The organism is Enterobacter cloacae complex sp. ECC445 (assembly GCF_021892025.1).
Classification (GTDB): domain Bacteria; phylum Pseudomonadota; class Gammaproteobacteria; order Enterobacterales; family Enterobacteriaceae; genus Enterobacter; species Enterobacter chengduensis.
Genome location: NZ_JAKLRZ010000003.1, coordinates 57672 through 115342, shown reverse-complemented (window position 1 = coordinate 115342; position 57671 = coordinate 57672). Strand labels below are relative to the sequence as shown.

The 57671-nt window shown below is 58.3% G+C and carries 49 protein-coding genes (1 of these 49 only partly in view); 33 read left to right on the top strand and 16 right to left on the bottom strand.

Translation table 11 applies throughout. The annotated features are described in order from the left end of the window. Positions 1 to 46: 46 nt before the first annotated feature. Positions 47 to 1027: a nitrilase family protein gene (locus L6R44_RS04030; RefSeq protein WP_237423359.1), complete on the bottom strand. Its 981-nt coding sequence runs from the start codon at positions 1025 to 1027 to the stop codon at positions 47 to 49. A gap of 101 nt (positions 1028 to 1128) precedes the next feature. Here L6R44_RS04030 and L6R44_RS04025 point away from each other — a divergent pair, with 101 nt between their 5' ends. Further along, positions 1129 to 2043 (top strand): LysR family transcriptional regulator, encoded by a 915-nt coding sequence (locus L6R44_RS04025; RefSeq protein WP_237423358.1) that lies wholly within the window; start codon positions 1129 to 1131, stop codon positions 2041 to 2043. Here L6R44_RS04025 and L6R44_RS04020 read toward each other — a convergent pair. Continuing rightward, positions 1967 to 2317: a helix-turn-helix domain-containing protein gene (locus L6R44_RS04020; protein ID WP_237423357.1), complete on the bottom strand. Its 351-nt coding sequence runs from the start codon at positions 2315 to 2317 to the stop codon at positions 1967 to 1969. The genes L6R44_RS04025 and L6R44_RS04020 overlap by 77 nt on opposite strands. Positions 2318 to 2653: 336 nt before the next feature. Here L6R44_RS04020 and L6R44_RS04015 point away from each other — a divergent pair, with 336 nt between their 5' ends. Beyond that, positions 2654 to 3829: an efflux RND transporter periplasmic adaptor subunit gene (locus tag L6R44_RS04015; protein ID WP_032640460.1), complete on the top strand. Its 1176-nt coding sequence runs from the start codon at positions 2654 to 2656 to the stop codon at positions 3827 to 3829. A 24-nt stretch (positions 3830 to 3853) separates the two neighbouring features. Continuing rightward, positions 3854 to 7009: a multidrug efflux RND transporter permease subunit OqxB gene (gene oqxB / locus L6R44_RS04010; RefSeq protein WP_237423356.1), complete on the top strand. Its 3156-nt coding sequence runs from the start codon at positions 3854 to 3856 to the stop codon at positions 7007 to 7009. Between the two features lie 97 nt (positions 7010 to 7106). Here the strand turns inward: oqxB and L6R44_RS04005 are convergent, their stop codons facing one another. Beyond that, on the bottom strand, positions 7107 to 7586 hold the full coding sequence (locus L6R44_RS04005) for an RrF2 family transcriptional regulator (protein WP_032640456.1): 480 nt from the start codon (positions 7584 to 7586) through the stop codon (positions 7107 to 7109). 293 nt (positions 7587 to 7879) lie between these two features. On the opposite strand from L6R44_RS04005, the gene L6R44_RS04000 reads away from it, so the two are divergent. Continuing rightward, positions 7880 to 9595 (top strand): SulP family inorganic anion transporter, encoded by a 1716-nt coding sequence (locus L6R44_RS04000; protein ID WP_237423355.1) that lies wholly within the window; start codon positions 7880 to 7882, stop codon positions 9593 to 9595. Positions 9596 to 9639: 44 nt separating this feature from the next. Here L6R44_RS04000 and dmsD read toward each other — a convergent pair whose 3' ends face one another. The 3 genes from dmsD to L6R44_RS03985 all read right to left on the bottom strand — a co-directional run bounded on the left by dmsD (position 9640) and on the right by L6R44_RS03985 (position 13184). After that, a complete protein-coding gene (gene dmsD / locus L6R44_RS03995) occupies positions 9640 to 10254 on the bottom strand; it encodes a Tat proofreading chaperone DmsD (protein ID WP_237423354.1) in 615 nt (204 codons plus the stop codon). A gap of 93 nt (positions 10255 to 10347) precedes the next feature. Next, on the bottom strand, positions 10348 to 12786 hold the full coding sequence (ynfE, locus tag L6R44_RS03990) for a selenate/tellurate reductase subunit YnfE (protein ID WP_237423353.1): 2439 nt from the start codon (positions 12784 to 12786) through the stop codon (positions 10348 to 10350). A 131-nt stretch (positions 12787 to 12917) separates the two neighbouring features. Continuing rightward, a complete protein-coding gene (locus L6R44_RS03985) occupies positions 12918 to 13184 on the bottom strand; it encodes a DUF1161 domain-containing protein (protein ID WP_237423352.1) in 267 nt (88 codons plus the stop codon). 104 nt (positions 13185 to 13288) lie between these two features. On the opposite strand from L6R44_RS03985, the gene L6R44_RS03980 reads away from it, so the two are divergent. Further along, a complete protein-coding gene (locus tag L6R44_RS03980) occupies positions 13289 to 13999 on the top strand; it encodes a YnfC family lipoprotein (RefSeq protein WP_032640451.1) in 711 nt (236 codons plus the stop codon). A 100-nt stretch (positions 14000 to 14099) separates the two neighbouring features. On the opposite strand, the gene speG is transcribed toward L6R44_RS03980, so the two are convergent. Together speG and L6R44_RS03970 are read right to left on the bottom strand one after the other, a co-directional pair. Then, positions 14100 to 14660: a spermidine N1-acetyltransferase gene (gene speG, locus L6R44_RS03975; RefSeq protein WP_014883673.1), complete on the bottom strand. Its 561-nt coding sequence runs from the start codon at positions 14658 to 14660 to the stop codon at positions 14100 to 14102. Next, the gene (locus L6R44_RS03970; protein ID WP_045890288.1) at positions 14660 to 14998 is read right to left on the bottom strand and encodes a DUF1283 family protein; all 339 of its coding nucleotides are present in this window, start codon (positions 14996 to 14998) and stop codon (positions 14660 to 14662) included. The genes speG and L6R44_RS03970 overlap by 1 nt, the downstream gene beginning before the upstream one ends. 152 nt (positions 14999 to 15150) lie before the next feature. On the opposite strand from L6R44_RS03970, the gene L6R44_RS03965 reads away from it, so the two are divergent. From L6R44_RS03965 to L6R44_RS03945, 5 genes are all read left to right on the top strand, one after another. Further along, positions 15151 to 15477 (top strand): YnfA family protein, encoded by a 327-nt coding sequence (locus L6R44_RS03965; protein WP_023330304.1) that lies wholly within the window; start codon positions 15151 to 15153, stop codon positions 15475 to 15477. A 112-nt stretch (positions 15478 to 15589) separates the two neighbouring features. Next, positions 15590 to 16804 carry a D-mannonate dehydratase ManD gene (manD, locus tag L6R44_RS03960; protein ID WP_237423351.1) on the top strand — a complete coding sequence of 405 codons (1215 nt, stop codon included), beginning with the start codon at positions 15590 to 15592 and terminating at the stop codon, positions 16802 to 16804. 14 nt (positions 16805 to 16818) lie between these two features. Then, entirely contained in the window at positions 16819 to 17838 is a 1020-nt protein-coding gene (locus L6R44_RS03955) for a Zn-dependent oxidoreductase (RefSeq protein ID WP_237423350.1), read from the top strand. Positions 17839 to 17910: 72 nt separating this feature from the next. Further along, positions 17911 to 19278 (top strand): MFS transporter, encoded by a 1368-nt coding sequence (locus tag L6R44_RS03950; protein ID WP_237423349.1) that lies wholly within the window; start codon positions 17911 to 17913, stop codon positions 19276 to 19278. A gap of 219 nt (positions 19279 to 19497) precedes the next feature. Continuing rightward, positions 19498 to 20961, top strand: coding sequence for a mannitol dehydrogenase family protein (locus tag L6R44_RS03945; protein ID WP_237423348.1), 1464 nt, complete (start codon positions 19498 to 19500; stop codon positions 20959 to 20961). Between the two features lie 43 nt (positions 20962 to 21004). On the opposite strand, the gene ydfZ is transcribed toward L6R44_RS03945, so the two are convergent. Next, positions 21005 to 21208 (bottom strand): putative selenium delivery protein YdfZ, encoded by a 204-nt coding sequence (gene ydfZ, locus L6R44_RS03940; RefSeq protein ID WP_014883679.1) that lies wholly within the window; start codon positions 21206 to 21208, stop codon positions 21005 to 21007. Positions 21209 to 21496: 288 nt separating this feature from the next. Here ydfZ and L6R44_RS03935 point away from each other — a divergent pair, with 288 nt between their 5' ends. Then, positions 21497 to 21928 carry a universal stress protein gene (locus L6R44_RS03935; protein WP_237423347.1) on the top strand — a complete coding sequence of 144 codons (432 nt, stop codon included), beginning with the start codon at positions 21497 to 21499 and terminating at the stop codon, positions 21926 to 21928. A 35-nt stretch (positions 21929 to 21963) separates the two neighbouring features. Here the strand turns inward: L6R44_RS03935 and L6R44_RS03930 are convergent, their stop codons facing one another. Together L6R44_RS03930 and ydfG are read right to left on the bottom strand one after the other, a co-directional pair. Then, positions 21964 to 22650, bottom strand: a complete 687-nt coding sequence (locus tag L6R44_RS03930; protein ID WP_237423346.1) for a GntR family transcriptional regulator — start codon at positions 22648 to 22650, stop codon at positions 21964 to 21966. A gap of 91 nt (positions 22651 to 22741) precedes the next feature. Further along, complete coding sequence (gene ydfG / locus L6R44_RS03925) at positions 22742 to 23488, bottom strand: bifunctional NADP-dependent 3-hydroxy acid dehydrogenase/3-hydroxypropionate dehydrogenase YdfG (RefSeq protein ID WP_023311558.1); 747 nt, start codon at positions 23486 to 23488, stop codon at positions 22742 to 22744. A gap of 142 nt (positions 23489 to 23630) precedes the next feature. On the opposite strand from ydfG, the gene dcp reads away from it, so the two are divergent. The 3 genes from dcp to L6R44_RS03910 all read left to right on the top strand — a co-directional run bounded on the left by dcp (position 23631) and on the right by L6R44_RS03910 (position 29246). Next, the gene (dcp, locus tag L6R44_RS03920) at positions 23631 to 25664 is read left to right on the top strand and encodes a peptidyl-dipeptidase Dcp (protein WP_237423345.1); all 2034 of its coding nucleotides are present in this window, start codon (positions 23631 to 23633) and stop codon (positions 25662 to 25664) included. A gap of 405 nt (positions 25665 to 26069) precedes the next feature. Next, entirely contained in the window at positions 26070 to 27617 is a 1548-nt protein-coding gene (locus L6R44_RS03915; RefSeq protein WP_032640425.1) for a methyl-accepting chemotaxis protein, read from the top strand. Positions 27618 to 28040: 423 nt separating this feature from the next. After that, the gene (locus tag L6R44_RS03910; protein WP_237423344.1) at positions 28041 to 29246 is read left to right on the top strand and encodes an MFS transporter; all 1206 of its coding nucleotides are present in this window, start codon (positions 28041 to 28043) and stop codon (positions 29244 to 29246) included. 19 nt (positions 29247 to 29265) lie between these two features. Here the strand turns inward: L6R44_RS03910 and L6R44_RS03905 are convergent, their stop codons facing one another. Then, the gene (locus tag L6R44_RS03905; protein WP_045329037.1) at positions 29266 to 30255 is read right to left on the bottom strand and encodes a 2-hydroxyacid dehydrogenase; all 990 of its coding nucleotides are present in this window, start codon (positions 30253 to 30255) and stop codon (positions 29266 to 29268) included. Positions 30256 to 30465: 210 nt separating this feature from the next. Between L6R44_RS03905 and L6R44_RS03900 the strand changes: the two genes are divergently transcribed. The 3 genes from L6R44_RS03900 to L6R44_RS03890 are packed head-to-tail and all read left to right on the top strand — an operon-like array spanning position 30466 to position 33618. Continuing rightward, positions 30466 to 33105 carry a YdbH family protein gene (locus tag L6R44_RS03900; protein WP_237423343.1) on the top strand — a complete coding sequence of 880 codons (2640 nt, stop codon included), beginning with the start codon at positions 30466 to 30468 and terminating at the stop codon, positions 33103 to 33105. Beyond that, entirely contained in the window at positions 33102 to 33293 is a 192-nt protein-coding gene (locus L6R44_RS03895) for a YnbE family lipoprotein (RefSeq protein ID WP_045354815.1), read from the top strand. Before L6R44_RS03900 ends, L6R44_RS03895 begins: the two co-directional genes overlap by 4 nt. A gap of 7 nt (positions 33294 to 33300) precedes the next feature. Continuing rightward, entirely contained in the window at positions 33301 to 33618 is a 318-nt protein-coding gene (locus tag L6R44_RS03890; protein WP_032640419.1) for a YdbL family protein, read from the top strand. Here the strand turns inward: L6R44_RS03890 and feaR are convergent, their stop codons facing one another. Continuing rightward, positions 33619 to 34527, bottom strand: a complete 909-nt coding sequence (gene feaR / locus L6R44_RS03885; RefSeq protein WP_237423550.1) for a transcriptional regulator FeaR — start codon at positions 34525 to 34527, stop codon at positions 33619 to 33621. 241 nt (positions 34528 to 34768) lie between these two features. On the opposite strand from feaR, the gene L6R44_RS03880 reads away from it, so the two are divergent. After that, a complete protein-coding gene (locus tag L6R44_RS03880; protein ID WP_032640415.1) occupies positions 34769 to 36268 on the top strand; it encodes an aldehyde dehydrogenase family protein in 1500 nt (499 codons plus the stop codon). 87 nt (positions 36269 to 36355) lie between these two features. On the opposite strand, the gene L6R44_RS03875 is transcribed toward L6R44_RS03880, so the two are convergent. From L6R44_RS03875 to paaZ, 3 genes are all read right to left on the bottom strand, one after another. Next, positions 36356 to 37462: a GGDEF domain-containing protein gene (locus L6R44_RS03875; RefSeq protein WP_237423342.1), complete on the bottom strand. Its 1107-nt coding sequence runs from the start codon at positions 37460 to 37462 to the stop codon at positions 36356 to 36358. Positions 37463 to 37580: 118 nt separating this feature from the next. Continuing rightward, complete coding sequence (tynA, locus tag L6R44_RS03870) at positions 37581 to 39854, bottom strand: primary-amine oxidase (protein ID WP_032640410.1); 2274 nt, start codon at positions 39852 to 39854, stop codon at positions 37581 to 37583. Between the two features lie 621 nt (positions 39855 to 40475). Next, complete coding sequence (gene paaZ / locus L6R44_RS03865) at positions 40476 to 42518, bottom strand: phenylacetic acid degradation bifunctional protein PaaZ (RefSeq protein ID WP_237423341.1); 2043 nt, start codon at positions 42516 to 42518, stop codon at positions 40476 to 40478. Between the two features lie 284 nt (positions 42519 to 42802). Here paaZ and paaA point away from each other — a divergent pair, with 284 nt between their 5' ends. The 15 genes from paaA to L6R44_RS03790 form a co-directional block, all read left to right on the top strand. Next, on the top strand, positions 42803 to 43732 hold the full coding sequence (paaA, locus tag L6R44_RS03860; protein WP_032640406.1) for a 1,2-phenylacetyl-CoA epoxidase subunit PaaA: 930 nt from the start codon (positions 42803 to 42805) through the stop codon (positions 43730 to 43732). A 12-nt stretch (positions 43733 to 43744) separates the two neighbouring features. Then, positions 43745 to 44032, top strand: coding sequence for a 1,2-phenylacetyl-CoA epoxidase subunit PaaB (paaB, locus tag L6R44_RS03855; RefSeq protein ID WP_003857353.1), 288 nt, complete (start codon positions 43745 to 43747; stop codon positions 44030 to 44032). A gap of 8 nt (positions 44033 to 44040) precedes the next feature. Next, positions 44041 to 44787, top strand: coding sequence for a 1,2-phenylacetyl-CoA epoxidase subunit PaaC (paaC, locus tag L6R44_RS03850; RefSeq protein ID WP_237423340.1), 747 nt, complete (start codon positions 44041 to 44043; stop codon positions 44785 to 44787). An 11-nt stretch (positions 44788 to 44798) separates the two neighbouring features. Next, the gene (paaD, locus tag L6R44_RS03845; protein WP_237423339.1) at positions 44799 to 45296 is read left to right on the top strand and encodes a 1,2-phenylacetyl-CoA epoxidase subunit PaaD; all 498 of its coding nucleotides are present in this window, start codon (positions 44799 to 44801) and stop codon (positions 45294 to 45296) included. A 7-nt stretch (positions 45297 to 45303) separates the two neighbouring features. Then, a complete protein-coding gene (paaE, locus tag L6R44_RS03840) occupies positions 45304 to 46374 on the top strand; it encodes a 1,2-phenylacetyl-CoA epoxidase subunit PaaE (protein WP_237423338.1) in 1071 nt (356 codons plus the stop codon). Continuing rightward, complete coding sequence (gene paaF / locus L6R44_RS03835; RefSeq protein WP_237423337.1) at positions 46371 to 47138, top strand: 2,3-dehydroadipyl-CoA hydratase PaaF; 768 nt, start codon at positions 46371 to 46373, stop codon at positions 47136 to 47138. Before paaE ends, paaF begins: the two co-directional genes overlap by 4 nt. Continuing rightward, entirely contained in the window at positions 47138 to 47926 is a 789-nt protein-coding gene (gene paaG, locus L6R44_RS03830) for a 2-(1,2-epoxy-1,2-dihydrophenyl)acetyl-CoA isomerase PaaG (RefSeq protein ID WP_237423549.1), read from the top strand. The genes paaF and paaG overlap by 1 nt, the downstream gene beginning before the upstream one ends. 1 nt (position 47927) lies before the next feature. After that, a complete protein-coding gene (gene paaH / locus L6R44_RS03825) occupies positions 47928 to 49352 on the top strand; it encodes a 3-hydroxyacyl-CoA dehydrogenase PaaH (protein ID WP_237423336.1) in 1425 nt (474 codons plus the stop codon). Further along, positions 49342 to 49764, top strand: coding sequence for a hydroxyphenylacetyl-CoA thioesterase PaaI (gene paaI / locus L6R44_RS03820; RefSeq protein ID WP_237423335.1), 423 nt, complete (start codon positions 49342 to 49344; stop codon positions 49762 to 49764). The genes paaH and paaI overlap by 11 nt, the downstream gene beginning before the upstream one ends. Further along, positions 49764 to 50969: a 3-oxoadipyl-CoA thiolase gene (gene pcaF / locus L6R44_RS03815; protein WP_237423334.1), complete on the top strand. Its 1206-nt coding sequence runs from the start codon at positions 49764 to 49766 to the stop codon at positions 50967 to 50969. Before paaI ends, pcaF begins: the two co-directional genes overlap by 1 nt. 27 nt (positions 50970 to 50996) lie before the next feature. Then, positions 50997 to 52313, top strand: coding sequence for a phenylacetate--CoA ligase PaaK (paaK, locus tag L6R44_RS03810; RefSeq protein WP_237423333.1), 1317 nt, complete (start codon positions 50997 to 50999; stop codon positions 52311 to 52313). A gap of 537 nt (positions 52314 to 52850) precedes the next feature. Continuing rightward, on the top strand, positions 52851 to 53786 hold the full coding sequence (gene paaX / locus L6R44_RS03805; protein ID WP_237423332.1) for a phenylacetic acid degradation operon negative regulatory protein PaaX: 936 nt from the start codon (positions 52851 to 52853) through the stop codon (positions 53784 to 53786). Between the two features lie 9 nt (positions 53787 to 53795). Then, complete coding sequence (paaY, locus tag L6R44_RS03800; protein WP_032640383.1) at positions 53796 to 54392, top strand: phenylacetic acid degradation protein PaaY; 597 nt, start codon at positions 53796 to 53798, stop codon at positions 54390 to 54392. A 333-nt stretch (positions 54393 to 54725) separates the two neighbouring features. After that, positions 54726 to 56378 (top strand): hypothetical protein, encoded by a 1653-nt coding sequence (locus L6R44_RS03795; protein WP_237423331.1) that lies wholly within the window; start codon positions 54726 to 54728, stop codon positions 56376 to 56378. Then, on the top strand, positions 56378 to 57671 hold the 5' portion of the coding sequence (locus L6R44_RS03790) for a hypothetical protein (RefSeq protein WP_237423330.1). Its footprint extends 197 nt past the window's final position; only the first 1294 of its 1491 coding nucleotides appear in the window; the start codon lies at positions 56378 to 56380; its stop codon lies off the right edge, out of view. The genes L6R44_RS03795 and L6R44_RS03790 overlap by 1 nt, the downstream gene beginning before the upstream one ends.

Genomic DNA, 57671 nt, shown 5'->3' with positions numbered 1-57671 from the left:
TGTAGCAGCTCCGGGTTTATGTTGCAGCTAAAAAATGCGCACAGTTCTAGCGAGCAGGGGGCTCATTCGAAAAGCGTGCGCTGATCGCATCACGTTCATAGCCCTGCGGCTGGGTCAGTATCCGGTATAAATCGGGGCGGCGACCGTGGATCCAGCGCCGTCCGGTGCTCATCGCGAGCAGGCTTAAATCCAGTTCAGCGCTCACCATCGCATCCTCTGCCGCCCAGGTTTCATTCACGATCCTTCCGTAAGGATCGAGGATCATGGCATTGCCCGTGCGCACTTCGTCGTCGTCAGCACCGACACCGTTGCTGAAGAGAAGAAACAGTCCGTTGTCGTGCGCGCGGGCAGGCAGCCAGCGCATAAGCCACTCCCGACCGCTTGGACCTTTAAATGCGGCGGTAATGTCCTCCTTGCGCGTTTCCCGCGCCTCCCATAGCGCCAGCGGAATGGGCTTCATTCCGTGGGGGCTGCGGGAATCTGTGCCGCCCGTCTGGTGCGGCGCGAGAAGAATATCGGCGCCCAGCAGCGCCGTTGCGCGCACGTTTTCGACCAGATTATTGTCCCAGCAAATCAGGATACCGACCTTCACGCCCCACGGCGTATCAAAAACGGTAAAGCTGTCCCCGCTGCTGATGGCCGGATGTTCAAAAGCATGGAGCTTACGATGCGTATGCATTGTGCCGTCCGGCATACAGGCAACATAGGCATTGTAGAGGCGGCCATCGTCGGCGCGTTCAATGAGACCGACGCCAATCAGCATCTGATGTTTTATCGCCAGGGAGCGAATGAGCGCCAGGGAAGGGCTTTCTGCTACTGGCTCGGCCAGCGCAGACACCTCCGCTGCACTGAGCTTAGGGACGTGCCAGTAGCCGGTAATACACATTTCAGGGAAGGTGAGAATGTTCACCTGCTCAAGCGCCGCCTGTTCAATAAACTTCTCTATGATCAGCAGATTGTACTTTTTGTTATTGGCCTGATGCTGAAACTGGACGGTTGCCGCCTTTAGGGATTGAGGTTCGTTCATGATGTGTCTCCGGTTGTCATCGAGACTCGATTACATAACGATTACCAATAACTGTATAATCAAATGATTTCTTATTTTGATAACCATCTGGAATCTAAAAAATGAACACCCGGTTGCTCAACGCCTTTTTGCTGCTGGCTGAAAAGGGGAACTATGCCGATGCGGCGCGGGCGCTGTTTATCTCGCAACCGGCATTGACCAAACAGATTAATCTCCTCGAATCCCAGGTGAATATGTCTCTTTTTTCACGGGGGCGTCACGGCGCAATGCTGACGGCCGGCGGCAGGCGTTTGCTGCCAGAGGCTGAAAAAGTGGTGAGGCAAAGCCAGCTCTTTATGCAGCATGCCGAGCGGGTCTCAAAAGGGGTGGAGGGACATATTGCCGTCGGGTTCGGGCTCTCAAGCTTTTATCTTGCGCCGCGCTGTATCGCTGACTTTCGTCGGGACTACCCGGGAGTAGAAATGTCATTGACGGATCTGCCTTCCTTCCAGCAGTACGAGCGATTGCAAAATGATGAGCTACAGGTCGGTTTTGTCAGGGTGCCTCCCCCCGCGGCGCTTGACTCCCTGCCGCTATTTACCGACCGTCTGGTGCTGGTTGCGCCCGCCGCGTCGCCGACGCTGCCTGCCGGAGAGTGGCTCATGAAACGCCCTCTGCTGCGGCTTTATGATGAGCGGGGACGGGGGTTGAACGCGCAGATTGACCGCTTCCTGCATGACAACGGTCTTTTCGTTTCATCGACTCAGCTGACTGACGACATTCAAACCATCGTCGCGATGGTGGTGGCGGGCATCGGTGTGGCGATTCTGCCCACCAGCGTAACGCATATCGCGCCGCCGGGGCTGGCGATTATTCCGCTAACGGGGGAGTCAATCAGCTGGAAGGTGGGCATTGCCTGGGACGCAGGCAGGGAAGACGTCATCCGTGACAATTTCATTGCTAGCGTAGCGGCTGCGTTTCCGGGCCAGCCATGCTGCGCCGCCATGCCCCAGGCGCCTGACCGTACTGACGCTTAAAGCTGCGGTTGAAGGACTGCTGGGAGTCAAAGCCCAGCGCGATCGCCACGTTCAGAATGGGCTCGTCGCTGCGGGTTAAGCGCTCCATCGATTTTTGCAGCTTTTGCGCGCGGATATACCCGGCAAGGGGATAGCCCGTATGTTCCTTAAACAAACGCTGAAGATGCCATTTCGAATAGCCGGAGCGTCTGGCGACGGACTCAATGTCCAGACGGCTGTCCAGGTTGTTGTCGATCCAGTCGAGTAAATCATGCATAAATGCGCCAGTGTTCATCGGGTTACTCCCACGCAGCATAGTAAAAGTATCTTTATCTGTTGCATTTAAAGGTGGCGCGTTTTTGCAGTAATTGCAAGTTTTATTGTTGCATTTAAATCCCTGGCCGAAACGGGTCTTTTCACATCCGCTCAAATAGCACATAAAGTGCAACAATTATTCTTGCACTTAGTTAAGCGCCTTCCTACAATCGCCGCGAATAGTGTATTCGCAACTGTTACAGTTTTGTGGCGATGAACGACACAAATGGCCTTAAGACAGCCCCCGGACAAAGGAAGTGGCGCGGTGCCTCCTGCTGCGTCTTGCCCGGCGGCGACAATTATCGGAATAAAAATAATGAGCCTGCAAAAAACCTGGGGTAACTCTCCACTGAGCGCGCTGGGGGCACTGTTGCTCTCCGCGCTGCTCGTCGGATGCGATAACAGCGTCGCGCAAAACGCCGCGCCGCCTGCGCCAGCCGTGAGCGCCGCTGACGTGGTGGTGAAATCGATCAGCCAGTGGGATAGCTTTAACGGCCGGATTGAAGCGGTGGAGAGCGTTCAGCTTCGTCCGCGCGTGTCCGGCTACATTGATAAGGTGAATTACACCGACGGCCAGGAAGTGAAGAAGGGCGAGGTGCTGTTCACCATTGATGACCGTACCTATCGCGCGGCGCTGGAACAGGCGCAGGCGAACCTGGCGAGAGCCAAAACCCAGGCCAGCCTGGCGCAAAGTGAGGCTAACCGTACCGATAAGCTGGTCAATACCAACGTCGTCTCCCGCGAAGAGTGGGAGCAGCGTCGTTCGGCCGCCACTCAGGCGCAGGCCGATATTCGCGCCGCGCAGGCGGCGGTTGATGCCGCCCAGCTCAACCTGGACTTCACCAAAGTCACCGCACCTATCGACGGTCGCGCCAGCCGGGCGCTGATCACCAGCGGAAACCTGGTGACGGCGGGGGACACCGCCAGCGTCCTCACCACGCTGGTTTCGCAGAAGACGGTCTACGTCTACTTTGACGTGGACGAGTCGACCTATCTTCACTACCAAAACCTGGCCCGCAGCGGGCAGGGGGCGTCCAGCAACCACGCGGCGCTGCCGGTTGAGATTGGCCTGACGGGCGAGGAGGGCTATCCCCATCAGGGCAAAGTGGACTTCCTGGATAACCAGCTCACGCCAAGCACCGGCACCATCCGCATGCGCGCGCTGCTGGATAACGCGCAGCGTCAGTTCACGCCGGGACTGTTTGCCCGCGTACGCCTGCCGGGCAGCGCGGAGTTCAAAGCCACGCTTATCGACGACAAGGCGGTGCTGACCGATCAGGATCGTAAATACGTCTATATCGTGGATAAAGAGGGGAAAGCGCAGCGTCGCGACATTACGCCGGGGCGTCTGGCAGACGGCTTACGCATCGTACGGCAGGGGCTGAACCCTGGCGACAAAGTCATCGTCGAGGGTTTACAGAAAGTGTTTATGCCGGGTATGCCGGTTAACGCGAAAACCGTTGCCATGACCGCCAGCGCCGCCCTTAACTGATCCCTTGACCTGAGAATCCAACCCATGGACTTTTCCCGCTTTTTCATCGACAGGCCGATTTTTGCCGCCGTCCTGTCGATTCTGATTTTTATCACAGGGTTGATCGCCATCCCGCTGCTGCCGGTGAGCGAATACCCTGACGTCGTGCCGCCAAGCGTGCAGGTGCGCGCGGAGTACCCGGGCGCCAACCCGAAAGTGATTGCCGAGACCGTGGCGACGCCGCTGGAAGAGGCAATCAACGGCGTTGAGAACATGATGTACATGAAGTCCGTCGCGGGCTCCGACGGCGTGCTGGTGACCACCGTCACTTTCCGTCCGGGAACCGACCCGGATCAGGCGCAGGTTCAGGTGCAAAACCGCGTCGCGCAGGCCGAGGCGCGTCTGCCGGAAGACGTAAGGCGTCTGGGCATTACCACCCAGAAGCAGTCCCCGACGCTGACGCTGGTGGTGCATCTGTTCTCGCCCGGCGGTAAGTACGACTCCCTGTATATGCGCAACTACGCCACGCTGAAGGTGAAGGACGAGCTGGCGCGCCTGCCCGGCGTCGGCCAGATCCAGATTTTCGGCTCCGGCGAGTACGCGATGCGCGTCTGGCTGGATCCCAACAAGGTGGCGGCCCGCGGGCTGACCGCGTCGGACGTGGTGACGGCGATGCAGGAGCAGAACGTGCAGGTGTCCGCCGGGCAGCTTGGTGCCGAGCCGCTGCCGAAGGAGAGCGATTTCCTGATCTCCATTAACGCCCAGGGCCGACTGCATACCGAAGAAGAGTTCGGCAATATTGTCCTGAAAACGACGCAGGACGGTACGGTTGTTCGCCTGCGCGACGTAGCGCGTATCGAAATGGGGTCCGGGAGCTATGCGCTGCGTTCCCAGCTGAACAATAAAGACGCGGTCGGGATTGGTATCTTCCAGTCTCCGGGGGCGAACGCCATCGATCTTTCTAACGCGGTGCGCGCGAAAATGGACGAACTGTCCGCGCGCTTCCCTGCGGACATGAAGTGGGCGGCACCTTACGATCCAACCGTTTTCGTGCGCGATTCCATCCGCGCGGTGGTGCAAACCCTGCTGGAAGCGGTGGTACTGGTGGTGCTGGTGGTGATCCTGTTCCTGCAAACCTGGCGCGCGTCGATCATTCCGCTGATCGCGGTGCCGGTGTCGGTGGTGGGCACGTTCAGTATTCTTTATCTGCTGGGCTTCTCGCTGAATACCCTGAGCCTGTTCGGGCTGGTGCTGGCCATCGGTATCGTGGTGGACGACGCCATCGTGGTGGTGGAAAACGTCGAGCGAAATATCGAAGAGGGGCTTGCGCCGCTTGCGGCGGCGCACCAGGCGATGCGCGAAGTATCCGGGCCGATTATCGCGATTGCGCTGGTGCTGTGCGCGGTGTTCGTGCCGATGGCGTTTCTCTCCGGCGTTACCGGGCAGTTCTACAAGCAGTTTGCGGTGACGATCGCCATTTCCACGGTCATCTCCGCCATTAACTCGCTGACGCTCTCTCCGGCGCTGGCGGCACTGCTGTTAAAACCGCACGGCGCGCCGAAAGATTTCCCTACCCGGCTTATCGATCGTCTGTTCGGCTGGATCTTCCGTCCGTTTAACCGCTTTTTCCACCGCAGCTCGAACGGCTATCAGGGGCTGGTGGGCAAAACGCTGGGACGACGCGGCGCGGTATTTGTGGTGTATCTGCTGCTGCTCTGTGCCGCAGGCGTCATGTTTAAGGCGGTGCCCGGCGGGTTTATTCCGACCCAGGACAAGCTTTACCTGATTGGCGGCGTGAAGATGCCGGAAGGCTCTTCGCTGGCGCGCACCGACGCGGTGATCCGCAAGATGAGCGAAATCGGGATGAATACCGAAGGCGTGGACTACGCGGTTGCGTTCCCGGGGCTGAACGCGCTGCAGTTCACCAACACGCCGAATACCGGAACGGTCTTCTTTGGCCTGAAGCCGTTCGATCAGCGTAAGCATACTGCGGCGGAAATTAACGCCGAGATCAACGCGAAAATTGCGCAAATCCAGCAGGGCTTTGGCTTCTCCATTCTGCCGCCGCCGATTCTGGGGCTGGGGCAAGGGTCAGGCTATTCGCTGTACATCCAGGATCGCGGTGGTCTGGGCTATGGCGCGCTGCAAAATGCGGTGAACACCATGTCCGGCGCGATTATGCAGACGCCGGGAATGCACTTCCCGATCTCAACCTACCAGGCTAACGTGCCGCAGCTGGACGTGCAGGTCGACCGCGATAAGGCCAAAGCGCAGGGCGTATTGTTGACCGATCTTTTCGGTACGCTGCAAACCTATCTGGGCTCGTCGTACGTGAATGACTTTAACCAGTTCGGGCGCACCTGGCGCGTGATGGCGCAGGCCGACGGGCAGTTCCGCGACAGCGTGGAAGATATTGCCAACCTGCGCACCCGTAACAGCCAGGGCGAAATGGTGCCGATTGGCAGCATGGTGAAAATCACGACCACCTACGGGCCGGATCCGGTGATCCGCTACAATGGCTACCCGGCAGCGGACCTGATTGGCGATGCCGACCCGCGCGTGCTCTCTTCCGCGCAGGCGATGACGCAGCTGGACGCGATGTCTAAGCAGATCCTGCCGAACGGGATGAACATTGAATGGACCGACCTGAGCTTCCAGCAGGCCACGCAGGGCAATACGGCGCTGATCGTTTTCCCGGTCGCGGTGCTGCTGGCGTTCCTGGTCCTGGCGGCGCTGTATGAAAGCTGGACGCTGCCGCTGGCGGTGATCCTCATCGTGCCGATGACCATGCTCTCCGCGCTGTTTGGCGTCTGGCTGACCGGTGGCGATAACAACGTGTTCGTGCAGGTGGGGCTGGTGGTACTGATGGGGCTGGCCTGTAAAAACGCCATTCTTATCGTGGAGTTTGCCCGCGAGCTGGAAATTCAGGGCAAAGGCATTATGGAGGCCGCGCTGGAGGCATGCCGCCTGCGCTTACGCCCGATTGTGATGACCTCCATCGCCTTTATTGCCGGGACCATTCCGCTGATCCTCGGCCACGGCGCGGGCGCTGAAGTGCGCGGCGTTACCGGGATCACCGTGTTCTCCGGGATGCTGGGCGTAACGCTGTTTGGTCTGTTCCTGACGCCGGTGTTCTACGTGACGCTGCGTAAATTCGTGATGCGCGGGAAAAAAGAGGAAAGGGAAGTGCTGCCCGCGTAGAGACGTTGCAGATAATAAAAAACCGCCTTCACGATGAAGGCGGTTTTTTTACATCAGAATGCAGGCCGGGTAAGCGCAGCGCCACCCGATAAAATGGTTACGACGTCTTTTGATACTGGGCAATAAGCTCGGGGAGCGGATCGCACCCGCTGCTGTCGGCGTTTTTAACCTCCTCCAGCGCGCTTGCCACGGTATGACGGGCAAGCACCGCCAGCGAAGCCTCCTCGGCCTCTTCGGAAATCGACTTAAAGTACCAGCAGGCGTTAGCGCTGACCACGCAGCGGGCCGGTACGTCCGGGCGCGACGCCCACAGCTTTTTATCTTCGATGACCGACAGGTAGATGTCGCGCAGGGTAATCTCTTCCGGCGGGCGGCCAAGGTGAATTGAGCCGTTACGGCCCAGCGTCGAAACGATAATGCCGTCACGCGTCAGCGGAACCATCAGTTTGCGGATAAAGCTCGGGTTGGCTTCCAGGCCGTAGGCCAGAATGGCACTCGTCGAACGTTTACCTAATTGCTCCGCCATCGCTACGCTGAGAACCATCTGCAAAGCTGTCGGGAAGCGGTAATCTAACATTTCTCTTTCCTGGGTCGCGGTGAATCTTGTTCTTTTTGGCACCGCAGAGGTGAATAAGCAATAAACAACAATATAACAAACAGGGGAATTTTTTTGAAGCAATCTGCGGCATTTGCGATCAATCACCCTGTTTCGGTTTAGCAAAACGTGCGGTTCTGGACGTCAACGCCCTAAATCAAAGGGCTTTATCAGCAACTGAGAGGCCGCGTCTCAGTCCGGAGCATTTGAAAACCAGAACCTCACTGAAAAGTGTGCCAACATTTCCCAGGTAATATCAATATCCGGAGAACAACGTGTTCGGGAAACTGTTGTTAAACTACATGCCAGGCTTACAAAATTTGTTAGCCTACGATAAAAGCTGGCTAAAACAGGATGTTAAGGCCGGGTTATCCGTTGCGGCTGTCGCGCTACCCGTTGCGATTGCATACGCTGAGCTGGCGGGCGTTGGGGCAATCGTGGGGCTCTATTCCTGCGTGTTACCGATGATCGCGTATGCCCTGTTTGGCTCTTCACGTCAGCTTATTGTTGGCCCTGATGCCACGACCTGCGCGGTGATTGCGGCCGTCGTATTTCCGCTTTCTGCGGGCAATCCCGAACTGCACTGGCAGCTGACCATCATCATGACGCTGATGATGGGCGGGTGGTGTCTGCTTGCCAGTAAATTTCGCCTGGGCGCGCTGGCCGATCTCCTTTCTCATCCCATTCTTACGGGGTTGCTTAATGGCGTCGCCGTGACGATTATTGTCGGGCAACTGGGCAAGGTTTTAGGGATCAGGCTAGATGAAGCGCAGGTTATTGAGAAAATCATGGCCTTGCCGAGCCGGCTTTCCGAAAGCCATCTATTAACCATAGGGATATCGCTTTTAACGTTAGGTATTTTAATCGCGATCAAAACGTATCGTAGCCAGTGGCCAGCGCCGCTGATTGCCATCGTGTTGACAACGTTACTGGTGTGGGGGACATCCGCGCAGCAGTATGGTATCGCTACGATTGGTGGTGATGGCTTCCAGTCTGGTTTACCCGTGGTTAACTGGGGGGCGTTCCAGCCGGGGCCGATGCGTGATTTAGTGATCCCGGCGCTGAACCTGGCGTTGGTCAGTTTTGTCAGCCTGATGCTGACCGCCCGCAGTTTCGCCGCGAAAAATGGCTATGAAATTAATGCTGATGCCGAGTTTCGGGCGCTGGGTATTGCGAACATTATGTCGGGGCTATCTCAGGGGTTTGCTATCAGCGGTGCCGATTCCCGGACCGCGGTGAATGATTCCGTCGGGGGGAAAAGCCAGCTGGTCTCCATCGTCGCCGCCTTACTCATCGGTATCGTGGTGGTCTTTTTCACTCAGCCATTACAGTTTATTCCGGTATCTGCATTAGGTATTGTTCTAATGTATGCGTCGTGGTCATTAATTGATTTACGTGGATTATGGAACCTGCGGCGGAGAAATAAGCAGGCATTTCGCCTCGCCTTTTTCACGTTTGGCTGCGTTTTAATTATCGGCGTGATCCAGGGCATCGGCCTGGCGGTGTTGCTTGGCCTGCTGCAGTTCCTGCGTACCGTCTTTCGTCCCTCGGAGCACTTACTGGGCACTGATGAAAACGGAATGATTCACTCATTGGGTAATACGGCCGATATTAAAATGGTTCCCGGCGTGCTGATGTATCGATTTAACTCACCGTTGACCTATTTTAATGTGGCCTATTTTAAACGCCGGGTATTGAACCTGGTTGACGGTGCGGCATTACAGCCTAAATGGGTGGTCATTGATGCCGTCGCGTGCTTCACCTATTCAGACATCAGCGTGCTGGCAACCATTAATGAGCTGAAGCGTGACCTGAAGGGTCGAAAGATTACGTTAATCCTTGCGGGCAGGAAAACGGAGTTAACGCGCTGGTTTAAGGAGAGTCGGCCAACAATGAATGATGATGACATGATTCTGGCGCCGGACCTCTATCTGGCGCTGCGGTTCATTCAGAGCAAAGAGAGCGTGAGTGAATCAGGCGGAGAGGTTTAAACCCTAACCTGGCTTGCCCGCCACCCGCGAGCAAGCCACGTCCCTTACCGATACAGCGTCTTTTCCGCAACCGGAATAAGCAGTTGGGAGCGCCACTCTGCCAGCGTCAGCTGCGCAAGCTTGCCCAGCGCGGTATAAAACGGATGCCCGGCGTTATCGACAAATTCCGACAGGAAGCGGGTGCTCCACGGCAGCAGGTGCCACGCCAGGAGCTGGTCGCACTCCGCATCGCGGCCATTTTCAGCCAGCCACGCCGCCAGCAGCAGCAGCGTACCGAAGTGATCTTCCGGCTCATTCTGCTGCATCTCAAACGCGATAGCGTTCTCCCGCATCCACTGGCGCAGCGCGAGGGTCGAGTCGCCAAACAGCACGGATTCGCGATCCAGCCAGACGGAACCCCACGGTGGAGCGGGCAGGGCGTAAGGGCCAATAAACAGCCGTTGCCACGCGTCCGTCAGCGGCTCATCGCAAGGTGCGGCAAAGGTATCAGCGACGGGCTGCAGCATCTCCGGCGGCAGGGGCCAGTCCTGAACCCATACGCCTGCGGCCAGGGCCTGCACCAGCGGCGCGGCCTGCTCGCTGTCCGGGGCGAAATAAAACAGCGCGCCCAGCACCCGGGCGCTGAACGCGAACGATTCACGATGTGAGGCGTCTTTCATTAAATCTTCCTTGTTCGCGCGGAGGGCGTCCGCGCGACTGTGTTAACCGATAATACAAACCATAGAATAAACCACGGCCACGCAATGCACCCACTACACCTTTTCGATCTGTACCAGATTGGTGTGCTGCGGGTTGCCTTTCGCCAGCGGAGAAGGACGATGGGTCGTCAGCGTGTTGATGCATGAGCCGTGGTCAATACGATCGCCACGCATATCGGCATCGTGCCAGGCACCCTGACCCATGGCGCTTACGCCGGGCATGATGCGCGGCGTCACTTTCGCTTCAATTCGTACCTCGCCGCGAGTGTTAAAGACGCGCACCGTATCGCCGTTCTTAATGCCGCGTTTTTCGGCATCGACAGGGTTAAGCCAGACCTCCTGGCGGCAGGCCGCTTTCAGCACGTCGACGTTGCCGTAGCTCGAGTGGGTACGCGCTTTAAAGTGGAAACCAAACAGCTGCAGCGGGTATTGCGCGCGCTCGGGTGCATCCCAGCCGTCAAAGGTCGAGGCGTAGACGGGCAGCGGGCTGATGGTCTCATCTTTTTCCAGCTCCCAGGTGGACGCGATCTTCGCCAGCTTGCTGGAGTAAATTTCAATCTTGCCCGATGGCGTTTTCAGCGGATTGGCTTCCGGGTTTTCGCGGAATTTTTTATAGGCCACAAAGTGTCCGTTCGGATCTTTGCGCTTATAAATGCCCATTTTTTTCAGCTTGTCATAGGACGGCAGCTGAGGGTCTTTTTCGAGCATTTTGGCATAAAGGAACTGCAGCCACTGTTCCTGCGTCCGTCCTTCGGTAAATTTCTGATGGATATCCGGCCCGAGGCGTTTTGCCACCTCGCTCATGATCCAGTAGATGGGCTTACGCTCGAACTTCGGCGCGGTCACGGGCTGGAGGAAAATGAGGTAGCCCATATTCCCGGCATAATCGTTAGGAATGATGTCTTCCTGCTCGACGGTCATCAGGTCCGGCAGCAGGATATCGGCATACTTCGCCGACGACGTCATGAAGTTGTCGATGACGACAATCATTTCGCACTTGCCGTCATCCTGCAGGATATCGTGGGTTTTATTGATATCGGAGTGCTGGTTGATGAGGGTATTACCCGCGTAGTTCCAGATGAACTTAATCGGCACGTCCAACTTATCTTTCCCACGCACGCCGTCGCGCAGGGCGGTCATCTCCGGCCCGCGGGCGATGGCGTCCGTCCAGCTGAAGCAGGAAATTTGCGTTTTGACCGGGTTATTCGGCAGCGGCATGCGCTCGATGGTGATGGTGTAGGTTGACTCACGCGCGCCGCTGTTCCCGCCGCTGATGCCCACGTTGCCGGTGAGGATCGGCAGCATCGCGATGGCGCGGGACGTCAGCTCGCCGTTCGCCTGGCGCTGTGGACCCCAGCCCTGGCAGATGTAGGCCGGCTTCGCTGAGCCAATCTCGCGGGCAAGCTTAACGATGCGATCGGCGGGAATACCGGTGATGCGCGAGGCCCACTCCGGCGTTTTTGCGGTGCCGTCATCGCCCTGGCCGAGAATGTAGGCTTTATAGTGACCGTTAGCAGGCGCGCCTTCCGGCAGCGTTTTTTCATCATAGCCAACGCAGTATTTATCCAGGAACGGCTGATCGACCAGATTTTCGTTGATTAATACCCATGCAAGACCGGCCACCAGCGCGGCATCGGTCCCTGGACGGATCGGGATCCATTCGTCTTCTCGTCCGGCGGCCGTGTCGGTGTAGCGCGGGTCGATAACGATCATGCGCGCGTTAGACCGCTCGCGAGCCTGCTCCAGATAGTACGTAATCCCGCCGCCGCTCATGCGGGTTTCCGCCGGGTTATTGCCGAACATCACCACCAGCCTGGTGTTTTCGATATCCGAGGTGCTGTTGCCGTCGTTGCTGCCGTAGGTGTAAGGCATCGCGCAGGCGATTTGCGCCGTACTGTAGGTGCCGTAGTGGCTCAGGAAACCGCCGTAGCAGTTCATCAGACGCGCCACCAGCGAAGCGTAAGGCGAGGAGCGGGTGATATTGCCGCCGACAATCCCGGAGGAGTAGTTTATGTACACCGCTTCGTTGCCGTACTTAGCGACAACGTTTTTCAGGCTGGCGGTGAGGGTATCCAGCGCTTCATCCCAGGTGATGCGCTCAAACCTGCCTTCGCCGCGTTTGCCCACGCGCTTCATGGGGTAGTTCAGGCGGTCAGGATGGTTGATCCGACGGCGAATAGAACGGCCGCGCAGGCAGGCGCGAACCTGATGGTTGCCGTAAATATCCTCGCCGGTGTTATCCGTTTCAACCCAGTATACTTCGTCGTCACGGACGTGCAGGCGCAGGGCGCAGCGGCTGCCGCAGTTTACCGAGCAGGCACCCCATACGACCTTTTCTTCTGCAGGCTGAACGGCGTTCTTCACCGCTGCGGCGGCGCTTTTTAAACCAAAAGGAAGCGAGATCCCACCGGCGGCAAGCGCCAGAGAACCTATTGCAGTAGATTTCACGAGAGTTCGACGGCTAATTCCGCCGTGATGTTCACTATCGGACATGGCTCACCCCATCATTATAATTGCGTATTATTTTTCCCGAAATGATGACCGGGCTAATGATGGGGTGAGTGTTACTTATTTGGGGGTATTAAATCTTAATCCTCATCAATTCAAAGGAGATTGAGGCTAAATTACTGAGATTCAGCAGCCCCGCCGCCGGTTCGGGTGTACAAAATTTTAAAGGTGTCGTTGGCGCAGTGGCCTACCACCTGCGTGCCCGCCTGGTCAGCCTGATCGTTCGGCACGATGGTCAGGGTAAAACCTGATTCAGGCACGCCGTTGTTGACTATCTTCTGCTGAATGTCGCTTTTCACGCGTTCGCAGGAGCCCGGTGCCGCCAGCGCGGCGGTTGAGGCACTCATTAACAGCAGGGCGGTAATCCAGGGTAACCGTTTCATCTGTTGCTCCTTTTCTCTGTGTGTAGATTTATTCTAGCAGGCTTCGTGTAAACAACTGTATTTGCTAATATGATTGGGAATAATCTCCCTGTACGGTAATCAATGTGAAGAAATACGCCGCGATAACGCTACTGGCAGCAACACTGGTGGGGTGCGACAACAGCACCGCGCCGCTGTCGTTTACGCCCGAGATGGCGAGCTTTTCAAACGAGTTTGATTTTGATCCGCTGCGCGGCCCGGTCAAAGACTTTACCCAGACCCTGTTCAACGAGAAGGGCGAAGTATCTAAGCGGGTCACCGGCACCGTCTCGACGGAAGGGTGTTTCGACACGCTGGAGCTGCACGACCTGGAGGCCAACACCGGCGTGGCGCTGGTGCTGGACGCCAATTACTACCTTGATGCGGAAACCCAGCAGCGCAAAGTGAAGCTGCAGGGCAAATGCCAGCTGGCCGAACTGCCGTCAGCCGGGGTGACGTGGGATACCGACGACAACGGTTTTGTGGTGGCGGCGCACGGCAAAGAGATGGAGGTGAAGTATCGCTACGACGCGGATGGCTACCCGCTGGGCAAAACGACCGTCTCCGGGGATCGGCATCTTTCCGTCCAGTCGACGCCGTCTAAGGATCTGCGCAAAAGAATGGATTACTCGGCAGTGAGCGTGCTGAATGACAAGCCGCTGGGCAACGTGAAGCAGAGCTGCGACTACGATCGACACAATAACCCGGTGAGCTGCGATCTGACCATCACGGACGACAGCGTCAAACCGGCCGTCGAGCGCAAGTACACCATCAAAAACACGATTGAATACTACTGAGCAATATATTGATATTATTGCACAGTGTAGGCCGGGTAAGCGCAGCGCCACCCGGCAATAAAGACCGCGCCATTGTTGATGACAGGGGCTGTCATCCCTCTCATTGCGCGGTCGGTTTCAGCAGGCTGGCGCCTGACGGTTTATGCCCGGCCAGATGCTGATGCTGGAAGATGCACATGCGGATGGTATTGCGGTATTCACCGTTGATGAAGAATTCGTGAATCAGCTCGCCTTCCACCATAAAGCCCAGCTTGCGGTAGATATGGATCGCTTTCTCGTTCTCTTTGTCCACAATCAGGTACAGCTTGTAGAGGTTCAGAACGTTGAATCCGTAATCCATCGCCAGCTTCGCCGCCCGTGAGGCCAGGCCTTTCCCCTGATGCTCAGGGGAGATGATGATCTGAAACTCCGCCCGACGGTGAACGTGGTTGATCTCAACCAGCTCCACCAGCCCGGCTTTTTCGCCGCCACACTCCACCACAAAACGACGTTCGCTCTGATCGTGAATGTGCTTATCGTAAAGATCGGACAGCTCAACAAAGGCCTCGTAAGGCTCTTCGAACCAGTAGCGCATCACGCTGGCGTTATTGTCGAGCTGATGGACGAAGCGCAGATCTTCCCGCTCCAGCGGACGGAGCTTAACGTCACACGAGGCCGACATTACGGGGCTACCGTGCGGCCAGTGCGGCGATCCAGGCAGCGCAGGGTGTTAGGCTCCCAGTAGGCATTGACGTTCGCGCTTTGCTGACACTTATCGCGCGCGTCAAAAGCGACATCTTCTTTGTCCCACTCTTTTTCAGCACGTTTGTTGACCTTCTGACGAAGGCTGCGGGTGTCATTCCATTGTTCTTTGTCCATGGCGGCATTCTGGCGGCTTTGCGCGCTGTCACCAGACTCGATAACGAGCTTGCTGGTTTCCGCTGTCGCAGAGGCGGCAAAAGCGAAAGATGACATCGCCAGCAGGGCCGTCAGACAAAGGCGTTTGCTTAATGTGGTCATAGCGTTTCCTTTTAAATGGGTGCAGATAATCAAGTTACCCCGTACAGATTCTACACTAAAGCGAAATAAGGTCATACCCGCGGGGCAAGTATGGAAAAGTAAAGGGCATCATCAGGTATGATGTCTAAATAATTCCTCACCTGACGTGAAATATGCTTAAAACGACGCTGCTTTTTTTTGCCACCGCGCTGTGCGAAATCATCGGCTGCTTCCTGCCCTGGCTCTGGCTGAAAAAGGGAGGTAGCGCATTATTGCTGATCCCGGCGGGGGTTGCGCTTGCCCTGTTTGTCTGGCTGTTAACGCTGCATCCGGCCGCCAGCGGCCGCGTCTACGCGGCTTACGGTGGCGTCTATGTCTGTACCGCGCTGCTGTGGCTACGGGTGGTGGACGGCGTCAGGCTTAGCGCGTACGACTGGGCCGGCGCGCTGATTGCCCTGTGCGGTATGCTGATTATTGTCGCGGGATGGGGGCGCGCCTGAGCCCCTCGATTTTTGTGACCGTTCGCTGATTTTATGATCATCATACTTGTATGGTAGTAGGGTTGATGGGTAAATTTCCAGCATCACAACGACCGATGTAAGGAAAGGAATTATGAAGATTGTCGCGGCTGACGTGTTTGTTACCTGCCCGGGGCGGAACTTTGTCACCCTAAAAATCACCACCGACGAGGGGATTGTTGGCCTCGGTGACGCTACGCTAAACGGGCGAGAGCTGTCCGTGGCCTCGTACCTCAAGGATCACCTCTGCCCCCAGCTGATTGGCCGCGATGCGCACCGCATCGAAGACATCTGGCAGTTCTTCTATAAGGGCGCCTACTGGCGTCGCGGGCCGGTCACCATGTCGGCCATCTCCGCCGTGGATATGGCGCTGTGGGATATCAAAGCCAAAGCGGCCAACATGCCGCTCTACCAGCTGCTGGGCGGCGCATCCCGCGAGGGGGTCATGGTCTACTGCCACACTACCGGGCACACCATTGACGACGTGCTCGAAGACTACGCCCGCCATAAAGAGATGGGCTTTAAGGCGATCCGCGTCCAGTGCGGCGTGCCGGGCATGAAAACCACCTACGGCATGGCCAAAGGAAAAGGGCTGGCCTACGAGCCCGCGACCAAGGGCGACTGGCCGGAAGAGCAGCTGTGGTCCACCGAAAAATACCTCGACTTCACGCCGAAGCTGTTCGACGCGGTGCGCAATAAATTCGGCTTTAATGAACATCTCCTGCACGACATGCACCACCGTCTGACGCCAATCGAAGCGGCGCGCTTCGGCAAAAGCATCGAGGAATTCCGCATGTTCTGGATGGAAGACCCCACGCCTGCCGAAAATCAGGCCTGCTTCCGCCTGATTCGCCAGCACACCGTCACGCCCATTGCGGTGGGCGAAGTGTTTAACAGCATTTGGGACTGCAAGCAGCTGATTGAAGAGCAGCTTATCGACTATATCCGCACCACCATAACCCACGCGGGCGGGATCACCGGGATGCGCCGCATCGCGGACTTCGCCGCGCTCTACCAGGTGCGAACCGGCTCGCACGGCCCGTCGGATCTTTCACCCGTTTGCCACGCCGCCGCGCTGCATTTCGATCTGTGGGTGCCGAACTTTGGCGTGCAGGAATATATGGGCTATTCCGAACAGATGCTGGAGGTCTTCCCGCACGGCTGGCGCTTTGATAACGGCTATATGCATCCGGGCGACAGGCCGGGGCTGGGCATTGAGTTTGATGAAAAGCTGGCGGCGAAATACCCGTACGATCCGGCCTATCTGCCGGTAGCCCGTCTTGAAGACGGCACGCTGTGGAACTGGTAAGCGAGGAGCAAACGATGAAAAGCGTAGTGATTCAACAGCCGAACGAACTGGTGATTGAGGAACGGCCACTCCCGACGCCGGGCGCAGGTGAAGTCCGCGTCAAGATTAGGCTGGCCGGGATCTGCGGGTCGGACAGCCACATCTACCGCGGCCATAACCCCTTCGCAAAGTATCCGCGCGTGATTGGCCATGAGTTTTTTGGCGTGATTGATGCCGTGGGCGAGGGCGTTGACGCTGCCCGCCTGGGCCAGCGCGTCTCGGTTGATCCGGTGATCAGCTGCGGGCACTGCTACCCGTGCTCCGTCGGAAAGCCCAACGTCTGCACCTCGCTGGTGGTGCTGGGCGTCCATCGCGACGGCGGCTTTAGCGAATACGCGACCGTGCCCGCAAAAAACGCCTGGCCCATCCCGGATGCGATACCGGACAAACACGCCGTTATGGTCGAGCCCTTCACCATCGCCGCCAACGTGACGGGGCAGGCGAATCCGACTGAACAGGACGTCGCGCTGATTTATGGCGCGGGGCCGATGGGGCTGGTCACCGTACAGGCGCTGAAAGGCGTCTATCGGGTGAAGCAGGTTATCGTGGTTGACCGCATCGATGAGCGCCTGAAAATGGCCCAGCGCAGCGGCGCGGACTGGGTGCTGAATAACGGCGAGCAGTCTCTGCAGGCCGCGCTGGACGAAAAAGGCATTAAGCCGACGTTAATCATTGATGCCGCCTGCCATCCGTCGATTTTGCAGGAAGCGATAATCCTGGCCTCTCCGGCGGCGCGCATCGTGCTGATGGGCTTCTCCAGCGAGCCGAGCCAGATCGTTCAGCAGGGGATCACCGGCAAAGAGCTGGCGATATTTTCCTCGCGCCTCAATGCCAACAAATTCCCGGTCGTCATCGACTGGCTGAAAAAAGGGCTGATCGACCCGGAAAAACTGATCACCCATACCTTTGACTATCACCACGTTACGGACGCCATTGAACTGTTTGAGAAAGACCAGCGGCAGTGCTGCAAGGTTCTGCTCACGTTCGGCCAATAATCAATTACGCGGTTAAGAGCCCGCGCAGACGGGCTCTATGTGGTACGCATCTTACCTTCAGAGATAGCCATTATGACCCAAGCACAACCTCAAAGAACCACCTCCGATCTGGTGAAAGCCGCCGTTTCCGGCTGGCTGGGCACCGCCCTGGAGTTTATGGACTTTCAGCTTTACTCGCTGGGGGCCGCTCTGGTCTTCCACGAGATCTTCTTCCCGGAACAGTCGGCCGCGATGGCGCTGATCCTGGCGATGGGAACCTACGGCGCAGGCTATATCGCACGCATCGTCGGCGCCTTTATCTTCGGCAGAATGGGCGACAGCATTGGCCGTAAGAAGGTGCTGTTTATCACCATCACCATGATGGGGATCTGCACCACGCTGATTGGCGTCCTGCCGACCTACGCGCAGATTGGGATTTTTGCCCCGGTTCTGCTGGTGACGCTGCGTATTATTCAGGGCCTGGGCGCCGGGGCGGAGATCTCCGGGGCCGGGACCATGCTGGCGGAGTACGCGCCGAAAGGAAAACGCGGCATCATCTCCTCGCTGGTGGCGATGGGCACTAACTGCGGAACGCTGAGCGCAACGGCGATCTGGGCGGTGATGTTCTTTGCTCTCGACCGTGAAGAGCTGATTGCCTGGGGCTGGCGCGTGCCGTTCCTCGCCAGCGTGGTGGTGATGATCTTCGCCATCTGGCTGCGTATGAACCTGAAAGAGAGCCCGGTCTTTGAGAAAGTAAACGATGCACAAACCGTGCAGCCGGACACTTCGCTGGGTTCAATGGTAAAAAGCAAATCCTTCTGGCTGGCGACCGGCCTGCGTTTCGGTCAGGCGGGCAACTCGGGTTTAATCCAGACGTTCCTTGCCGGCTATCTGGTCCAGACCCTGCTGTTCGATAAGGCCATCCCTACCGATGCGCTGATGATCAGCTCCATTCTCGGGTTTATCTCCATCCCGCTGCTGGGCTGGCTATCCGATAAAGTGGGGCGCCGTCTGCCGTACATCATCCTCAATATCTCCGCCATTGTGCTCGCGTACCCGATGCTGTCGATCATCGTCGATAAGAGCTATGCGCCGGGGACGATCATGCTCTGCATCATCGTTATCCATAATTTTGCCGTGCTGGGGCTGTTTGCGCTGGAAAATATCACCATGGCGGAGATGTTTGGCTCACGAAACCGCTTTACCCGCATGGCGATTTCCAAAGAGGCAGGCGGTCTGGTGGCGGTGGGTTTTGGTCCGGTACTGGCGGGGATCTTCTGCAATATGACCGGCTCCTGGTGGCCGATCGTTGCCATGCTGGTGGCCTATTCCGCGATTGGGCTGGTATCGGCGATCCTGATGCCGGAAGTGCGCGACCGTGATTTGAGCGCGGCGCAGGACGCTGCGGAGTCCGCACCCGTTGAGAGCGTGGGTTACGGCGCGATCTCCACGCGGCGCTGATGGTTTACAGCCTGCGTGACTTATCACACAACTTTATCTTTATGTCACACCACATGCGTAAAAGTTAATATAAATCAAAAACTCAAACGGCAGTATCAGTATGGTTGATGGCAGTGATTTTTTACCCCGACTGCCATTCTAGTTGGTGTAGTCAGCAGGCGCTGCCGCTTTACCCAAAGCGGCAGCGATCCACCGCTTTCTAATTAACGAGTCATAATTATGGAAAATACCTTATTACAGGCCAACGCGACGCTGCCTCAGTACGATCGCAACAGCCTTAACGCACGCATCGTTCATTTAGGCTTTGGCGCATTTCACCGCGCGCATCAGGCCGTGTATGCCGACATTCTCGCCGCGGAACACGGCAGCGACTGGGGCTACTGCGAGGTTAACCTGATTGGCGGCGAACAGCAGATTGCCGATCTGCACGCGCAGGATAACCTCTATACCGTGGCGGAGATGTCTGCCGACGCGTGGACGTCCCGCGTGGTGGGCGTGGTCAAAAAGGCGCTGCACGCGCAGGCTGACGGGCTTGAGACCGTGCTTGCCGCGATGTGCGAACCGCAGGTGGCGATTGTCTCACTGACCATCACCGAAAAAGGCTACTGCCATTCTCCGGCAACCGGGCAACTGATGCTCGATCACCCGCTTATTGCCGCCGACCTGCAAAACCCGCACCAGCCAACATCCGCGCCGGGCGTAGTGGTGGAGGCGCTGGCGCGTCGCAAAGCGGCGGGGTTACCGGCCTTTAGCGTGATGTCCTGCGACAACATGCCGGAGAACGGCCATGTGATGCGCAACGTAACCTGCTCCTATGCCCGGGCGGTAGACGGCGAGCTGGCGGACTGGATCGAGGCTAACGTCACCTTCCCGTCAACCATGGTGGATCGCATCGTACCCGCGGTGACGCCCGACACGCTGGATAAAATCGAAAAGCTGACCGGCGTGCGCGATCCGGCGGCAGTCGCCTGCGAACCGTTCCGCCAGTGGGTCATCGAAGACAGCTTTGTGGCGGGGCGTCCCGAGTGGGAAAAGGCCGGTGCCGAGCTGGTGTCAGACGTCATCCCGTTTGAAGAGATGAAGCTGCGCATGCTCAACGGCAGCCACTCTTTCCTGGCGTATCTCGGTTATCTGGCCGGCTATCAGCATATTAATGACTGCATGGAAGATGCGAACTATCGCGCCGCGGCGCACGCGCTGATGCTCAACGAGCAGGCGCCTACGCTGAAAGTGAAGGGCGTCGATTTAGGACGCTATGCCGATCTGCTGATCGCCCGCTACAGCAACCCGGCCCTGCGCCATCGGACATGGCAAATCGCAATGGACGGCAGCCAGAAGCTCCCGCAGCGCATGCTGGATTCCGTGCGCTGGCACCTGGTGCACCAGAAGCCTTTCCCGCTGCTGGCGCTGGGCGTGGCAGGGTGGATGCGCTATGTCGGCGGCGTGGACGAGCAGGGTAACGCGATTGACGTGAGCGATCCGCAGCTGGCGGTGATTCAGGCGGCGGTGAAGGGCAGTGCGGAAGGGGAAAGCCGGGTCAAGGCGCTGCTCGGCATTGAGGCCATCTTTGGCAAGGAACTCCCGCGTGAAGCAGGCTTTGTTGATGCGGTCATGAAGGCGTACCTGACGCTGCTGCAAAAGGGCGCGAAAGCGACCGTGGCCCAGTACGCGTCTCAACGCTGATTCAGCACATGCCGCCGTGCGCGGCGGCATGTCTGCGCACCGTTTAGTGCATTCCGAGGCGAATCAGCTCAATCGGCTCGAACTTACCTTCGCATCCTTCCACTTCAACCGTTTTGCTGCGGCGTACCTGCGCGGCATCCAGCCCGTCGCTGTGTATCGCTTTAATCACGCCGGTTTTACCCGTGCCGCTAATCATGACGCGGCTGCCGGTGGTGATTGCATTGCGGTTACGGTCGTATGTCATCATGGTATTTTCTCCTCTCTAACCTGTTCGTTACGGCGTTATTTCAGGTTTTGCCGTTCACGGGGCATATAAATACGCCTGTCCGCGGCGCATGTTTTTGTTTTTGATCAAACTCACACTTTTTTCTTTATTTCCTCCGGTGCTGACGGTTCAGGACGGTAATTTACAAAGCAGACCGTTATTTTCATTAACTGATAGTTTCAGCAGGGAAGCGTTTAGGGTTGGTTTATATTCCAGGTGCCATTCTGGGTACAGGAAATAACCCTTTCATCGGAATAAGGAGTCAGGCTTATGTATAAGAAGATTTTGATGCCTGTTGACGTGTTTGAAATGGATTTGAGCGACAAAGCGGTTCGCCACGCGGCAAACCTTGCGAAGGCGGAGGGCGCCTCGATTACCCTGGTCAATATCCTGCCGGCCAGCAGCCGGTCCCTGCTGCGCGGATTTAACGCCGATATTAAAAAGTTCGAAGAATATATGACGGAGGAATCCGGCAAGAAAATGAACGCGTTAAAAAGGCTGTTCGATATCTCGCCGGAGAAAATTGACACGCTGGTTCGCTTTGGCAACGTCCGCGATGAAATTATCAGTCTCAGCAAGGAAGGAGAATATGACGCAATCGTCATCGGGTCGAAAAATCCGGGGATGACCACCCATCTGCTGGGATCAAATGCCGAATCTATTTTGCGCTACGCCACGATCCCGGTGTTAGTCGTTCGCTAACCCCATCGCCGCGCCCGAAAGGGGGCGGCGCAATATTACTCTTCGCTAAACCACTCGCTATTTTCCTGACGAATCAGCTGTACGGATTCGCTAATTTCCTGCAGATGCAGCGTCATCGCTTTTTCCACGCCGTCCGGGTCGCGTTTTTCCAGCGCGCTGAAAATATCGTGATGCTGTCGAAGCAGCATTTCCGGCGGGGAGACGTGATCGAGGCTCATATAGCGCACGCGGTCAATGGTGGCCTTGATGTTTTCGATGGTGTCCCAGGCCAGCTGACAATCCGCAATTTGCGCCAGCTTCTGGTGGAACTCATCGTCAAGCAGGAAGAAATCATTCAGCTGCTTGCGGTCAATCGCAATGCGCTGCTGATGGAGGTTCTGCTCCAGCAGGTAACACTGGTTGTCATTGATAAGCGTAGCGGCCCGGCGGGCGACGGCGCATTCAATGGCCTGGCGAACGAAACAGCCGTTGCGCACCTGAGAAAGCGAAATTTTGTTCACGTAGCTGCCGCGCTGCGGGCGGATTTGGATCAGGCCGTTTTCAGCAAGCTTGATAAACGCTTCGCGCACCGGCTGACGGGAAACGTCAAAACGCACGGACACCTCTTTTTCAGAAAGCGGCGTGCCGGGTGGGATCAGGCAGTGGACAATATCACGTCGCAAAATGCGATAGATTTGCTGGTTTACGGGCTGGGTAGGATTGAGTTGCGATTCAGCGGCCATGAGTTGTCATTTCTCAGAGAGTTAGCCTGAACATACTACCATTCTTTTAGCTGCCGAAACAGACCCGGCCCGCAGGCCGGGAAGGGCAGATCTAGCCACGATGGACGCTAAGTCCGGCAAAACTCTGGCTGACTGGCATCATTTCTACGGTGTTGATGTTGACGTGTTTTGGCAGCGTCGCGACCCACCAGACCGTTTCGGTAACGTCTTCCGGCGTCAGCGCGTTAGCATTTTCGTAGGTTTTACCCGCTTTCGCGTCATCGCCCTTGAAGCGCACGTTGGAAAACTCGGTGCCGCCCACCAGGCCCGGCTCGATGTCGGTGACGCGAATGGCGGTGCCGTGCAGGTCAGTGCGCAGGTTAAGGCTGAACTGACGCACAAACGCCTTGGTTGCGCCATAAACGTTACCGCCCGCGTAAGGCCAGCTTCCGGCGGTAGAACCGATATTGATAATGTGGCCGCGGTTGCGCTCCACCATGCCCGGCAGCACCGCGCGGGTCATATAGACCAGCCCCTTGTTGTTGGTGTCGATCATGTTTTCCCAGTCTTCAACGCTGGCTTTGTGCGCAGGCTCCATGCCCAGCGCCAGACCGGCATTGTTGACCAGCACGTCGATGGCGCGCCACTCGGCGGGCAGGTTGGCAATCATCTCTTCAATGGCCGCGCGGTTACGTACGTCCAGCTGCGCGGTCAGGATGCTGTCACCCAGTTCGTCCTTCAGCTCCTGCAGGCGCTCCTGACGACGGCCGGTCGCAATAACCTTGTGCCCGTTGGCGACGAAGCGACGCGTGATGCTTTCACCAAAACCTGCCGTTGCCCCGGTAACTAAAATAATCATCTCACTGTTCCTCAACGCTTTTTGTGTTGTACTACCATAGCACGGCTGCAGAGGGTGCGTTAAGGCAACATTTGTATGACGGCGTTGCAGGCGATGGCGGCCTGGCCTACTCTGGGAGGATACCCGTACTCAGGAGTGAAAGATGACGGCCACGAATCCCTTTTTTGACATCAGCCTGCTGCCTTACCAGGCCCCCCATTTTGATGAGATCAACGATAGCCACTATCGCCCGGCGTTCGATGAGGCGCTTCGCCAGAAGCGGGCGGACATTGACGCGATCGTTTCTCAGACCGCTGCGCCTGACTTTACCAACACCGTGCTGGCGCTGGAGAAAAGCGGCGCCATGCTCGCGCGCGTCAGCAGCGTGTTCTTCGCCATGACCTCCGCGCACACCAATCCGTATTTACAGGCGCTGGAGGAGCAACTCTCCACCGAGCTTGCCGCGCTGGCGAACGATATCTGGCTGAATGACGTGCTGTTCGCCCGCGTGGAGAGCGTCTGGCAGGACCGCGCCGCGCTGGATGCCGAATCCCGGCGGCTGGTCGACGAGACGTATCAGCGGTTTATTCTGGCCGGTGCGCGTCTGAATGAGACCGAAAAAGCCGAGCTGAAGGCGCTGAACACCGAGGCGGCGACCCTGACCAGCCAGTTTAATCAGCGTCTGCTGGCTGCCGATAAGACGGGTGGGCTGGTGGTGGATTACGCGCACCAGCTTGACGGGCTCAGCGCCGGCGAGATCGCCGACGTGGCGCAGGCCGCCGCGGAGAGAGGGCTAAACGACCGCTGGCTGATCCCGCTTCTGAACACGACTCAGCAGCCCGCGCTTTCCGCGCTGCGCAATCGTCAGACCCGGGAAAACCTGTTCAACGCGGGCTGGACGCGCACCCAGAAAGGGGACGAAAACGACACCCGTGAGCCGATCCTTCGCCTGACGGCGCTGCGCGCGCGACAGGCTCGCCTGTTGGGCTTTAAGGACTACGCCAGCTGGAGTATCGCCGATCAGATGGCGAAAACGCCTGCCGCCGCGCTGGAATTTATGCGCGGCATCGTGCCCGCCGCCCGCGCCCGTGCGGAACGCGAGCTGGCCGACATTCAGAACGTGATTGACGACGAGCAGGGCGGCTTCACCGCGCAGGCCTGGGACTGGGCCTTCTATGCCGAGCGCGTGCGTCAGGCAAAATATGCGCTTGATGAATCACAAATCAGACCCTATTTTGCGCTCAATACTGTGCTGCAGGATGGCGTATTCTGGGCCGCAAGCCAGCTGTTTGGCATCCGCTTTGTGGAGCGCTTCGATATCCCCGCGTATCACCCGGACGTCCGCGTATGGGAAATTTTCGACCACACCGGTGAGGGCATGGCGCTCTTTTACGGCGACTTCTTTGCCCGCGACTCCAAGCAGGGCGGGGCCTGGATGGGGAATTTCGTCGAGCAATCCTTCGAGTTTGCTGCCCGCCCGGTGATTTACAACGTCTGTAACTACCAGAAACCGGCTAACGGCGGCGTTGCGCTTCTCTCGTGGGATGACGTGATAACCCTGTTCCACGAGTTTGGCCATACGCTGCACGGCCTGTTTGCCAGCCAGCGCTTCGCCACGCTTTCCGGCACCAATACGCCGCGCGATTTCGTTGAGTTCCCGTCGCAAATTAACGAGCACTGGGCCAGCCATCCGCAGGTGTTTACCCACTACGCGCGCCATTACGAAACCGGTGAGCCGATGCCGGACGCCCTGCGGGAAAGCATGCTCAACGCGACCCATTTCAACAAGGGGTATGACATGACGGAGCTGCTGGGGGCCGCGCTGCTGGACATGAACTGGCACGCCATCCGTGAAGCCGTATCGGACGTTGAGGCCTTTGAAACGGCAGCGTTGAAAAAAGAGGGGCTGGATCTGCCCGCCGTTCCGCCTCGCTACCGTAGCAGCTACTTTGCCCATATCTTCGGCGGCGGCTACGCGGCGGGCTATTACGCCTACCTGTGGACCCAGATGCTGGCGGACGACGGCTATCAGTGGTTTGTCGAACGGGGCGGCCTGACGCGGGAAAACGGGCAGGCATTTCGCGAGGCGATTTTGTCGCGCGGTAACAGCACGGATTTAGCCGAGCTGTATCGCCAGTGGCGCGGGCACGATCCGAGGATCGAACCTATGCTGGAGAATCGCGGGCTGAGCGCGTAGGAAGCGTTCAGGCTGGAAGAACAACCGGGCAGCGCCCGGTTTTTATCAAAACAGCCTAAGCCCGGACTGGTCAATAAATGAACTTAATTTACATTTGTTAATCTTTTGAAATTTCTATAAATAAAATACGCCTAATTTTTCCGATTTTCGTAAATCTCAAATTTATTATATCTGCAAGTTTATTTTATTATTTAATTTGCTGTAAACAGGTGTATGAATAACATATAAGAATTATCCTAATTGGATGATAAATATAATTTAATTGTGCCTAAAGTATTAATTTTCTCTGCCGATTAGCATGGGTGTGGGCATGATGGATTTCTTAATCCATTAACCACAAAAAATAAGCCGTTATTAAAATTCATCTCCAGAAGATGAACCTATGCTAATTATTAAGGAAGAGTAATGTTTAAAAATCTCAACATCGGCACCCGGCTTACCATAGCATTTGGCGCAATTGTGGTTTTAATGTCCGTCGTCTGCGGATTGCTCTATTTGAGCTTTGACAAAGTGACGGCCGTAAGCAAGCTCAACGTCCATAGCTATAAAGTGGTCGATAATCTTCGCTCAGTCACCGAAACCCTGATCAACATGGAAACAGGTATTCGGGGTTTTGCGCTCACCGGCAACCGGGACGTTCTCGAGCCCTTCACGCAGGGTGATGAGAGGTTTAAAAGCAAAGTAGAAGAAATTGCCGAGCTTACGCGTGATAACCCGTCGCAGCAGCAGAAATTAACTTCACTTTCCACGCTTGAAGAGGAATGGAAAAGATCATTTGCTCTGCCGTTAATCCAGCGCAGGGAGAGCGTATCCCGCGGGGGCGAGAATATGGATGCGTTTATCAATAATGTTCAGCGCAATACCGGAAAAGCCCAAATGGACGCCATGCGGGGCGTTATTCAGCAAGCGTTGAGGGATGAGTACAGCATCATGGCTGAACGTCAAACCCGACTGGCTGAAGAACGCTTCCGAACGCGAATGATGATTGTCCTGGGAATGATTGCTGCGGTTATCACCGCGCTGCTGACGGGCATACTTCTTTCACGCAGTATTCTCCGACCGCTAAAGCAGGCCGTGAATACGGCGAATACTATCGCTGCGGGCAATCTCACCTCAACCATACATATTACCCGTAGGGATGAAACGGGCACGCTGCTTTCGGCGCTGGACAATATGCAGACCCAGTTGAAAACGCTCGTCACTGAAATCAAAGAGGCTGCCGCGTCGGTTGATCTCGCCGCCGGGGAGATTGAGCAGGGAAACATGGAGCTATCGTCTCGTACCGAAGAACAGGCGGCCGCGTTGCAGCAGACTGCCGCCAGCATGGAACAACTGACGATGACCGTTCGAAACAACACCGAGGTCGCAGAACACACGGCAACGTCTGCGAGAAAGACTGAGGCACTGGCTCGCGAAGGGGAATCTGCCGTGGGTGAGATGAGCGAAACGATGCAAAACATTTCGGCTAATGCCCTGAAGATTAAAGAAATCACCAGCGTTATTGAAGGTATTGCTTTCCAGACTAATATCCTGGCGCTTAACGCAGCGGTTGAGGCGGCTCGTGCCGGTGAGCATGGCCGCGGCTTCGCCGTGGTGGCGACAGAAGTCAGGAGTCTCGCTCAGCGCAGCGCAACGGCGTCAAAAGAAATTGGGGCCCTGATTGAGCATGCCGTTGAGGATGTCGAAAACGGTGTGTCGGTCGCATCCAGAACGGCTGAGACGATTTTACGCGCCGCCAGCAACGTGGCTACGTTGGCAGAAACGATGGATAGCCTTTCCATGGCCTCGGTTGAGCAAATGCAGGGCATCATGCAAATCAGCACAGCCGTCACCCAGATGGATGGCGTGACGCAGGGGAATGCGGCGCTTGTCGAGCAGTCCGCTGCGGCATCACAGGCCCTGACCGAGCAGTCAAGGTCTCTGAAGCAAATGACGGAAAACTTTGCGATTTGAGCAGCAAAAGCACAGTTTTACGGTAACACTCCAGCGTTTTAAACACGCCTGTTAATTACACCTTTACGGGGACGCATCATTAAAAGGACGTCCCCGTTAATAAAGAGAAAAATAGCCGTGCGCCAGTGACAATAAAAAAATACGGTCTACGATTTCGTAGGATGAAAAATTTATAATGGAGTTTCCAATGGTGATTGCCGTAATGACGGTTTTACTCGTTCTGCTGATGATTCCAGCGGCTATTCACATTTTGCTGCAGCTCGTGGGGGGATGGTGTGACATGTAGCCTCCCACGTTAATCTCTCTCAAGTCGTCATTTGTTTTTCAAAAAGCACCGCTAAACTGCATCTTTAATTTTATTGTGCGATCGTCTGGCTGCGGGTCGTCGCAGTACGCGAGCCGGATACCTTACAGGCAGGAAGTATGTCTCTTCGTTCGCTGCGGGCATTATGCCTGACCAGTTTTTTTATCGCGGATGTTCGCGACGGGCTCGGACCTTTTCTCGGTATTTTTCTGACCGAACGCCGCTGGACTCCGGATGATATCGGCATCCTGATGACGGCAGGTGGGCTGGCGGGACTGATGGCTACGCTACCTGCGGGGGTCATTACCGACACGTCCCGGAACAAACGCGCGGTGCTGGCGCTGCTGTGCATGTTGATCACGCTGAGCACGCTGCTGCTCTGGTTTAGCCAGCAGACCAGCGTTGTCGCCGTCTCGCAGATGGTTACGGGTATCTGCGCGGCGTTTGTCGGTCCGCTGATCGCGGGGATTACGCTGGGCCTGACCGGCCAGGGCGGGTTCAGCGCGCAGATGGGTAAAAACGAGGCGTTCAATCACGGCGGTAATTTCGTCACGGCACTGCTAGCGGGCGGCATTGCCTGGTACTGGGGCGTCGGGGGCATTTTCCTGCTGATGACCTGCACCACGCTGCTCACGCTGTGCGCTTTGCTTGCCATACGCAACCGGGATATCGATAACGACGCGGCGCGAGGGCTTTCCTCCTCGGGGAGCGCTCCGGTGCCCGGCTTTACCGTGCTGATTAAAAACCGGGCGCTGTTTGTGACCGGGCTGACGCTGCTGCTGTTCCACCTGGCGAACGCCGCGCTGCTGCCGATGCTGAGCATGAGGGTGGCCTCGGCGCCCGCCGCGATCAACCCCGGCCTGTATGCGGCAGGCACCGTCATCATCTCGCAGGCCGTGATGATCCCCGTCGCCATCTGGGTTGCCCACCGAATAGACCGCTACGGCTACTGGCGCCTGATTATGCTGGCCCTGCTGGTGATGCCGGTGCGCGCGGCGCTGGCGGCCTCTACGGACGCACCGTTAATGATGATCCCGGTACAGATTCTTGACGGTCTGGCCGCGGGGATCCTGGGCGTTGTGGTTCCCTCGTTTATCGTGGTGCTGTTGCGCGGAAGCGGCCACGTCAATGCCGGGCAGAGTGTGGTGATGCTGATGCAGGGGGTTGGGGCATCCTTGAGCCCGGCGTTAACCGGCACGATTGCCGGGCATTACTCCTTTGCGACGGCATTCAGCGTTCTGAGCGCGATTGCGCTGGCGGCCGTCCTGATCTGGTGGCGCGTTGCGCATCGCAGCTGGGAAACAAACGCGCCGGGCGAGGTATAGACGCCACCCGGCGTGGGGGTTAAGCCAGTTCGTTAGGGCAGGCTTCACCCTTTTCCAGCTGCTGCAGGTTACCCAGCGTGGTTTCTGAAATGCTGATCAGCGCTTCCGCCGTCAAGAACGCCTGGTGGCCGGTAAACAGCACGTTATGGCAGGCAGACAGGCGGCGGAACACGTCGTCCTGAATCACGTCGTTAGACTTGTCTTCAAAGAACAGATCGCGTTCGTTCTCGTACACGTCCATGCCCAGCGCGCCAATTTTCTGAGTTTTGAGCGCTTCGATAGCGGCCTGGGAGTCAACCAGCCCGCCGCGGCTGGTGTTGATGATCATGACGCCGTCTTTCATCTGGTCAAACGCCGCCTGGTTCAGCAGGTGATAGTTTTCCGGCGTCAGCGGGCAGTGCAGGGAGATCACGTCGGACTGCGAGAGCAGGGTCGGCAGGTCAACGTATTCCACGCCCAGCTCCAGCGCTGCGGCGCTTGGGTACGGATCGAACGCCAGCAGACGCATGCCGAAGCCTTTCAGAATGCGCAGGGTCGCCACGCCAATTTTACCGGTGCCGATCACGCCTGCGGTTTTGCCGTACATGGTAAAGCCGGTCAGCCCTTCCAGGGAGAAATTGGCGTCACGGGTGCGCTGATAAGCGCGGTGAATACGACGGTTGAGGGACATCATCATACCGATCGCATGTTCCGCGACCGCTTCCGGAGAGTAGGCCGGAACGCGCACCACCTTCAGACCCAGCTCTTTCGCCGCGTCGAGGTCCACGTTATTAAAGCCCGCGCAGCGCAGGGCGATGTACTTCACCCCGTGTTTTTTCAACTCTTCCAGCACCGGACGACTGCCGTCGTCGTTAACAAAAATGCAGACGCCTTCACAGCCGTGCGCCGTTTTGGCGGTTTTTTCGGACAGCAGAAAGTCGAAAAATTCAAGCTCAAACCCGTAAGCCTCGTTAACATGTTGCAGATACTTTTTGTCGTACTGCTTTGTGCTGTATACCGCGAGTTTCATAAGACTTTCTCCAGTGATTTTGCATTCACGTTAGCATGATTAAAATTATCTTACAATTTCTAAAATATTATTGAATTCAATAAGTTCTATGAATTATTCTAGAGCATCTATCCTTAAAAATGGCATTTCCTTCAACTGACTGGCTAAACATGCGACAATGATCGGCACTGTCGGCTTAATTCTTTCGTTAAATCAGGATATTAACTGCCCATGAAGGGTAAATACAAAGCCGCTCTTGCGCTTTTATTGCTGTTCATTTTATTGCCGCTGACGCTGCTGATGACGCTCGCCCAGTGGGTGCCGACGCTTGCCGGGATCTGGCTTCCCGTCGGGACGCGCATCGCGTTTGAAGAGAGTCCGAAGCTTACCCGCCACGCGCTGAAAATCCCCGATCTCCGCTATCTGGTTGAAGAGTGTGAAATTGCCCGCATCGAGAACGTGACGCTGTCACATCCAAGCCGCTGGCAGCTGGATATCGGCGCGCTGGATCTTAACGCCGTCTGCCTCAGCAAAATTCCCCAGTCAGCGCCCTCAACGGTCGCCCCCAAAACGCTGGCGCAGTGGCAGGCGGTGTTACCCAATACCTGGCTCACGGTTCACCGTCTGACGCTGTCGCCCTGGCAGCAGTGGCAGGGCGAGCTTAAGGCGTCGCTGACCCCGTCCATGCAGGAGATCGCCTATAAAGGCGAACAGGTCAGCATCAAAGGCACGCTTCGCGGCCAGACGCTCTCGGTCAGCCAGTTCGATATACAGCTCCCTGACCAGCCGCAGCCCGTTAAGCTGGTGGGCGAGTTTACCCTGCCGCTGGTGCCGGACGGCGTGCCGGTGAAAGGCCACGCGGTGGCGACCTTTAACGTGCCACAGTTGACGTCTCTGGTCGATGCCGATCTGGACTGGGAAGGCAATCAGGGACAGCTGGTGGTGATGGCGCGGGACAACCCCGATCCGCTACTCGACCTGCCGTGGCAGATCGCGGCGGAGCAGCTGAACATCAGCGACGGGCGCTGGAACTGGGATCTCTCGGGGATGCCGCTGAGCGGGCGGGTTTCCCTTCGCGCCGACAACTGGCAGCAGGGGCTGGAGAAAACCATCCTGACCGGACGACTGAACGTGTTGACGCAGGGCGATGCGGGGAAAGGCAACGCGGTACTGAATATTGGGCCCGGCAGGCTCAGCATGGAAAACAGCGACATGCCCCTGCACCTCAGCGGCGAGGCGAAGCAAAACGATCTTATTCTTTACGCCAAACTGCCCGCAACGCTAACCGGTAGCCTGTATGACCCGCAGCTGGCCTTTGAGCCGGGCGCGCTGCTTCGCTCGCGCGGGCGGATCATTAACTCGCTCGATATTGATGAAATCCGCTGGCCGCTGGCGGGCGTGAAGCTCACCCAGAAGGGCGTGGACGGCCGCCTGCAGGCGATTTTGCGCGCCCACGAGAACGAGATGGGCGATTTTGAACTCCACCTGGACGGCCAGGCCAGCGACTTTTTACCCGACAGCGGCCTGTGGCAGTGGCGCTACTGGGGGAAAGGCGGGTTTACGCCGATGCATGCCCGCTGGGATGTTGCCGGGAAAGGCGAGTGGCGCGACAACCTTATTGAGCTGACGGCGCTCTCCACCGGTTTTGACAAGCTGCAGTACGGCACGATGGAGGTCAGCAAGCCGCGCCTGGCGCTGGAAAAACCGGTGCGCTGGTTCCGTGACCCCGAGAAACCCACCTTCAGCGGCGCGCTGTCGCTGAATGCCGGGCAAACCCGCTTCTCCGGCGGCAGCGTACTGCCGCCCTCGGTCCTGACCTTTAGCGTCGACGGCACCGACCCGACGGTGTTCCAGTTTAAGGGCGATCTCCATGCGGACAGCATCGGCCCGGTGCAGGTGAACGGCCGCTGGGACGGCGAACGTCTTCGCGGGCAGGCCTGGTGGCCAAAACAGTCGCTCACCGTCTTCCAGCCGCTGATCCCGCCGGACTGGAAAATGACGCTGCGCGACGGGGAGCTTTATGCCCAGGTGGCCTTCTCGGCGGCGGCCGATCAGGGCTTTGAGGCGGGCGGGCACGGCGTGCTGAAATCCGGCAGCGCCTGGATGCCGGATAACCAAATTAACGGCGTCGATTTTGTGCTGCCGTTCCGCTTCAGCGAGGGCACCTGGTCTCTCGGCACGCGCGGTCCGGTCACGCTGCGCATCGGCGAAGTGGTCAACCTGGTGACCGCGCGCAACATTACCGCGGATTTACAGGGCGATTATCCCTGGACGGAGGATAATCCGCTGCTGCTCACCAACGTGAAGGTAGAAACCCTGGGCGGGAAAATCACCATGCAGCAGTTGCGGATGCCGCAGCACGATCCGGCCCTGCTGCGCGTGGACAATATCTCCACAAGCGAGCTGATAAGCGCCGTTAACCCAAAACAGTTTGCCATGTCAGGCCGGGTGAGCGGGGCGCTGCCGTTCTGGCTGGATAATGAAAAATGGATCATCAAGGATGGCTGGCTGACCAACCCGGGGCCCATGACGCTGCGCATCGACAAAGATACCGCTGACGCCATCGTGGAAGATAATATGGTGGCGGGCGCGGCGATTAACTGGCTCCGCTATATGGAAATTTCGCGTTCGTGGACGAGAATCAATTTAGATAACCTGGGTGAATTAACCATGCAGGCGACCATCAAGGGGACCAGCCGGGTCGATGGCAAAAGCAGCTCCGTCAACCTGAACTACACCCATGAAGAAAATGTGTTTACCCTCTGGCGCAGCCTGCGTTTTGGGGACAACCTGCAAACCTGGTTTGAGCAACACGCGGCGATACCTGCTCCCCGCAGTTCGACCGGCAAGGAAAGTGAGGAACAACAATGAAAAAGATGGCTGGTGCGCTCACCGTTGCCGTTGCCGCGCTACTGACCGGCTGTACGCCGCGTATTGAAGTCGCTGCGCCAAAGGAGCCGATTACCATCAATATGAATGTCAAAATCGAACATGAGATCCATATTAAGGTCGATAAAGACGTTGAAACCCTGCTGAAATCGCGCAGCGATCTGTTCTGAGGATGCCATGAAACGATTAGCTCTGATTTTACTGGCGCTGGGGATGAACGTGCAGGCGGCTACGCTGACCTTAAGCGATGCCCGGGCGCAGGGGCGCGTGGGGGAAACCCTCAGCGGTTATCTTGCTCCGATCCAACAGGATGCGGAAACGCTGGCGCTGGTCAATCGCATCAACGCGGCGCGCACGGAGAGCTATCAGAAGCTGGCCGACAGCAATAATTTGCCGGTTGATGAAGTGGCCAAAATGGCGGGTCAAAAGCTGGTTGCCCGCGCGCAGCCGGGCGAATACGTGAAGGGGATTAACGGCAAATGGCTGAAAAAATAGCTAGCGGTAGCGCCTGCGGTATTCCCCCGGCGAGACGCCAAAACGCTGCTTAAACGCCGTTGAGAAATGGCTATGGTCGGTGAACCCCCAGCTGTAGCCAATGCCCGCCAGCTTTTCATCATCCCCGGCAGCGCGCAGCACCTGCGCACACAAATCCAGCCGACGGTTTTTGATGTACTGCGCCACCACCAGCCCCTTTTCGGCAAACATGCGGTAGAGGCTGCGCACGGACATCCCGCTCTCGGCGGCAATCCATTCCGGGCGCAGCGATTCAGACTGAATATGGTCGTCAATCAGCGCCACGACCTGCTGGAACTGACGCTCCTTGCGCGGCTGAATCACGTCGCGCTGCTGAAAAGCGGGGCGCAGCAGGCAGATCATCGCCTCAAGCGCCGCTTCACTCTCCCGGTCGCTCAGGTCGGCATTGCTCATGCTCTCCATCAGCAGTCGATGGCTCAGATGGACCGTGGGCAAAGTGCGGGAAAGGGCGGTCGCGCAGCTTATCTCCTGAAAACGACACTGCTGCTCAATAATCTGACGGGGAACCAGCAGCGAAATCTGGCGGGATTTTTCCCGCCAGTTAATCGAGCAGGGGCGCGACGCGTCAATCAGCGTGATATCACCGGTTCTGAGCAGCGCGCGACGGTCCTCCTGCTCAATTTCCGCGCTGCCTTCAAGCTGGAACACGGTATAGAACCAGGCATCATGACTCTGGGCGATCTCCTGACGGGAGCGGAACAGATTTACGCCGCCTGCGGTGACGGTGCTGAGCTTCAGGCTGCGCGCATAGCTGGTCTCCAGCTCGCCGAAGAACTTTCCCTCGGTGGGCTGCGCGTTAAACCGCCCGCAAACCTGATTAATTTGCGCCAGCCACTGCTGATACTGTTCCTGCTCGCTTGCACACGCCATCGCTTCTCTCACTGCACCGTCAACGTTTTCGCATTGTTGCATTTGTGTTGCATTTTGTCAGAGCTATGAGGCTGACTATAGGAAAGAACGCTCACCGGTAACAGCGATATAAGCGGCAATTATCGCGATTTGCGGAGCCTGTCACAGGTGGCAAAGCGAATGTCACAGAGACAAAAGCGAGAACGTAAAACCCCACATAGACTGGATAAACACCCTGAGAAGAATAACGAAGGAGTATCCTATGTCTGCATCACAGGTGGCCATTCAGCCTGCCGTACAACAGTTTTTAGACCGACAGCATGGCCTGTGGATTGAAGGGCGTCAGGCCGCGTCGGACAGTGAAAAAAGGCTGAACGTCTACAACCCGGCCACGGGCGAGGTCATTGCCTCGACCGCCGACGCCAGCGTCGACGACGTCGATCGCGCGGTAATGTCCGGCTGGCGCGCGTTTGTCGCCCGCAGCTGGGCCGGAAAACTCCCGGCAGAGCGCGAGCGGATCCTGCTCCATTTCGCCGATCTGGTTGAACAGCATAGCGAGGAGCTGGCCCAGCTTGAGACCCTGGAGCAGGGCAAATCCATCAACATTTCCCGGGCCTTTGAGGTGGGCTGCACGCTGAACTGGATGCGCTATACCGCCGGGCTGACCACCAAAATTGCAGGCAAAACCCTCGACCTCTCTATTCCTCTGCCGCAGGGCGCCCGCTATCAGGCGTGGACGCGCAAGGAGCCGGTTGGCGTGGTGGCCGGGATTGTGCCCTGGAACTTCCCGCTGATGATCGGCATGTGGAAGGTGATGCCCGCCCTGGCGGCTGGCTGCTCGATTGTCATCAAGCCGTCAGAAACCACGCCGCTGACCATGCTGCGCGTGGCGGAGCTGGCCAGCGAAGCGGGCATTCCGGACGGGGTGTTCAACGTAGTGACCGGGAGCGGCGCGGTGTGTGGCGCGGCGCTGACCTCGCATCCGCATATTGCCAAGGTGAGCTTCACCGGCTCAACGGCAACGGGCAAGCAAATCGCCCGCGCGGCGGCTGACACGCTCACCGGGGTGACCCTGGAGCTGGGCGGGAAAAACCCGGCTATCGTTCTGAAAGACGCGGACCCGGCATGGGTGATCGAAGGCCTGATGACCGGCAGCTTCCTGAACCAGGGGCAGGTGTGTGCGGCGAGTTCCCGTATCTATATTGAAGCGCCGCTGTTTGACACGCTGGTCAGCGGGTTTGAGCAGGCGGTGAAATCCCTGAGCGTCGGGCCGGGCATGTCGCCGGAGGCGTTTATCAACCCGCTGGTGTCGCGCGCGCACTGCGATAAGGTGCAGGCCTTCCTTGATGAAGCGACCTCGCGCCACGCGGAGCTGCTCGTCGGTAACCGAGGGCCAGAAGGCAAAGGCTATTACGTCTCGCCTACGCTGGTAGTGAACCCGGACGCCTCGCTGCGTTTAACCCGCGAAGAGGTGTTTGGCCCGGTGGTCAACCTGGTGCGCGTTGCCGACGGCGAAGAGGCGCTCCAGCTGGCAAACGACACCGAATACGGCCTGACCGCCAGCGTCTGGACGCAGAACATCAGCAAGGCGCTGGAGTACACCGACCGGCTGCAGGCGGGCACCGTCTGGGTGAACAGCCATACGCTGATCGACGCCAACCTGCCGTTCGGCGGCATGAAGCAGTCCGGCACCGGTCGCGACTTTGGCCCGGACTGGCTGGACGGCTGGTGTGAAACCAAGTCGGTTTGCGTGCGGTATTAAAAAACAAGCCGGGTGGCGGCTACGCCTTACCCGGCCTACAACGGCACGAACCGTAGGCCGGGTAAGCGCAGCGCCACCCGGCTTCGCCTACCGCGACCACCGATCCCGCCCGGCCTCTTTCGCCCGGTACAGCGCCGCATCGGCGCGGGCGATAATCTCGGTGCCCGCTAGCCCCTCCGCCATGCTCGCTATGCCCATGCTCACGGTAACATGGTCGCTGACCGTCGAGGCGCCGTGCGGTATGGCTTCCGCGCGCAGGCCGTCCTGAATGCGCAGGGCAACCTTTTCAGCGATGTTTACCGGGCAATTGAAGAGGATGACCACGAACTCCTCGCCACCGTAGCGCGACACCACATCGTCAGGCGTTCGCACCGACTGCTTCAGCACGCGCGCCACGCGGGTCAGACAGTCGTCGCCAGCCTGGTGCCCGTAGGTGTCGTTGTAGCGCTTGAAGTAGTCGATATCCAGCATGATTACCGAGAAGGTTTTTTTCTGCTCAACCGCGTTCTCCAGCACCACCTCCATCTTCCGGCGGTTGGCGGTTTTGGTTAGCGGGTCCTGATGCGCCAGCGCATCCAGCCGCGATATCAGCAGCTGATTTTGCTGGTTACGTCGCCAGGCTTCGTCAAACCAGCTCAGCAGGATAAAACGCCCGCAGATCAGGATCAGCGTAAAGACGCTCCAGATAATAATGAAGTGAAGGTTGAGGCCATCATTCAGGATCCAGTTTGCTATCGGCAGGGTGATCCAGAGCGGGAGCACAAAAGCGAGCAGCCCCTCAGGGTAAAAATAGAGCGCCGTTAAGCCCGCCAGTAATAAAATGACGCACAGCGGCCAGACGTGCGGGAGCAGCAGCTGGGTGATAAACCAGAAGCAGGAGACCGACCAGATGGCGCTGCAGATAAACAGCACCACGCTGATGCCGGCGATGCGCCGCCAGGCCATCAGGACCAGGGCGGCAGAGAGGAGGATAATGCCGAGCATCGAGGCGTCGACCATCTTCGTCAGCTGCGGCGAATGGGGATAAAGGGGATCGCTGGCCTTGAGCAGGACGTGGCGCAGCAGGATCATCACCGCGAAGCTGATATTCACGAAGGCCAGCCACGGCAGGTTCATCGCCAGCCCGTGCATCACCATGGCCTGGCGCGTTGGCCAGGTTGCCCGTTCAAGCGTCGGTTTTTTTCTTTTTTCCATAAAGCCCTTTCCCGTCCGGGGGATAAATCATGCAGGTGGGATATCAGTAACTATAAGCAAGCCCGGACGAAGCTCAAATGCAGAGGCAAAAAAAACCGGGCAATTGCCCGGCGGGTGGTTATTTATCCTCTTTTTTCTTCCCGAGCGTTGGCGTCTCGTCGAAGAAGTTCCACGGTTTAAGTAGGGTATGCACCCATTCCGTCGGCATAATCGGCCACTCTTCCGCGCGCGCGACGTGGGTGGTGCCGGTGGTCATCCAGACCACGTCATCCTGGTCGTTAAGCGACTCGTTATCTTTGCTGTACTGTCCCAGGCCGGTGTCATGGATGGAACGATTCGGGAATTTCCCTTCCGGATACCGTTCATCCGGATGGTAGCGGGTCACCCACAGCTGTTTATCCATAAAGCTCAGGCGATGGTAGATCCACTCGTCCGGGGCAAATTTCGCGCCGGTCGCCACCGGGTGCGTACCGCCCGCGTAAGGGATAATCTGGTACGAGACCGGGTTGCCCATGCGGTTCTCTTTACTCGTGTTGCTCAGCAGGCGAATGGTGCCCGGGTCGAACTTCTGCGCCGCCTGCTGCTCGGTATCGATATCGTACTGGTTAATTTGCATGGTGCTGGTGCGCGGGCCTCCGGCGGTATTCGGCTTCACTTCCGGATCCATTGCCACCAGCTTGTTGTTAATGCCGTCCACGTCCATATCAAGACGGAAGTTATAGATGTGCTGGTGCGTGGTGCCCACGATGTTGTGATCGATGAGCGTGCCGTATTTGGTGTCGTCCTTGGCGGTGGCGTCGTGCATGGTTTTCGCCTGCACGCCTTTCACCGCTTCGATACCCGTTGCGCCGGCATCAATGCCGATGGTGCCGTTCTCATGGAACACCCAGTCGAAGATGTAATCGTAGTTGCCCACGGTACTCACCCAGCGCACCACCAGCTCGCGGCGCTCGGCGCTGACGTTTGGCTGGCCCATCTCCTGATGCTTGTATTCCGGCCCCGCGTAGCGTTCGAAAATGGCGATCGCACGCGGGATCTCCATCGGCGCGCCGGTGTAGTCCGGGATGGTTTCATTGAGCATCACGGCGTTGGACGGCACGTCTTTCCCGCGCACCAGCGGCGAGGTCAGAGTGCCCATGCCGTAGTCGCCGGAGTCCAGATAGGCCTTAAAGTACCAGCCCACGTCCGGATCGCCGTAAGGGACGATCATGCCGCCGAGCGACCCCTGATACATCACCTGACGCTTTTTGCCGCTGTCGTTATACGTCACGGTCGAAATCATCGGTCCCACGCGGGAGTCCAGACTCAGGTGAAAATCCCAGTTCTGCCAGTGCACCATATCGCCGGTAATGGTGTAGTTCTTGCCTTCCGGCTCAACAATCTCGAGCGGTTTTTTCGGCGTCTCTATACGGTCGCGGCCATCGTAGGGGCGCGGCGTCATCGGAACCGGAACAACGGCACCTTCCTCAATCTTCTGGATTTTCTTCTGCTCAAGATCCACCACGGCCACCAGGTTTTCAATCGGGTGCGCCCAGTAGTTGCCGTCGCCGACGTCGAGATAGCTCACCACCTTCAGCAGTCGGTCCTCCTGCTTCAGGCCGTCTTTACCGTCGAAATAGCCGACGGTCAGCGGCGTGGTAATCACTTTTTTCGGGTCGGTGATGCCGTGCTTTTTAAGCACCTCGGCAAACTCCGTGCTGTCGTTGATAATTTGCTGTACCGCGGTGAAATCATCCAGCAGCACCATGCCGTGCGCGTCTTTCACCGGCTCCCAGCGCAGGATTTTTTTATCCTTCAGGTCCACCAGGCTTTCGATAACGTGCTTTCCATCGAGCATCACGATCTTCGCCTGGCGAGGCGCGTCCACTGCGGTGCCGTTGAGCACAAAGTCCCACACTTTGGCTTTCTCGGGCTCGGCAAGGGCAATCTGGGTGAAGCGGGTATTCGGCTTAAAATCCGCCGAGGCTTTGACAATCTCAACGGCCTGCTTAATTTCGTCCGCCGTCAGCGCGTTTAACGGGTGAGGGCGTTTTTCCACCTGGAAAGTCTGGTCAAGACCGGACTGGAAAACATCGTTGATGAAGCCGTCAGAGATAAAGGCCTTGTTGCCTTTCATCACCACCGGCACCTCAAGCGTGAGGGTTTTACCGTTGACGATGGCGGTTTTAGCGCCCGGTTTGACCTTCACAAAGGCGCCGTCTTTCGCAATGGTGAACATCTGTGCGTAATCGTCCCACTGAACGTCCGCGCCAAAGTCCTGCAGCGTTTTGTCCATCGGGACCATATGCGCCTCGCTGCCGTGGGCGAAAACAGGGGATTGCCAGGCGCAACACAGCGCAACGGCCATGGCCAGCGCCGTTCTACGGGCAGAAAAAGAAGAATTGCTTCCCATCGTAGACCTCATCTTGTTGTGTTTATTGTGTTGTGTCAGCCTTATCCTGACAGACGCCTCAGAAAAGCGTTTGCCTGCATCTGCCAGGTTATTTGTCAGCCTTGCCAGGTTAAAAAAAGAGCGGGGGTAAGTCACATGCCGGGCCATTTCCTCTCCCCATTGAGGCTGAGGGAACCCCACAAAATAATGTCTGCACAGACGACCCCCTCTCCCTTGAGGGAGAGGGCTGGGGTGAGGGGGAACATACGGCTGTGGAGGTCATTCCGTTCACTTTACGTTCCTTGCTACTCTGTAACGACATGACCTGTGAACGTGCCAGGGTGGCTCAGTCGCCACCACCCTGGCAACCCGGGCTCCCGGCGGTAAATCGCCGCTTCGCGGTGCCTTCGGCTAATTCCTTCCGGCTTATCGGGGACGGGCGGAGGTAACATCCCTGTAAAGCCCGCCCTCTCGGCGCATCCATGCACCTCGCCCCGGCCTTACGGAAACGCCTCAGCGATTTACAGCCGGACGAGGGCATCGCTGAAGGCCCTCAGCTATTTTAAAAGCAGCGTTATTGCTTCTGCTTTCACATTACCTGAGAGCGCTCAGCCATTGCGGAGAGGATTAGGAGTAGGGACCTTAGCTGAATTCACCCCGCTGGCGCGCCACCAGCGTCAGGATGGAGTAGAGCGCCACGGCCTGCTGGTGCTGGTTGAAAATCTCAACCGCCCACTCCACCACGCCGGTTGGTTTTTCATCCGCGGTGCGCTGTTTTTTCAGCGTTTTGCGTTTGCAGGTCAGGCGCACCTGAATGGTGTCGCCCGGCTTGACCGGCTCGATAAAGCGCAGGTTTTCCATGCCGTAGTTGGCAATTACCGGCCCGACGCCCGCATCGACGAACAGCCCCGCCGCGGCGGAGATCAGGAAGTAGCCGTGCACCACCCGTTCGCCAAAGATCGACTCTGCCGCGCCGATCTTGTCCATATGGGCGTAGAAGTGATCCCCGCTCAGGCAGGCAAAGTTCACGATGTCCGCTTCCGTCAGGGTGCGGCGCGGCGTCAGCAGGCTGTCACCCGGCTGCAGCTCCTCAAAGTATTTGCGGAACGGATGCACGCGATCTTCCTGCACGGCTGCGCCGCGCACCCACTGCTTGCCGATGGCCGCCAGCATGGTCGGACTGCCCTGAATCGCCGTGCGCTGCAGGTAGTGCTTCACCGCGCGCAGGCCGCCCAGCTCTTCGCCGCCGCCCGCACGACCGGGACCGCCGTGCACCAGCTGCGGCAGCGGGGAGCCGTGGCCGGTGGACTCTTTGGCGGATTCCTCGTTAAGGATCTGAATACGCCCGTGGGCGCGCGCCGCACCGGCAATAAACTGCCGGGCAAGGGCGACATCAGCGGTAACCAGCGTGCCCGCCAGGCTGCCGCCGCCCGCGCGGGCAAGCGTCATCGCGTGGCGTGCGTTGCGATACGGCATCAGCGTCGCGACCGGGCCAAAGGCTTCGGTTGAGTGCACCGCCGGAGTTTCGTCCGGCTGCGGGCAGAACAGCAGGGTCGGCGGGTAGAACGCGCCAGCGGCCTGCAAATCCGCTTTGCCACCCAGGCGGACCTGGCAGCCTGCGGCGATCAGCTGCTCCACTTTCTCCTGCACGTCCGCGCGCTGTTCGGCGTTGACCAGCGCGCCCATCTTTACCCCTTCCTGCGCCGGATCGCCCACGACCACCTTTTCCAGCCGGGCAACCAGCGCCTGGCTCACGGCGTCAATCTGGTTTTGCGGGACGATAATCCGGCGAATGGCGGTACATTTCTGCCCGGCCTTGGCGGTCATCTCGCGGACCACTTCCCGAACGAACAGGGCAAATTCCGGCCGGTCCGGCGTAACGTCCTCCCCCAGCACGCAGCAGTTCAGAGAGTCGGCTTCCATCGTGAAGGGAATGGAATTCGCCACAATATTCGGGTGCACGCGCAGGCTTTGCCCGGTGCTGGCGGAGCCGGTAAAGGTCACCACGTCCTGGCCGTCGAGATGGTCAAGCAGGTCTCCCGCGCCGCCGCAAATCAGGGTGATGGCGCCGTCCGGCACCAGCCCGCTGTCCACGATGGATTTCACCATCGCCTGCGTCACCTGCGCGGTGGCTGTAGCGGGTTTGATGATGGCGGGCATGCCGGCAAGCCAGGTCGGCGCCAGCTTTTCCAGCATCCCCCAGCAGGGGAAGTTAAAGGCGTTGATGTGTACCGCCACGCCGGACTTCGAGGTCAGGACGTGGCGCGCCGCAAAGCCGCCTTCTTTCGACAGCGGGATTAGCTCATCTTCCGGCCAGAGCGTGTCGTCCGGCAGCTCGCGGCTGCCCAGGCTGGCGTAGGTGAACAGGGTGCCGATCCCGCCTTCGATATCGACCCAGCTGTCTGCTTTCGTCGCCCCGGTCTGGGCGGACAGGGCATAAAACGTCTCTTTCTCGCTGAGCAGGTGCTTTGCCACCGCCTTCAGCATGGCGGCACGTTCGATAAAGGTCATCCCGTGAAGCGCTTCGCCGCCGCGCTCAATCGCATAGCGACGGGCGGCCGCCATATCCAGCCCTTCGCTGGTCACGCTCCACAGCGCTTCGCCACTGATGGCGTGATGAATAGTGCGTTCGCGGCCCCGGCCAGACTGCCAGGTACCGGACACGAAGCTGGCTAACTGCTGCATCGCTTATCTCCAAATGTTACGTAATTTCACCATTAATAGTTTGATCGTGAATCATAAAAATCAAGCTGAGTTTTAATGAATTGTTAACATTGTGATCCGGCGTGATGAATGCCTTCGTCAGAAAGCGCCTGCCAACAGGCCTGCGGTAAAAGCCTTGCGAGCGACATCACAAAACAAGGAAACAATTCTTGGGGTTGTATTTAACCTTTGTGTAACTTTTAAAAAACAAAGTGATTCACAATTTCGCTTTAATTTGCAAACTAACGAATCATAAAGGTGATGACGTGACGCAAGAACAACGGTTTGAGCAGCGCATAGCGCAGGAGACGGCGATTGAGCCTCAGGACTGGATGCCTGACGCCTACCGTAAAACGCTGATCCGCCAGATTGGTCAGCACGCGCACTCCGAAATCGTCGGCATGCTGCCGGAAGGGAACTGGATCGCCCGCGCCCCGACGCTGCGGCGAAAAGCGATCCTGCTGGCGAAGGTGCAGGACGAGGCCGGGCATGGGCTTTACCTCTACAGCGCGGCGGAAACGCTGGGCTGCGCGCGGGAAGACATCTACCAGAAGATGCTCGACGGCCAGATGAAATACTCCTCCATCTTCAACTATCCGACCCTGAGCTGGGCCGATATCGGGGTGATCGGCTGGCTGGTGGACGGGGCGGCTATCGTCAACCAGGTGGCGCTGTGCCGCACCTCCTACGGTCCTTATGCCCGGGCGATGGTGAAAATCTGTAAAGAGGAGAGTTTCCACCAGCGTCAGGGCTTTGAAGCCTGCATGGCGCTGGCGCAGGGCAGTGAATCCCAGCGGCAGATGCTGCAGGACGCCATCAACCGCTTCTGGTGGCCTGCGCTGATGATGTTCGGGCCGAACGACGACAACTCGCCGAACAGCGCCCGCAGCCTGGCCTGGAAAATCAAACGCTTCGGCAACGACGAGCTGCGCCAGCGCTTTGTCGACAACACGGTGCCGCAGGTGGAAATGCTGGGCATGACGGTGCCGGATCCCGATCTGCGCTTTGACGAAGAGAGCGGCCACTACCGCTTCGGCGAGATCGACTGGCAGGAATTTGAAGAAGTGATTAACGGGCGCGGGATCTGCAACCACGAACGCCTGGCCGCGAAGCGCAAAGCCTGGGAAGAGGGGGCGTGGGTGCGCGAAGCTGCCCTGGCGCACGCGGAAAAACAACGCGCCCGTCAGGCCGCATAAGAGGAAATAACCATGAGCAATGTCTACTGGCCGCTGTACGAAGTGTTCGTACGCAGCAAACAAGGGCTGTCCCACCGACACGTGGGCAGCCTGCACGCCGCCGACGATCGCATGGCGCTGGAAAACGCGCGCGATGCCTACACCCGCCGCAGCGAAGGGTGTTCTATCTGGGTGGTCAAGGCGAGCGAGATCGTCGCCTCCCAGCCGGAAGAGAGCGGCGAGTTCTTCGACCCGGCGGAAAGCAAGGTTTACCGCCATCCGACGTTCTACACCATCCCTGACGGCATCGAGCATATGTGAGGCAAAGAATGAATTCAGTGACTGCCTATGCCCTGCGTCTGGGCGACAACGGTCTGGTGCTCTCCCAGCGTCTCGGCGCCTGGTGCGGCCACGCGCCGGAGCTGGAAATCGACCTCGCGCTCGCCAACATCGGTCTCGACCTGCTGGGCCAGGCGCGCAATTTCCTGACCTATGCCGCGGAGCGGGAAGGCCAGGGCGATGAAGATACGCTGGCCTTTGGCCGCGACGAGCGCCAGTTCCGCAACGTCCTGCTGGTGGAGCAGCCGAACGGCAGCTTCGCCGACACGATTGCCCGCCAGTACCTGATGGATGCCTGGAACGTGGCGCTGTACGAACGCCTGACCCAAAGCCGCGACGCCCAGCTTGCCGCCATCGCCGCGAAGGCGATTAAAGAGGTGCGCTACCACCTGCGCTTCAGCCGCGGCTGGCTGGTGCGCCTGGGCGACGGCACCGAAACGTCCGCGCAAAAGATGCAGCAGGCCATCGACAGCCTGTGGCGCTTTACGGCCGAGCTGTTTGAGGCCGATGACGTCGAGCTGGCGCTGGTGGATTCCGGCGTGGCGGTTGACCCGCGCGTCCTGCGCCAGCCGTGGGAAAGCGAAGTGTATGCCGGTCTGAATGAAGCCTGCCTGCAGGTGCCCGCAAAGGTGGCGTACCGCACCGGGGGCAAGCGGGGGCTGCATACCGAACATCTGGGCCCAATGCTGGCGGAAATGCAGTATCTCCAGCGCGCGTATCCCGCTCAGCAGTGGTAAAGGAGAACGCTATGCAACGCCTCGTCGACATCGCGCCCGCGCAAATTCCGGAGATTTGGTCGCTGCTAGGCCAGATCCCGGATCCGGAAGTGCCGGTGCTCACCATCACCGACTTAGGCATGGTGCGCAGCGTGAAGGCCCAGGGGGAAGGCTGGGTGATTGGCTTCACGCCAACCTATTCGGGCTGCCCGGCAACCGAACACCTGTTGGGGGCGATCCGCGAGGCGATGACCGCGCACGGCTTTACCCCGGTGCACATCGTGCTCCAGCTTGAGCCCGCCTGGACCACCGACTGGATGACCGCCGACGCGCGCGAGCGCCTGCGGGCCTATGGCATCAGCCCGCCCGTGGGGCATAGCTGTCACGCGCACGCGCCTTTGGAGGTGAGCTGCCCGCGCTGCGCCAGCACCGACACCGCGCTTATCAGTGAATTTGGTTCGACGGCCTGCAAAGCGCTCTACCGCTGCAATACCTGCCGCGAGCCCTTCGACTATTTCAAATGTATTTGAGGCTGCCATGACAACGTTTCATTCATTAACAGTGGCAAAAGTGGAACCCGAAACCCGCGACGCGGTGACCATCACCTTTGCGGTGCCGCAGGCGCTGCAGGACGCCTACCGCTTCCGTCCCGGCCAGCACCTGACGTTAAAAACGAAGCTGGGTGAAGACGAGCTGCGCCGCTGCTACTCCATCTGCCGCAGCGCCGCGCCTGGCGAGATCAGCGTGGCGGTCAAAGCCATCGAAGGCGGGCGTTTTTCCCGCTATGCCCGGGATGAGATCAAAGCGGGCATGGCGCTGGAGGTGATGGTTCCGCAGGGGCAGTTTGGCTACCAGCCCCAGGCCGAACGCGAAGGCCACTACCTGGCGATTGCGGCAGGCTCCGGCATCACTCCGATGCTGGCGATCCTCTCCGCCACGCTGGCGACCGAACCCGACAGCCACTTCACCCTGATTTACGGCAACCGCAGCAGCCAGAGCATGATGTTCCGCCAGGCGCTGGCAGACCTGAAGGACAAATACCCGCAGCGCCTGCAGTTGGTCTCCATCTTCAGCCAGGAGCGGCTGGACAGCGATCTGCTCTTTGGCCGCATCGACGGGGAAAAGCTGCAGGCGCTGGCGAAAACCCTGATCGACTTCCGCCAGTACGACGAGGCCTTTATCTGCGGCCCGTCGGCGATGATGGACGACGCGGAAACCGCGCTGAAGGCGCTGGGGATGCCCGAAAAAGCCATCCATCTTGAGCGCTTCAACACCGCCGGCATCACCGTTAAGCGCGCGGTGTACGTGCAGGCACAAGGACAGAAGGTGACCGTGCGTCAGGACGGGCGAGACCGTGAAATCACCCTCACGGCGGACGACGAAAGCATCCTCGACGCTGCCCTGCGACAGGGGGCGGATCTGCCGTATGCCTGCAAGGGCGGCGTGTGCGCCACCTGTAAATGCAAAGTGCTGCGCGGGAAGGTGGACATGGCGACCAACTACAGCCTGGAGCCTGACGAGCTGACCGCCGGGTATGTGCTGAGCTGCCAGTCGCTGCCGCTCACCGCCGACGTGATCGTCGACTTTGACGCGAAGGGGATGGCATGAGCGAACTGATTGTTAACCGTCATGGCCGCGTGCTGCAGCTGACGCTCAACCGTCCGGCGGCGCGCAACGCCCTCAACAACGCGCTGTTGACCCAGCTTGCGGAACAGCTTGAGGCCGCAGCCGTGGATGCCGACATCGCCGTCTGCGTGATTTACGGCAGCGAGCGCTGCTTTGCCGCCGGGGCCGATCTTAACGAAATGGCGGAGAAAGACCTGCCCGCCACCCTGAACGATATCCGCCCGCAGCTGTGGGCGCGCATTAACGCGTTCAATAAACCGCTGATCGCCGCCGTTAACGGCTTCGCGCTCGGCGCGGGCTGCGAGCTGGCGCTGCTGTGCGACGTGGTCATCGCCGGGGATAACGCCCGCTTTGGCCTGCCGGAAATTACGCTCGGGATTATGCCGGGCGCGGGCGGCACCCAGCGTCTTATCCGCTGCGTCGGTAAATCCCTTGCCAGCAGGATGGTGCTGACCGGAGAGAGCATTACCGCGCAGCAGGCGCTGGGCGCCGGGCTGGTGAGCGATGTTTTCCCGCCAGCGCTGACCCTGGAGTATGCCCTGAAGCAGGCGGAACTCATGGCGCGCCACTCGCCGCTGGCTTTACAGGCGGCGAAGCAGGCGCTGCGCCAGTCTCAGGAGGTGCCGCTCCAGGCCGGTCTGGCCCAGGAGCGCCAGCTGTTTACGCTGCTTTCCGCCACCGAAGACCGCCGGGAGGGCATCGACGCCTTCTTGCAAAAACGCACCCCCGACTTTAAAGGACGCTAATTGTGGAACTCATTCTCAGCCATGTTGAACAGGGCGTAATGACCATTACGCTGAACCGTCCGGAGCGTCTGAACAGCTTTAACGACGTGATGCACCAGCAGCTTAGCGAGTGCCTGAAGCAGGCCGAACGCGATGACGCTATCCGCTGCCTGCTTATCACCGGCGCAGGGCGCGGTTTTTGTGCCGGTCAGGATCTGAACGACCGCAACGTCGACCCCAACGGCCCGGCGCCGGATCTGGGGATGTCCGTGGAGACCTTTTACAACCCGCTGGTGCGCCGCCTGGCAAAGCTGCCGAAGCCGGTTATCTGCGCGGTCAACGGCGTGGCGGCGGGCGCGGGCGCCACGCTGGCGCTCGGCTGCGACATGGTGATTGCCGCGCGTTCCGCCAGCTTTGTGATGGCCTTCAGCAAGCTTGGCCTGGTCCCGGACTGCGGCGGCACCTGGCTGCTGCCGCGCGTGGCCGGACGCGCCCGCGCCATGGGGCTGGCGCTGCTCGGGAACAAGCTCAGCGCCGAGCAGGCGCAGGCGTGGGGCATGATCTGGCAGGTGGTCGATGACGACCAGCTCTCCACCACCGCGCAGCAGATGGCGCTGCACTTTGCCTCTCAGCCGACCTTCGGGCTGGGGCTGATCAAGCAGGCCATTAACGCCGCGGAAACCAACACCCTGGACGCCCAGCTCGATCTGGAGCGTGACTATCAGCGTCTGGCCGGGCGCAGCGACGATTACCGCGAGGGCGTCAGCGCCTTCCTGGCGAAGCGCGCGCCGCACTTTACGGGGAAATAAGATGCTGAACATACGCACGGTCGCCGTGATCGGCAGCGGCACGATGGGGGCAGGCATTGCAGAAGTTGCCGCCAGCCACGGTCATCAGGTTCTGATTTACGACATCGCCGTCGATGCGATTTCACGCGCCATCGACGGGATCCGCCAGCGGCTGGCCTCCCGGGTGACGCGCGGGAAGCTCTCCGCCGATGCCGGGAGCCAGATCCTCGCCCGGCTGGTTCCGGTTACGGATATCGGGGCGCTCGCCGGGGCCGATCTGGTCATCGAAGCGGCCTCCGAGCGGCTGGAGGTCAAAAAGGCGCTGTTTGCGCAGCTGGCTGAGATCTGCCCGCCGCAGACGGTGCTGACCAGCAACACGTCGTCCATTTCCGTCACCGCGATTGCGGCAGACGTTAACCATCCGGAGCGCGTGGCGGGGCTGCATTTCTTTAACCCGGCCCCGGTGATGAAGCTGGTGGAGGTGGTCAGCGGGCTGGCGACCTCTCCGGAGGTGGCCGACGCGCTGTGCGAGCTGGCGCTGAACTGGGGCAAGCAGCCCGTTCGCTGCCAGTCAACGCCGGGGTTTATCGTCAACCGCGTCGCCCGCCCGTTCTATTCCGAAGCCTGGCGCGCGCTGGAAGAGCAGGTCGCTCCGCCGGAGGTGATTGACGCCGCTCTGCGCGAAGGCGGCGGCTTCCCGATGGGGCCGCTGGAGCTGACCGACATGATTGGTCAGGACGTGAATTTCGCGGTGACCTGCTCGGTCTTTAACGCCTTCTGGCAGGAACGCCGGTTTTTACCTTCGCTGGTGCAGCAGGAGCTGGTGCTGGCAGGACGACTGGGCAAAAAGAGCGGGAAGGGCGTCTACGACTGGCAGGGGGACAAACCTGACGTGCAGTGGGCTGAGTCGGTGAACGACAGCTATAGCCCGATGCGCGTGGAAAAAAGACGTGACGGTGTCACGGAAATAGATGACGTCTATCTGGTTGAAACGCAGGGTGAAACCGCTCAGGCGCTGGCGCTGCGGCTCAACGGCCCGGTGGTGGTGGTGGACCGCATCGAGCGCGACGTGGCGGTAGTTGCCGCGGCCGCCAGCAACCCGCATACCGCGACGCAAAAGGCCATCCGCTACCTGCAGCAGCAGGGTCACCGGGTAGTGCAAATTGCCGATTATCCCGGCCTGCTGGTCTGGCGCACGCTGGCGATGATTGCCAACGAAGCGCTGGATGCCCTGCAAAAGGGGGTCGCCAGCGAGAAGGACATCGACACCGCCATGCGTCTGGGCGTCAACTACCCGAGCGGCCCGATCGCCTGGGGCGAGCGTCTGGGCTGGCAGCGCCTGCTGACCCTGCTGGAGAACCTGCAGCGTCATTACGGCGAAGAGCGCTATCGCCCCTGTTCACTGCTGCGCCAGCGCGCGCTTCTGGAGAGTAGCTATGAGTCATAACGCATGGCACAACGCCCGCATCATGTACGAACGGGACGCCTGCGCGCAGGCGATGGGAATGGACATTGTCGAGATGGACGACGGCTACGCGGTGGTGACCATGATCATCACCCCGCAGATGCTTAACGGCCACAAAACCTGCCACGGCGGCCAGCTGTTTTCGCTGGCGGACACCGCGTTTGCCTACGCCTGCAACAGCCAGGGGCTGGCGGCGGTAGCCTCCGGCTGCTCGATTGATTTTCTGCGTCCGGGCTTTGCCGGGGACACGCTCACCGCCACCGCGCGGGTGAAGCATCAGGGCAGGCTGACCGGCGTCTACGACATTGAAATTCAGAATCAACAACAGAAAACCGTCGCCCTTTTTCGCGGTAAATCTCACCGCATCGGCGGCAGCGTGACAGGAGAGGCCTGATGCGTGACGCATTTATTTGTGATGGCGTGCGAACGCCCGTGGGGCGCTACGGCGGCGCGCTTTCCGCCGTGCGAACGGACGATCTCGGGGCCGTGCCGCTGCGCGCGCTGCTGGCCCGCTACCCGCAGCTTGACCCGGAGCGGATTGACGACGTGATTTTCGGCTGCGCCAACCAGGCGGGGGAAGATAACCGCAACGTGGCGCGCATGTCGTCCCTGCTGGCCGGTCTGCCGCAGACGGTGTCCGGGACCACCATTAACCGCCTGTGCGGCTCGGGTCTGGACGCGATTGGCTTTGCCGCGCGCGCCATTAAGGCGGGCGATGGCGACCTGCTGATTGCGGGCGGGGTGGAGTCGATGTCCCGCGCGCCCTTCGTGATGGGCAAAGCCACCGCCGCGTTTCAGCGTCAGGCAGACGTCTTTGATACCACCATCGGCTGGCGATTTGTGAATCCGCTCATGCATCAGCAATTCGGAACTGACAGTATGCCGGAAACGGCAGAGAATGTAGCTGAATTGTTAAATATCAGCCGTGCCGATCAGGACGCGTTCGCGCTGCGCAGCCAGCAGCGCACCGCGCAGGCGCAGCAGAACGGCATTCTGGCGCAGGAGATCGTGCCGGTGCAGATCCCGGGCAAAAAAGGGGCGGTCACGGAATTCAGCGTGGATGAACATCCGCGCGCGGACACCACGCTCGAACAGCTTGCCGGGCTGAAAACGCCGTTTCGCAAGAACGGGGTGGTGACGGCGGGAAATGCCTCCGGCGTCAACGACGGCGCGGCGGCGTTAATCATCGCCAGCGAGAAGATGGCGCTGGCGCAGGGGGTAGTGCCGCGCACGCGGATCGTGGCGATGGCGACGGCGGGCGTGGAGCCACGCCTGATGGGGCTAGGGCCGGTGCCTGCCACCCGCAAGGTGCTCGAGCGCGCAGGACTCAGCATAAACGATATGGACGTCATTGAGCTTAACGAAGCTTTCGCCGCGCAGGCGCTGGGCGTGCTGCGTCAGCTGGGCCTGCCGGACGACGCCGCGCACGTTAACCCGAACGGCGGCGCGATTGCGCTGGGCCATCCGCTGGGCATGAGCGGCGCCAGGCTGGCGCTGGCCGCGAGTAACGAACTGCACCGACGCGGCGGGCGCTACGCGCTGTGTACGATGTGCATCGGTGTGGGTCAGGGCATTGCCATGATCCTTGAGCGTGTTTGAGCATAAAAACAATGTGAGTACCCTACAATGACAAATACAACAAAGCTTGATCCGATTGAAACGGCCTCCCTTGACGAATTGCAGGCGCTGCAGACCGCGCGTCTGAAGTGGACGCTGCAACACGCCTACAGCAACGTGCCGATGTACAAACGCAAGTTTGACGCCGCGGGCGTTCATCCTGACGATTTCAACGAGCTGGCGGACATCCGTAAGTTCCCGTGCACCACCAAGCAGGACCTGCGGGATAACTATCCGTTCGATACCTTTGCCGTGCCGATGGAGCAGGTGGTGCGTATTCATGCGTCATCCGGCACCACCGGCAAACCGACCGTTGTCGGCTACACGCAGGGCGACATCGACAACTGGGCCAACCTGGTGGCCCGCTCCCTGCGCGCCGCGGGCGGCAGCGCGAAGGACAAAATTCACGTGGCGTATGGCTACGGCCTGTTTACCGGCGGACTGGGAGCACACTACGGCGCCGAGCGGTTGGGCGCGACGGTGATCCCGATGTCCGGCGGCCAGACGGAGAAACAGGCGCAGCTGATCCGCGATTTCCAGCCGGATATGATCATGGTGACGCCCTCCTACTGCCTCAACCTGATTGAGGAGCTGGAGCGTCAGATGGGCGGCGATGCCAGCACCTGCTCCCTGCGCGTGGGGGTATTCGGCGCCGAGCCGTGGACGCAGGCCATGCGCCGCGAAATTGAAAAGCGCCTGGGCATTACGGCGCTGGACATTTATGGCCTCTCCGAGGTGATGGGGCCGGGCGTGGCGATGGAGTGCATTGAAACCGCGGACGGCCCGACCATCTGGGAAGATCACTTCTACCCGGAGATCGTCAACCCGAACGACGGCACGCCGCTGAACGACGGCGAGCAGGGCGAACTGCTCTTCACCACGCTGACCAAAGAGGCGCTGCCGGTGATCCGCTACCGCACCCGCGACCTGACGCGTCTCCTGCCCGGCACCGCCCGCACCATGCGCCGCATGGACCGCATCAGCGGCCGCAGCGACGATATGCTGATCATCCGCGGCGTTAACGTCTTCCCGTCGCAGCTGGAAGAGGAGATTGTGAAGTTTGAACACCTTTCTCCGCACTACCAGCTGGAGGTGAACCGTCGCGGGCATCTTGATTCGCTTTCCGTGAAGGTGGAGCTGAAAGAGAGCAGCTTAGCGCTGACCCACGAGCAGCGTTGCCAGGTGTGCCACCAGTTGCGTCATCGCATTAAGTCGATGGTGGGGATTTCCACCGACGTGATGATTGTCAACTGCGGCAGCATCCCGCGCTCGGAGGGCAAGGCCTGCCGGGTGTTTGATTTGCGTAAAGCGGCGGCTAACGGTTGAGTTTCCCTCACCCAGCCATCTCCTTAAGGGCTGAGGGATCCCCACAAAATATTGCCTGCACGGACGACCCCCTCTCCCTTGAGGGAGAGGGCTGGGGTGAGGGGGAACATACGGCTGTGGAGGTCATTCCGTTCACTTCATGTTCCTCGCTACTCTGTGACAACATGACCGGTGAATGTGCCAGGGTGGCTCAATCGCCACCACCCTGGCGACCCGGGCTCCCGGCGGTAAATCGCCGCTACGCGGTGCCCTCAGCTTATTCCTTCCGGCTTATCGGGGACGGGCGGAGGTAACGTCCCTGTAAAGCCCGTCCTCTCGGCGCATCCATGCGCCTCGCCCCGGCCTGCAGGAAACGCTTCGGCGATTTACAGCCGGACCAGGTGATTGCTGTAAGGCATTCATAATCCTGATGCTAGATACGTCGCTTCAGGTAAAAAAATGACTGGGGATTCCTCAGCCTTAAGGGAGAGGGTTAGGGGGAGGGGGAAACCCCAGAATCCTATGCTATGATTCATCCAGACCAAAAAACACAACAGAATGAATCACATGAACAAACTCGACGCCTTTATCCAGCACGCGGTCAGCTCGGTTCCCGTCAGCGGTACGTCGCTTATCTCCTCGCTGTACGGTGACGCGCTTTCCCATCGCGGCGGCGAGATTTGGCTCGGCAGCCTCGCCGCCCTGCTGGAAGGCATGGGGTTTGGCGAGCGCTTCGTGCGCACCGCGCTGTTTCGCCTCAACAAAGAGGGCTGGCTGGACGTCTCGCGCATCGGGCGTCGCAGCTTCTACCGCCTGAGCGATAAGGGGCTGCGCCTGACGCGTCGTGCGGAGAGTAAGATCTACCGCGCCGAGCTGCCCGCCTGGGACGGCAAATGGCTGCTGCTGCTCTCCGAGGGGCTGGATAAGACCACCCTTGCCGACGTTAAAAAGCAGCTGATCTGGCAGGGGTTTGGCACGCTGGCACCGAGCCTGATGGCCTCGCCGTCGCAGCATCTGGCCGACGTACAATCGCTACTGCATGATGCGGGCGTGGCGGAAAACGTGATTTTCTTTGAAGCCCACTCGCCGCTGGCGCTCTCCCGCGCCGCGCTGCGTTCACGCGTAGAAGAGTGTTGGCAGCTGACCGAGCAAAACGCGATGTACGAGTCGTTTATCAACTCGTTCCGGCCGCTGCTGCCGCTGCTGAAAGAGGCCGCGCCGGAGGAGCTGACGCCGGAACGCTGTTTTCAGATCCAGCTCCTGCTGATTCATTTTTATCGTCGCGTGGTGCTGAAGGACCCGCTGCTGCCGGAAGAACTGCTGCCCGCGCACTGGGCGGGACAAAGCGCCCGGCAGCTCTGCATTAACATCTATCAGCGTGTCGCGCCGGGGGCGCTGGCGTTTGTCAGCGAGAAGGGCGAAACCTCCGTGGGCGAACTGCCCGTGCCCGGCACGCTCTACTATCAACGCTTTGGCGGTCTTACAAGCGCATAAGGAGGGAAGATGCCTGTTTATCAAATTGACGGCCTGACGCCGGTGGTGCCGGACGAGAGCTACGTTCACCCGACGGCGGTGCTGATTGGGGACGTGATTCTGGGCAAAGGCGTTTATGTTGGCCCTAACGCTAGCCTGCGCGGCGATTTTGGTCGTATCGTGGTGAAAGATGGCGCGAACATTCAGGATAACTGCGTGATGCACGGCTTCCCGGAACAGGACACGGTGGTGGAAGAGGACGGGCATATCGGCCACAGTGCCATTCTCCACGGCTGCATCATCCGCCGCAACGCCCTGGTGGGCATGAACGCGGTGGTGATGGACGGCGCGGTGATCGGTGAAAACAGCATTGTCGGCGCGGCGGCGTTCGTGAAGGCGAAAGCGGAAATGCCCGCCAACCATTTGATTATCGGCAGCCCGGCCAAAGCGATCCGCGAGCTGAGCGAGCAGGAGCTCGCCTGGAAGCAGCAGGGCACGCGGGAGTATCAGGTGCTGGTGGAGCGCTGCAAGCTGACGATGCACCAGGTCGAGCCGCTGCGCGAGGCTGAGCCTGACCGCAAGCGGCTGACGTTTGATGAGAATTTACGGCCTAAGTCGGCGGTGTAGGGGGGAAGGTCCGCTTCGCGGTGAGTTCAAAGGGGGGCAACGCTATCCTTTATCAAGGGGACGTTGCCATAAAAAGATGAACTCGGATTAACTACACGCCAGAGAAAATGGCGGGGGAAATGTCTGAAGCACTCAAACGGTAGAATAGCACCCTCTACCTTTGAGTATTTATTGAATGATCTCCTTGCCCGGGTGGCATACTCCTCTTTATATTTTTACGCATATACCCATGCGCCAATGACAAAATGTGACACTCCGCTGGAGATAATCACACTTTGCAAAGAGACTCGGTCGATTGTTTTCCGACCTGCTGCCGCGAACAAGGAGAAAGTTGTGAATAACGTTAATACCTTCCTTAAGGAAAATTTACCTTCAGTCAGTAAGAATATTTTTGTTGCGCCCGGCATTCCTGAAAAAAAACTAAATAACGTCGCTAAATCATTCAATGTTGCAGATAATTTGAATGCCGTGCTGGCGATTTATGATAATACGGTATTTGGTAGTGCAAAAGATGGCATCGTGTTTACCGGTGAAAAACTCGTTATAAAAGAAGCCTTTGAAAGTCCTTATGAGGTGTACTACAACAATATTGAAGCAGTAGAATATAAAGAAGACGTCACGGTAAATGACAAAGGCAAGGAAAAGCGAACGGAGTCGGTTTCCCTCAGACTAAAAAGCGGCGAGGTAAAACCCCTTAAAAGTTTGATGGAGTGCAACTATAAGACCCTCAGCGATATCCTTAAGCATGCCATCAGTGACTTTGATGAGTTCAAAGAAGAAGACCAGCTCATCACCCTGGCCGAAATGCCAGAAGCGCTCAAGGTGGCTTATGTCAAAATCATCGTCAACATGGCGTTCTCAGATGACGGTCAGGTTGATAAAAAAGAATTTGCTGAAATTCTCTTGTTGATGACCCGACTGGAGTTAACGACCGAATCTCGCTTTACGCTACGGAGCTATATCGGTGCAGAATCCCGTCTGGTACCGGTTGAAGAACTCATTGCGATCGTTGATCGTGAATGCGTACCAAGCCATAACAAGTCAATAAAAATCTCTCTTGCTAAAGACCTGATTAGCATTTTCATGAGCGTTAATGACGGTGAATATAAAAACTTTCCATTTCTTCAACAGGTGCAACCTTTACTGGGCGTAACTGACGACGAAATTGAACTCGCAGTGATGGCTATACAGCAAGACGTTAAGATGTTGCGCGAAGATTTCTCAGACGATGCGCTGAAACGCAGCATGAAAGAGCTGACGGCAAAAGCCGGGGCGGTGGGTGTGCCGCTTGCTGCCGTCTATCTCTCTGGCTCTGTCATTGGTATGTCCGCCGCGGGCATCACTTCAGGCCTCGCAACGCTTGGGCTCGGCGGCGTGCTGGGGTTTTCAAGTATGGCAACGGGTATTGGCGTTGCGGTGCTGTTGGGTGTGGGGGCCTATAAAGGGATTCGTCACCTTACCGGGGCCAACGAGCTGGATAAAACCAAGCGTCGGGAGCTTATGCTCAATGAAGTCATCAAGCAAACGCAGTCCACGCTGTCCGCGCTAATTAACGATCTGAATTATATCTCTGGAAAATTTAATGACGCCCTGGACGCGCATAATCGCCAGGGAGAAAAAATTCAAAAACTCCAGAAGATGATGAGCGCATTGACCGGTGCGGCGGATGAACTGAACAAGAAATCAAATAAAATGCAGAATAGTGCACTTAAACTTAAGTGTCCTGTCTATCTTGACGAGGCCAAACTTAGTTCGCTGACTCGAGAACCGATCAAAAAACAATTCTATGATATTGTGCTTTCATTCTATGAAGAATGTATTGTTGAAGAGCAACACGAGGGTAAGCGTGTTGAAGTGAAAAAACGCAAGATTAAAGAGGACGCATCCACTCAGCAATTAGAAAAACTTGCCGCCATCTTCGAAGGCATTGGCTATTTCAGAGCAGGGGACGTAATCAAAGGTAAGCTGACTGGACTGTTCTCATAATGAAAAAACCGGATACTCAGGTATCGGCCTTGCTGGTGCAGAAGCACCAGCTTGATCAAAGCGAGAGTCAACTGGCTGACCTTGATGCCGCTCTGGAAGCGCTTAACGCTTTGCAAACTGATGCCGATGCAGCCTTAGATGAAATGATTCTGGCCATGGATGATGTACTGGAACACGCAGGTATCACCTTTGATGCGCATTCTAATCCAGCGCTTTCCAGCGAATTTAACGATTACCTTGAATCCGATTTGACCCCGTCATCGTCCAGTATCCGTAAACTGTCGATGATAGAAACCATCGCGTTTTCTCGCGATACGGACTGGGAAACCTATTCCCAGTCCGTCACGTACTATGCCCATCAGCACAATATTGACGTCATGGTCGATCCGTTTAGCGCTCTGATGTCCACAAGCCAGAGAATTGCTCTGGAAAAACGCATTCAGGATGACTTTACCTTAAAGACCGCTCGCTGCGACAAATATGATTACACGATCGCTGGCACCTGCGGCGTTATTGGCGGGCTTATCGATATTTTTCTGGTAGGCATGCCCGGTGAAGGAAAGCTGACACAGTTTGCAGATAATGCGGTGGACGGCGCCGTTGAGAAATTCGCCTCAGCCTTTGGATGGAAAGGCGGTTCGGAAGGGAGCGATCCAACAAAAAGCGCTATTGGTTTTCTGGAGAGAAAATTTAAGGTCAACTATGACCATCGGCATGGCGGAGATGTTGACGGTCTGTTCAGGATGAACACGAAGAATCACCATATCAAAAGTCTCGCCCACTCCCCGGACCTGGTCGGATTATTTTTCTCGATTCTTGACCAATTTACCAGCACTGCACATTTTGTGTCAGACGGAAAACTGATCGCCGTAGATACCGAAACGTTTGAGCTCAAAGGGAATAATTTTGTCTCTAAGGTATTCAGCGGTTTCGTCAACTGGATTGGCCACCTTTTCTCTGATATGGCGGGCTCCTCCGGTGCTGCAGGGAGAGGCTCTGGCATTCCTATCCCTTTCTTTTCGTTACTTCAGTTTATTAACGTGGGTGAATTTGGCCAGCATCGCCAGTCTTTTGCGACTGTCGCTGTACAGGTTTTTGAGAAAGGATATGACTTACGGCATGGATTAGCGATGGCGATCCCCGTCCTGACTACCGAGCTGCTTGTGCGGATAACCTGGACAGTAAAGCAACGTTGCTACCACAAGAAGGCATGGGGGGAATGTATTCCTTCCGCAACTAACCCCGAGCTACGACGAATGTTGCTGGTGGCGCATGGAACCTTGTGCTTGATGG

Excerpts from the sequence above, each read along its gene's own strand:
- L6R44_RS03905 (WP_045329037.1), bottom strand. The coding sequence starts at position 30,255 with ATGAAACTCGCGGTATACAGCACAAAGCAGTACGACAAAAAGTATCTG.
- L6R44_RS03985 (WP_237423352.1), bottom strand. The coding sequence starts at position 13,184 with ATGAAACGGTTACCCTGGATTACCGCCCTGCTGTTAATGAGTGCCTCA.
- paaI (WP_237423335.1), top strand. The coding sequence starts at position 49,342 with ATGAGTCATAACGCATGGCACAACGCCCGCATCATGTACGAACGGGAC.
- paaD (WP_237423339.1), top strand. The coding sequence starts at position 44,799 with ATGCAACGCCTCGTCGACATCGCGCCCGCGCAAATTCCGGAGATTTGG.
- L6R44_RS03955 (WP_237423350.1), top strand. The coding sequence starts at position 16,819 with ATGAAAAGCGTAGTGATTCAACAGCCGAACGAACTGGTGATTGAGGAA.
- L6R44_RS03965 (WP_023330304.1), top strand. The coding sequence starts at position 15,151 with ATGCTTAAAACGACGCTGCTTTTTTTTGCCACCGCGCTGTGCGAAATC.
- pcaF (WP_237423334.1), top strand. The coding sequence starts at position 49,764 with ATGCGTGACGCATTTATTTGTGATGGCGTGCGAACGCCCGTGGGGCGC.
- paaH (WP_237423336.1), top strand. The coding sequence starts at position 47,928 with ATGCTGAACATACGCACGGTCGCCGTGATCGGCAGCGGCACGATGGGG.
- ydfZ (WP_014883679.1), bottom strand. The coding sequence starts at position 21,208 with ATGATGACATACGACCGTAACCGCAATGCAATCACCACCGGCAGCCGC.
- L6R44_RS03950 (WP_237423349.1), top strand. The coding sequence starts at position 17,911 with ATGACCCAAGCACAACCTCAAAGAACCACCTCCGATCTGGTGAAAGCC.
- L6R44_RS03945 (WP_237423348.1), top strand. The coding sequence starts at position 19,498 with ATGGAAAATACCTTATTACAGGCCAACGCGACGCTGCCTCAGTACGAT.
- L6R44_RS03895 (WP_045354815.1), top strand. The coding sequence starts at position 33,102 with ATGAAAAAGATGGCTGGTGCGCTCACCGTTGCCGTTGCCGCGCTACTG.
- speG (WP_014883673.1), bottom strand. The coding sequence starts at position 14,660 with ATGTCGGCCTCGTGTGACGTTAAGCTCCGTCCGCTGGAGCGGGAAGAT.
- L6R44_RS03880 (WP_032640415.1), top strand. The coding sequence starts at position 34,769 with ATGTCTGCATCACAGGTGGCCATTCAGCCTGCCGTACAACAGTTTTTA.
- paaZ (WP_237423341.1), bottom strand. The coding sequence starts at position 42,518 with ATGCAGCAGTTAGCCAGCTTCGTGTCCGGTACCTGGCAGTCTGGCCGG.
- L6R44_RS03900 (WP_237423343.1), top strand. The coding sequence starts at position 30,466 with ATGAAGGGTAAATACAAAGCCGCTCTTGCGCTTTTATTGCTGTTCATT.
- L6R44_RS03930 (WP_237423346.1), bottom strand. The coding sequence starts at position 22,650 with ATGGCCGCTGAATCGCAACTCAATCCTACCCAGCCCGTAAACCAGCAA.
- ynfE (WP_237423353.1), bottom strand. The coding sequence starts at position 12,786 with ATGTCCGATAGTGAACATCACGGCGGAATTAGCCGTCGAACTCTCGTG.
- tynA (WP_032640410.1), bottom strand. The coding sequence starts at position 39,854 with ATGGGAAGCAATTCTTCTTTTTCTGCCCGTAGAACGGCGCTGGCCATG.
- L6R44_RS04025 (WP_237423358.1), top strand. The coding sequence starts at position 1,129 with ATGAACACCCGGTTGCTCAACGCCTTTTTGCTGCTGGCTGAAAAGGGG.
- paaB (WP_003857353.1), top strand. The coding sequence starts at position 43,745 with ATGAGCAATGTCTACTGGCCGCTGTACGAAGTGTTCGTACGCAGCAAA.
- paaK (WP_237423333.1), top strand. The coding sequence starts at position 50,997 with ATGACAAATACAACAAAGCTTGATCCGATTGAAACGGCCTCCCTTGAC.
- paaX (WP_237423332.1), top strand. The coding sequence starts at position 52,851 with ATGAATCACATGAACAAACTCGACGCCTTTATCCAGCACGCGGTCAGC.
- paaE (WP_237423338.1), top strand. The coding sequence starts at position 45,304 with ATGACAACGTTTCATTCATTAACAGTGGCAAAAGTGGAACCCGAAACC.
- L6R44_RS04005 (WP_032640456.1), bottom strand. The coding sequence starts at position 7,586 with ATGTTAGATTACCGCTTCCCGACAGCTTTGCAGATGGTTCTCAGCGTA.
- L6R44_RS04020 (WP_237423357.1), bottom strand. The coding sequence starts at position 2,317 with ATGAACACTGGCGCATTTATGCATGATTTACTCGACTGGATCGACAAC.
- L6R44_RS03875 (WP_237423342.1), bottom strand. The coding sequence starts at position 37,462 with ATGGAAAAAAGAAAAAAACCGACGCTTGAACGGGCAACCTGGCCAACG.
- paaY (WP_032640383.1), top strand. The coding sequence starts at position 53,796 with ATGCCTGTTTATCAAATTGACGGCCTGACGCCGGTGGTGCCGGACGAG.
- paaF (WP_237423337.1), top strand. The coding sequence starts at position 46,371 with ATGAGCGAACTGATTGTTAACCGTCATGGCCGCGTGCTGCAGCTGACG.
- dmsD (WP_237423354.1), bottom strand. The coding sequence starts at position 10,254 with ATGAAAGACGCCTCACATCGTGAATCGTTCGCGTTCAGCGCCCGGGTG.
- L6R44_RS04030 (WP_237423359.1), bottom strand. The coding sequence starts at position 1,027 with ATGAACGAACCTCAATCCCTAAAGGCGGCAACCGTCCAGTTTCAGCAT.
- manD (WP_237423351.1), top strand. The coding sequence starts at position 15,590 with ATGAAGATTGTCGCGGCTGACGTGTTTGTTACCTGCCCGGGGCGGAAC.
- paaC (WP_237423340.1), top strand. The coding sequence starts at position 44,041 with ATGAATTCAGTGACTGCCTATGCCCTGCGTCTGGGCGACAACGGTCTG.
- L6R44_RS03970 (WP_045890288.1), bottom strand. The coding sequence starts at position 14,998 with ATGACCACATTAAGCAAACGCCTTTGTCTGACGGCCCTGCTGGCGATG.
- oqxB (WP_237423356.1), top strand. The coding sequence starts at position 3,854 with ATGGACTTTTCCCGCTTTTTCATCGACAGGCCGATTTTTGCCGCCGTC.
- L6R44_RS03915 (WP_032640425.1), top strand. The coding sequence starts at position 26,070 with ATGTTTAAAAATCTCAACATCGGCACCCGGCTTACCATAGCATTTGGC.
- L6R44_RS03910 (WP_237423344.1), top strand. The coding sequence starts at position 28,041 with ATGTCTCTTCGTTCGCTGCGGGCATTATGCCTGACCAGTTTTTTTATC.
- dcp (WP_237423345.1), top strand. The coding sequence starts at position 23,631 with ATGACGGCCACGAATCCCTTTTTTGACATCAGCCTGCTGCCTTACCAG.
- L6R44_RS04015 (WP_032640460.1), top strand. The coding sequence starts at position 2,654 with ATGAGCCTGCAAAAAACCTGGGGTAACTCTCCACTGAGCGCGCTGGGG.
- feaR (WP_237423550.1), bottom strand. The coding sequence starts at position 34,527 with ATGGCGTGTGCAAGCGAGCAGGAACAGTATCAGCAGTGGCTGGCGCAA.
- ydfG (WP_023311558.1), bottom strand. The coding sequence starts at position 23,488 with ATGATTATTTTAGTTACCGGGGCAACGGCAGGTTTTGGTGAAAGCATC.
- L6R44_RS03890 (WP_032640419.1), top strand. The coding sequence starts at position 33,301 with ATGAAACGATTAGCTCTGATTTTACTGGCGCTGGGGATGAACGTGCAG.
- L6R44_RS03935 (WP_237423347.1), top strand. The coding sequence starts at position 21,497 with ATGTATAAGAAGATTTTGATGCCTGTTGACGTGTTTGAAATGGATTTG.